Origin of the sequence: Citrobacter portucalensis (assembly GCF_023374935.1) — a bacterium.
Classification (GTDB): Bacteria; Pseudomonadota; Gammaproteobacteria; order Enterobacterales; family Enterobacteriaceae; genus Citrobacter; species Citrobacter portucalensis.
In genome coordinates this window covers 980,417-1,038,087 of sequence record NZ_CP092466.1, presented here as the reverse complement: position 1 = coordinate 1,038,087, position 57,671 = coordinate 980,417, and the positions used below count along the sequence as shown (strand labels likewise).

42 protein-coding genes (2 of these 42 running past the window's edge) are annotated in these 57,671 nt (G+C 52.6%); 11 read left to right on the top strand and 31 right to left on the bottom strand.

Annotation, left to right across the window (positions count from 1 at the left end; all coding sequences use genetic code 11):
• Positions 1-9,501, bottom strand: the 5' portion of a protein-coding gene (locus tag LY264_RS04915; protein WP_048225309.1) for a retention module-containing protein. It extends 954 nt beyond the left edge of the window; only the first 9,501 of its 10,455 coding nucleotides appear in the window; the start codon lies at positions 9,499-9,501; the stop codon falls past the left edge of the window.
• Between the two features lie 332 nt (positions 9,502-9,833).
• On the opposite strand from LY264_RS04915, the gene LY264_RS04910 reads away from it, so the two are divergent.
• The 3 genes from LY264_RS04910 to LY264_RS04900 all read left to right on the top strand — a co-directional run bounded on the left by LY264_RS04910 (position 9,834) and on the right by LY264_RS04900 (position 14,819).
• Complete coding sequence (locus tag LY264_RS04910) at positions 9,834-11,177, top strand: TolC family outer membrane protein (protein WP_048215663.1); 1,344 nt, start codon at positions 9,834-9,836, stop codon at positions 11,175-11,177.
• An 89-nt stretch (positions 11,178-11,266) separates the two neighbouring features.
• Positions 11,267-13,459, top strand: a complete 2,193-nt coding sequence (locus LY264_RS04905) for a type I secretion system permease/ATPase (protein ID WP_048225311.1) — start codon at positions 11,267-11,269, stop codon at positions 13,457-13,459.
• Complete coding sequence (locus tag LY264_RS04900) at positions 13,446-14,819, top strand: HlyD family type I secretion periplasmic adaptor subunit (protein WP_053069286.1); 1,374 nt, start codon at positions 13,446-13,448, stop codon at positions 14,817-14,819. Before LY264_RS04905 ends, LY264_RS04900 begins: the two co-directional genes overlap by 14 nt.
• Positions 14,820-14,860: 41 nt before the next feature.
• On the opposite strand, the gene LY264_RS04895 is transcribed toward LY264_RS04900, so the two are convergent.
• Positions 14,861-15,466, bottom strand: a complete 606-nt coding sequence (locus LY264_RS04895) for a helix-turn-helix domain-containing protein (RefSeq protein ID WP_048215661.1) — start codon at positions 15,464-15,466, stop codon at positions 14,861-14,863.
• A 455-nt stretch (positions 15,467-15,921) separates the two neighbouring features.
• Between LY264_RS04895 and LY264_RS04890 the strand changes: the two genes are divergently transcribed.
• From LY264_RS04890 to mutS, 3 genes are all read left to right on the top strand, one after another.
• The gene (locus LY264_RS04890; protein WP_048225313.1) at positions 15,922-16,707 is read left to right on the top strand and encodes a winged helix-turn-helix domain-containing protein; all 786 of its coding nucleotides are present in this window, start codon (positions 15,922-15,924) and stop codon (positions 16,705-16,707) included.
• Complete coding sequence (locus LY264_RS04885) at positions 16,707-17,219, top strand: hypothetical protein (RefSeq protein ID WP_003825820.1); 513 nt, start codon at positions 16,707-16,709, stop codon at positions 17,217-17,219. Before LY264_RS04890 ends, LY264_RS04885 begins: the two co-directional genes overlap by 1 nt.
• A 206-nt stretch (positions 17,220-17,425) precedes the next feature.
• Positions 17,426-19,993: a DNA mismatch repair protein MutS gene (mutS, locus tag LY264_RS04880; protein WP_048225315.1), complete on the top strand. Its 2,568-nt coding sequence runs from the start codon at positions 17,426-17,428 to the stop codon at positions 19,991-19,993.
• 92 nt (positions 19,994-20,085) lie between these two features.
• On the opposite strand, the gene LY264_RS04875 is transcribed toward mutS, so the two are convergent.
• From LY264_RS04875 to LY264_RS04865, 3 genes are read right to left on the bottom strand one after another with little or no spacing between them, the layout of a single operon-like run.
• Complete coding sequence (locus tag LY264_RS04875) at positions 20,086-20,322, bottom strand: non-oxidative hydroxyarylic acid decarboxylases subunit D (RefSeq protein WP_032944812.1); 237 nt, start codon at positions 20,320-20,322, stop codon at positions 20,086-20,088.
• 10 nt (positions 20,323-20,332) lie between these two features.
• A complete protein-coding gene (locus LY264_RS04870) occupies positions 20,333-21,760 on the bottom strand; it encodes a non-oxidative hydroxyarylic acid decarboxylases subunit C (RefSeq protein WP_048215658.1) in 1,428 nt (475 codons plus the stop codon).
• The gene (locus LY264_RS04865; RefSeq protein ID WP_048225317.1) at positions 21,760-22,353 is read right to left on the bottom strand and encodes a non-oxidative hydroxyarylic acid decarboxylases subunit B; all 594 of its coding nucleotides are present in this window, start codon (positions 22,351-22,353) and stop codon (positions 21,760-21,762) included. The genes LY264_RS04870 and LY264_RS04865 overlap by 1 nt, the downstream gene beginning before the upstream one ends.
• Positions 22,354-22,513: 160 nt before the next feature.
• Here LY264_RS04865 and LY264_RS04860 point away from each other — a divergent pair, with 160 nt between their 5' ends.
• A complete protein-coding gene (locus LY264_RS04860; protein ID WP_048225318.1) occupies positions 22,514-22,918 on the top strand; it encodes a MarR family winged helix-turn-helix transcriptional regulator in 405 nt (134 codons plus the stop codon).
• 142 nt (positions 22,919-23,060) lie between these two features.
• On the opposite strand, the gene rpoS is transcribed toward LY264_RS04860, so the two are convergent.
• From rpoS to cysD, 12 genes are all read right to left on the bottom strand, one after another.
• Entirely contained in the window at positions 23,061-24,053 is a 993-nt protein-coding gene (gene rpoS, locus LY264_RS04855; protein WP_000081498.1) for an RNA polymerase sigma factor RpoS, read from the bottom strand.
• A gap of 62 nt (positions 24,054-24,115) precedes the next feature.
• Positions 24,116-25,198, bottom strand: coding sequence for a murein hydrolase activator NlpD (gene nlpD, locus LY264_RS04850; protein ID WP_223849051.1), 1,083 nt, complete (start codon positions 25,196-25,198; stop codon positions 24,116-24,118).
• A gap of 184 nt (positions 25,199-25,382) precedes the next feature.
• Positions 25,383-26,009 carry a protein-L-isoaspartate(D-aspartate) O-methyltransferase gene (locus LY264_RS04845; RefSeq protein ID WP_003034172.1) on the bottom strand — a complete coding sequence of 209 codons (627 nt, stop codon included), beginning with the start codon at positions 26,007-26,009 and terminating at the stop codon, positions 25,383-25,385.
• On the bottom strand, positions 26,003-26,764 hold the full coding sequence (surE, locus tag LY264_RS04840; protein WP_003825728.1) for a 5'/3'-nucleotidase SurE: 762 nt from the start codon (positions 26,762-26,764) through the stop codon (positions 26,003-26,005). The genes LY264_RS04845 and surE overlap by 7 nt, the downstream gene beginning before the upstream one ends.
• Positions 26,745-27,794 carry a tRNA pseudouridine(13) synthase TruD gene (gene truD / locus LY264_RS04835; protein ID WP_048215656.1) on the bottom strand — a complete coding sequence of 350 codons (1,050 nt, stop codon included), beginning with the start codon at positions 27,792-27,794 and terminating at the stop codon, positions 26,745-26,747. Before truD ends, surE begins: the two co-directional genes overlap by 20 nt.
• A complete protein-coding gene (gene ispF / locus LY264_RS04830; RefSeq protein WP_003034167.1) occupies positions 27,791-28,270 on the bottom strand; it encodes a 2-C-methyl-D-erythritol 2,4-cyclodiphosphate synthase in 480 nt (159 codons plus the stop codon). Before ispF ends, truD begins: the two co-directional genes overlap by 4 nt.
• Before the next feature lie 55 nt (positions 28,271-28,325).
• Entirely contained in the window at positions 28,326-29,021 is a 696-nt protein-coding gene (gene ispD / locus LY264_RS04825; RefSeq protein WP_048225323.1) for a 2-C-methyl-D-erythritol 4-phosphate cytidylyltransferase, read from the bottom strand.
• Between the two features lie 18 nt (positions 29,022-29,039).
• Complete coding sequence (ftsB, locus tag LY264_RS04820; protein WP_003034163.1) at positions 29,040-29,351, bottom strand: cell division protein FtsB; 312 nt, start codon at positions 29,349-29,351, stop codon at positions 29,040-29,042.
• 214 nt (positions 29,352-29,565) lie between these two features.
• Entirely contained in the window at positions 29,566-29,889 is a 324-nt protein-coding gene (locus tag LY264_RS04815; RefSeq protein WP_020996298.1) for a DUF3561 family protein, read from the bottom strand.
• A 47-nt stretch (positions 29,890-29,936) separates the two neighbouring features.
• Entirely contained in the window at positions 29,937-30,542 is a 606-nt protein-coding gene (cysC, locus tag LY264_RS04810; protein WP_003034157.1) for an adenylyl-sulfate kinase, read from the bottom strand.
• Positions 30,542-31,969 (bottom strand): sulfate adenylyltransferase subunit CysN, encoded by a 1,428-nt coding sequence (cysN, locus tag LY264_RS04805; RefSeq protein WP_008785677.1) that lies wholly within the window; start codon positions 31,967-31,969, stop codon positions 30,542-30,544. Before cysN ends, cysC begins: the two co-directional genes overlap by 1 nt.
• A gap of 9 nt (positions 31,970-31,978) precedes the next feature.
• Entirely contained in the window at positions 31,979-32,887 is a 909-nt protein-coding gene (cysD, locus tag LY264_RS04800) for a sulfate adenylyltransferase subunit CysD (RefSeq protein WP_003034152.1), read from the bottom strand.
• A gap of 254 nt (positions 32,888-33,141) precedes the next feature.
• Between cysD and LY264_RS04795 the strand changes: the two genes are divergently transcribed.
• Positions 33,142-34,185, top strand: a complete 1,044-nt coding sequence (locus tag LY264_RS04795; protein ID WP_032944823.1) for an aminopeptidase — start codon at positions 33,142-33,144, stop codon at positions 34,183-34,185.
• Positions 34,186-34,230: 45 nt separating this feature from the next.
• Here LY264_RS04795 and cysH read toward each other — a convergent pair whose 3' ends face one another.
• From cysH to cysJ, 3 genes are all read right to left on the bottom strand, one after another.
• The gene (gene cysH / locus LY264_RS04790; protein WP_048215654.1) at positions 34,231-34,965 is read right to left on the bottom strand and encodes a phosphoadenosine phosphosulfate reductase; all 735 of its coding nucleotides are present in this window, start codon (positions 34,963-34,965) and stop codon (positions 34,231-34,233) included.
• A gap of 83 nt (positions 34,966-35,048) precedes the next feature.
• Positions 35,049-36,761 carry an assimilatory sulfite reductase (NADPH) hemoprotein subunit gene (gene cysI / locus LY264_RS04785; RefSeq protein ID WP_003034148.1) on the bottom strand — a complete coding sequence of 571 codons (1,713 nt, stop codon included), beginning with the start codon at positions 36,759-36,761 and terminating at the stop codon, positions 35,049-35,051.
• Positions 36,761-38,560 carry an NADPH-dependent assimilatory sulfite reductase flavoprotein subunit gene (gene cysJ, locus LY264_RS04780; protein ID WP_048225326.1) on the bottom strand — a complete coding sequence of 600 codons (1,800 nt, stop codon included), beginning with the start codon at positions 38,558-38,560 and terminating at the stop codon, positions 36,761-36,763. The genes cysI and cysJ overlap by 1 nt, the downstream gene beginning before the upstream one ends.
• A 430-nt stretch (positions 38,561-38,990) precedes the next feature.
• On the opposite strand from cysJ, the gene queD reads away from it, so the two are divergent.
• Positions 38,991-39,353: a 6-carboxytetrahydropterin synthase QueD gene (queD, locus tag LY264_RS04775; RefSeq protein ID WP_003825707.1), complete on the top strand. Its 363-nt coding sequence runs from the start codon at positions 38,991-38,993 to the stop codon at positions 39,351-39,353.
• Positions 39,354-39,444: 91 nt separating this feature from the next.
• Here the strand turns inward: queD and queE are convergent, their stop codons facing one another.
• The 3 genes from queE to LY264_RS04760 all read right to left on the bottom strand — a co-directional run bounded on the left by queE (position 39,445) and on the right by LY264_RS04760 (position 42,433).
• Complete coding sequence (queE, locus tag LY264_RS04770; protein ID WP_003034139.1) at positions 39,445-40,116, bottom strand: 7-carboxy-7-deazaguanine synthase QueE; 672 nt, start codon at positions 40,114-40,116, stop codon at positions 39,445-39,447.
• A gap of 71 nt (positions 40,117-40,187) precedes the next feature.
• The gene (locus LY264_RS04765) at positions 40,188-40,877 is read right to left on the bottom strand and encodes an N-acetylmannosamine-6-phosphate 2-epimerase (protein WP_048225328.1); all 690 of its coding nucleotides are present in this window, start codon (positions 40,875-40,877) and stop codon (positions 40,188-40,190) included.
• Positions 40,877-42,433, bottom strand: a complete 1,557-nt coding sequence (locus LY264_RS04760) for a maltose/glucose-specific PTS transporter subunit IIC (protein ID WP_048225860.1) — start codon at positions 42,431-42,433, stop codon at positions 40,877-40,879. Before LY264_RS04760 ends, LY264_RS04765 begins: the two co-directional genes overlap by 1 nt.
• Before the next feature lie 165 nt (positions 42,434-42,598).
• Between LY264_RS04760 and LY264_RS04755 the strand changes: the two genes are divergently transcribed.
• Complete coding sequence (locus LY264_RS04755; protein WP_048225330.1) at positions 42,599-43,423, top strand: MurR/RpiR family transcriptional regulator; 825 nt, start codon at positions 42,599-42,601, stop codon at positions 43,421-43,423.
• A 55-nt stretch (positions 43,424-43,478) separates the two neighbouring features.
• Here the strand turns inward: LY264_RS04755 and eno are convergent, their stop codons facing one another.
• From eno to rlmD, 5 genes are all read right to left on the bottom strand, one after another.
• Positions 43,479-44,777, bottom strand: a complete 1,299-nt coding sequence (gene eno / locus LY264_RS04750) for a phosphopyruvate hydratase (protein WP_003034129.1) — start codon at positions 44,775-44,777, stop codon at positions 43,479-43,481.
• 87 nt (positions 44,778-44,864) lie between these two features.
• Positions 44,865-46,502 carry a glutamine hydrolyzing CTP synthase gene (gene pyrG / locus LY264_RS04745; RefSeq protein WP_003034127.1) on the bottom strand — a complete coding sequence of 546 codons (1,638 nt, stop codon included), beginning with the start codon at positions 46,500-46,502 and terminating at the stop codon, positions 44,865-44,867.
• 350 nt (positions 46,503-46,852) lie between these two features.
• The gene (gene mazG / locus LY264_RS04740; protein ID WP_003825693.1) at positions 46,853-47,644 is read right to left on the bottom strand and encodes a nucleoside triphosphate pyrophosphohydrolase; all 792 of its coding nucleotides are present in this window, start codon (positions 47,642-47,644) and stop codon (positions 46,853-46,855) included.
• A gap of 130 nt (positions 47,645-47,774) precedes the next feature.
• On the bottom strand, positions 47,775-50,009 hold the full coding sequence (relA, locus tag LY264_RS04735) for a GTP diphosphokinase (protein ID WP_003825690.1): 2,235 nt from the start codon (positions 50,007-50,009) through the stop codon (positions 47,775-47,777).
• 100 nt (positions 50,010-50,109) lie between these two features.
• Positions 50,110-51,408, bottom strand: coding sequence for a 23S rRNA (uracil(1939)-C(5))-methyltransferase RlmD (gene rlmD, locus LY264_RS04730; protein ID WP_008785684.1), 1,299 nt, complete (start codon positions 51,406-51,408; stop codon positions 50,110-50,112).
• 57 nt (positions 51,409-51,465) lie between these two features.
• On the opposite strand from rlmD, the gene barA reads away from it, so the two are divergent.
• Complete coding sequence (gene barA / locus LY264_RS04725; RefSeq protein WP_048225336.1) at positions 51,466-54,222, top strand: two-component sensor histidine kinase BarA; 2,757 nt, start codon at positions 51,466-51,468, stop codon at positions 54,220-54,222.
• 316 nt (positions 54,223-54,538) lie between these two features.
• On the opposite strand, the gene LY264_RS04720 is transcribed toward barA, so the two are convergent.
• The 3 genes from LY264_RS04720 to LY264_RS04710 form a co-directional block, all read right to left on the bottom strand.
• On the bottom strand, positions 54,539-55,681 hold the full coding sequence (locus tag LY264_RS04720) for a glycerate kinase (protein WP_048225339.1): 1,143 nt from the start codon (positions 55,679-55,681) through the stop codon (positions 54,539-54,541).
• Positions 55,682-55,763: 82 nt separating this feature from the next.
• A complete protein-coding gene (gene gudD / locus LY264_RS04715; protein WP_003034111.1) occupies positions 55,764-57,104 on the bottom strand; it encodes a glucarate dehydratase in 1,341 nt (446 codons plus the stop codon).
• Between the two features lie 20 nt (positions 57,105-57,124).
• Positions 57,125-57,671, bottom strand: the 3' portion of a protein-coding gene (locus tag LY264_RS04710; protein ID WP_048225342.1) for an enolase C-terminal domain-like protein. Its footprint extends 794 nt past the window's final position; only the last 547 of its 1,341 coding nucleotides appear in the window; its start codon lies off the right edge, out of view; it ends in the stop codon at positions 57,125-57,127.

Sequence of the window (57,671 nt, the reverse complement as noted above, 5' to 3'; positions counted from 1 at the left end):
CCTCACCGTCGCTCCCAGGAGTTCCTGATGATTCAGGACGTTATCTTGGGTGACATTATCAATACCCATCGTTCCCACAGCGGTTCTGTCGATGGTAATGGTCTTATCGATATCGACCTTATCGCGGTTACCGGCGTCGTCATGGGCGATAACGTGAGCAAGGATCTTTTGATCGTGAATCAGGTCAATCGTACTGGCATCCACGCTAAATACCTTCTGACCACCGCTATTTTTCACATCAGCAACCAGATCTTTACCGTTAACGGTGATGGTCACCTGATCGCCAACATCCACGTCCCCGGTCACATAGCCGCTGATGGTGGTTTTCGCATGCTGAGTTTCCTCATTATTCAGCACATCATCGATGGACACCTTATCCAACACGATGCTGGCATCCACCTGCGTGTCGATAGTGACCGTTTTGTCGTTGACGGCATGCATTGGGTTCAACGCCGCATCGTGCCCATGCACGCTGACATGAATAGTCGGATCGTTCTGCAGCCCGACCGTACTCACCATCGCTTTGTAACCCAATTGCCCGTTCATATGCGGCAGCTCAATGACTCGCGTATGAACCGTGACTCCATCGACGAGAATGGCGACTTTATCACCGAGATGCACGTCGCCATCCACCGTACCACTCACCTCTACGCTTCCTGCTTTTACCTCATCGGCATTGATAACATCGTCACCACCAACGGTATTAATGGTCACACTGCCGCTTGCCGTTTTATCAATCGAATAGCCCTGCGTGAAACTGGCTGGCTGTACATTGCCGTGATCGTCATATCCTAAGACTGTCGCGACAATAGCGTGATCGGCCAACAGGTCTTTGGTGTAGATATCAACGGAGTAGCGATGATTATTATCGACAGTCGCCGCATAAGGGTTTCCGTTAACCGTCAGAGTCACCTTATCGCCGGGGTGCACATCTCCGGATACCGACCCCGTTACTGTCATCTTAGGTTGCAGCGATTCCTGCGCATTCAGCACATTGTCCTGCGCGATCTTATCGATAGTGACTCCGGCATCGGCACTCAGATCAACCACAACATGGCTGCTGGCAGAGGCACTTCCCAGGTTGCCATGATCGTCCGTCGCCATTACCGTCGCGACAACATCCGGATTATTGTGCAGGTCATTGACGCTGACATCTTTCGACCAGACCCATTGACCATGTTGCAGATGAACAACGGCTGTCAACGTATTACCGTTAACCTGCAGGTTCACCACGCTACCGTCATGGATACCTTCACCGCTGACCGTACCGCTAACGGTTACTTTACCAGCCTGGGCTTCTTTGCCATTAATCACATCATCCCCGGCAATCTTATCCATCGTGACCTGCAGCGGATTTTCCGTATCTACGGTGATGTTTTTGTGCGCTGAGTCTGTTGCTGTCCCCGCTGCATTTTTCACTGTGACGGAGACATCGAATGACGGATGCGCCTGAAGCGCAGTAGTCGGGACATCAACCTCATATGCCAGTTGTCCCGGCATAGTCGGGATAGCCTTTACGTGCCCGGTGTATGAAACATGGTTAATAGTAACAATAACGTCATCACCAATATGAACATCGCCAGTCACAAAGCCACGGATTGGCGTTGTCGATTTCAGCGCTTCGTCATGATTGAGAACGTCATCGCCCGCCACCTTATCAACGGTAAGGTGTACGGTCGGTTGGTGAGGTTGTGTTGTTCCTGTACCCGTTGAAGGAGGCGTTACCACTGGCGGGGTAGTGAAACCATAAGGAGTATTACCGCTCACTGCCGTATTGTGTAACCAGGGCAAATCGATAAATTTATGCTCTGTCGCCGTGGCTGTATTACCATGATTGTCATGGGTGGTGATGGAAACCACAATATTGCCATCATCGGCAAGATCACCTGTACCTATGTTGGCCTGATAACCGAGAGTGCCATCCGCCAGGGTCACTACATGGGTGGTATAGACAATTCCTTTACCGACCGTAATGGTTATCGTATCTCCCTTAATGGCGTCGGGATCAACATGTCCGGATACAGAGATAAAGTCAGGTCTGCGGCCAGGAAGCAGATCATTCGCGACCGTCTGACCCGGCGGCAGACCATTCGAGGCCGTATCAATGGTGATCCCTGCGTCAGCAACGGTATCAACCACCACCGCCATGCTGTCATAACCACGCGCGACGTTGCCTGCCGCATCGGTCGCTGAGACTTCCGCATGGATCTTCGGCGACATCAGCAGATCCAGTGTTGAGACCTGGGTGCTGAACACCAGCCGACCGTACTCATCATGCACCGGCGCATAGTAGGTCTGATGGTTGATAGTCAGTTCTACAACATCACCAACGCGGACGTCGCCGCCGACGCTTCCGGTGACGGTGGTCAGTGGATGATGCGCCTCGGAATAGTTAATTACCGAGTCATGATCTTTGGTGATTAGCGGATCGATATGAACGATAGCTTCCGCGTGCGGGTCAATTGCCACCGCACTGTGCGCATCCGCGGTTGCATTATTACCCGCCGCATCGGTAGTCGTGATAGTCGCAGTAATATGCGGATCGTTTTGCAGCCACTGAGTATCAACATTAATGGAGTAACCCAGTGTGCCCAGATTTGGCAGGTGCGTCACTGTGGCATCAATCATATGGCCACCGATATTCAGGTGCACCACATCATTAATTTTCGCGTCACCACCGACTGTACCACTAATGGTCGTTAAAGACTTACCCAGCTCTACGCCGTTCAGTACATCATCCCCTGTTACGGGATCAATGGTAATTTCGGCCTCAGCTTTACTGTCCAGATTAACATCATGGTGCGCCACAATATGGGCATGGTTCTGCGCCGCATCCGTCACATCCATTGAAACTTCAATATGCGGGCTGGCAACCAGATCGGCGGTCGACACCGGAAGATGGAAACCCATCTGATGATTGCCACGATCTTCCACCACCCCAGCATAGTTGTGGCCGTTGATGGTCATGGTGAATGAATCGCCCGGATGAACTTCACCGCTCACCGTACCGCTCACCATCGTATAGCCATGCATTTGCTCAGCGAGGTTCAGCGTATTATCCGGCGTCACGGCATCAATGGTTATCTGCGCATCGACACGGGTATCGATAATAACGGTGGTTTCTGCATTGGCCGTGGCTGGGTTGCCCGCACCATCGGTAGTGCTCACCGTCGCGGTTAAATGCGGATCGGAGATCAGATCTGCGGTGCTGACTTTAATGCTGTAGCCGAGAACCCCGCCCCCCACATCGTGCACTTTCCCTGTAAGAACGTGACCATTAACGGTGAGGTAAACGACGTCATTTACGTGAACATCCCCTGCCACTTTCCCGGTTATCCAGGTGAATGGCTGTTTTGATTCATCGCCATTGACCATGTTATCGCCAGTAACGGGATCGATCGTCAGCATTGCCTTAGCATGTAAATCAACCACCAGATCGTGCGATATCTCCGCTTTCTGGAAATTATGCACATTATCTTCGCCGACTACGCAGGCCAAGATATGCGGGTCTTTGACCAGATCGCGGCTCAGAACGTCCAGCTTATATCCCAGCGCATTATTATGTTCCGGGAGTCGCTGAACAGTTGTGTCGTAAGTATGGCCGTTGACGATAACCTGAACTTTAGTCCCTACATGCACATCGCCCGAAACCGTCCCCATGATCTCAGTGAGGTGTTTCGCGGCTTCTGCGCCGTTCAGCTTGTCATCACCCGCCACCGTATCAACGGTGATTTTAGCCGCGGCATGGTTATCAATATGTACATCATGGGTTGCGGTGGTAATGACCTCATTTTCCACCGCATCGTGGGAGATAACCGTGACACTCACGGTCACATTTTTATCCTGGTTGCCTTTGTTATCGCTGAACGCCGTTGAGTTGACCGGGACCTGATAGCCTAAATGACCGCCTCCAAGATCAATCACCTTGCCGTTAAACGTCTGGTGATTGATTTCTACGATCACCGCATCGCCAATCTGCGCATCACCGCCCACCTTACCGCTGATGAGCTGCATCGGCGTATCCAGCTCAAGATGGTTAAGTTTGTCGTCATCAGTGACGCTATCAATAGTAACGGTACTTTGCGCCTGGGTATCCAGCGTAACGGTTCGATGCTCCACCGCCACCGCCTTGTTGCCCGCTGCATCGTGACTGACCAGCGTCACCATCACGTCGTTGCTGCCTTCCTGCAACACACCTGTTGGAACAAACACTTCGTAGCGCAGAACGCCGTGATCGTTAACCACCGTGCCGCTATAATCCTGCGATTGTCCCTGAACATGGACGGTCACCACATCGCCCACTTTGGCATCCAGGCCTTTCGCGATACCGCTAAGCAGCGTCGGCATCCGGTTTTCAATGGCGTTCACCACATCATCCGACGCGACTACATCCGTCGTCACCACGTTTTTGGCAAAGTTATCAATATGAACTTTATGGCTATCGGTAGCGATGGCAAGGTTACCCGCCGCATCATGAGAGGTGACAGTGACGTGCACATCGACATCCGTCAACACATGGACGCCATTGTTCGCAAAGGCCGATGAGTCCACATCAATGCTGTAACCCAGATGCCCGTTACCAAGGTCAATGACCCGGCTATCGTACTGATGACCATTAACTTCGAGTTGAATGGGATCGCCGATCTTCGCATCTTCACCATCAACGATGCCGGTAATGCGCTGTGTCGCCGCGGACAGTTCCTGGTAATTGATAACATTGTCTGTAGCAATGTTATCTAACGAGATGGTGTTTTGCGCATGAGTATCAAGAGTGATAATACGGTGCGACTCACTGGTCACTTCATTGCCCAGCGCGTCATGGCTGACCAGCGTCGCGACCACCGCGTTCTTTCCTTCATGCAAGGTTCCATGCGGCAGAACCACTTCATAGCGTAACTGACCGTTATCGTTGATCACCTTGCCGTCAAAGTCTTGTCCACGAACCCTGATAGTTACCGCGTCCCCCTCCCGGGCATCACCACCGGCTACGATGCTAATAATCGTCGGCATCCGGTTTTCATTGGCGTTCACCACATTGTCCGTCGCCACTGCGTCAATCTTAATGGTGTTTTCCGCGTAGTTATCGATATGAACTTTATGGGAATCAGTCGCGATCGCCAGGTTTCCCGCTGCGTCATGAGATGTGACCATCGCGGTAATTTTCACATTCGCCAGCACATGGCCGCTGTTATCAGCAAATGCTGAAGAATCTACATCGATGCTATAACCCAGCTTACCGCGGCCAAAATCAATCACCTTACCGCTGTACTGATGGCCATTTATCTCCAGTAAGACAGGATCGTTGACCTTCGCATCCTCACCGCCAACAAAACCGGTAATCGTCTGTTTAGCCGCAAGTAGCTCTTGGTAATTCAATGTGTTATCGGCAGTGACATCATGTATACGGACAGTATTATGTGCCTGAGTGTCCAACGTGATGGCGTGATGCGCCAGAGTGGTCACTTCATTACCCACCGCATCGTGGCTGATCAGCGTCACCACCACCGCATTTTTACCTTCCTGCAGCGTACCGACCGGCACCGCCACTTCGTAGCGCAGTTCGCCATTTATGTTGACGACTTTGCCGGTAAAGTCTTGCCCCTGTACACTAACGGTCACCGGATCGTTGACGGACGCATCGCCGCCAACGGCACCGCTGATCAGCGTGGTCATGCGGTTTTCAATAGCATTCACCACATCCTCCGTCGCTACCGTGTCGATGCTGAGCTGGTTAGTGGCGAAGTTATCAATGTGCACGTCGTGGCTGCTGGTGGCAATCGCCAGGTTGCCCGCCGTATCGTGAGACGTGACGCTGACATGGACCGTCGCCTCTTTCAGCACATGACCGACGTTGTCAGAGAACGCCGCAGAATCCACCTCGATGCGATAACCGAGGGTATTTTTCCCGGTATCAATCACCTGGCCGTGATACTGGTGGCCGTTAATCTCCACCAGAACCGGGTCGCCCGCTTTCGCATCTTCCCCGCGCACGTTTCCGGTAATCGTCTGCTTCGCCGCCGACAGCTCAGTAAAGTTCAGGGTGTTGTCGGCGGTGACATCATGAATATTGACGGTGTTATGCGCTTTAGTGTCCAGCACCACGGTACGGTGCGCCAGCGCGGTCACTTCGTTACCCACCGCATCGTGGCTGACCAGCGTCACCACCACCGCATTTTTACCTTCCTTCAGCGTGCCGACCGGCACCGCCACTTCGTAGCGCAGTTCGCCGTTATCATCGACCACCGTTCCGGTAAAATTCTGCCCCCGCACGCTGACGGTAACGGTATCCCCCGCTTTGGCATCGCCGCCTGCCACGCCGCTTATCAGCGTGGTCATGCGGTTTTCAATGGCGTTGACCACATTGTCGTTCGCGACGGTATCGATATGTACCGTGTTTTCCGCGAAATTGTCGACATGCACGCTGTGGGTGTCGGTGGCAATCGCCAGATTGCCCGCCGCATCGTGGGAGGTGACGCTGACATGGACCGTCGCCTCTTTCAGCACCTGACCGACGTTGTCAGAGAACACCGCAGAATCCACTTCAATGCGGTAGCCAAGGGTATTTTTCCCGGAATCAATCACCAGGCCGTGATACTGATGGCCGTTGATCTCCACCAGCACCGGGTCGCCCGCTTTCGCATCTTCCCCGCGAACGTTCCCGGTAATTGTCTGCTTCGCTGCCGACAGCTCAGTAAAGTTCAGGGTGTTATCGGCGGTAACGTCATGAATATTGACGGTGTTATGCGCTTTGGTATCCAGCACCACGGTACGGTGCGCCTGTGCGATCACTTCATTACCCACCGCATCATGGCTAACCAGCGTCACCTGCACATCATTTTTACCTTCGTGCAGCGAGCCCACCGGCACCGCCACTTCGTAGCGCAGTTCACCATTGACCTCAACCACCTTGCCGGTAAAGACTTGCCCTTTCACGCTAACGGTCACCGGGTCATTGACAGCTGCATCGCCACCAACGGCACCGCTTATCAGCGTGGTCATCCGGTTTTCAATGGCGTTCACCACATCGTCGTTCGCTACGGTATCGATATGTACCGTGTTTTCCGCGAAGTTATCGAGATGCACATCGTGGCTGCTGGTGGCAATCGCCAGGTTACCCGCCGCATCGTGGGAAGTGACGCTGACATGGACCGTCACGTCTTTCAGCACCTGACCGACATTGTCAGAGAATGCCGCAGAATCCACCTCAATGCGGTAACCGAGGGTATTTTTCCCGGTATCAATCACCAGGCCGTGATACTGATGGCCGTTGATCTCCACCAGCACCGGGTCGCCCGCTTTCGCGTCTTCCCCGCGAACATTCCCGGTAATTGTCTGCTTCGCCGCCGACAGCTCAGTAAAGTTCAGGGTATTATCAGCGGTAACGTCATGAATATTGACGGTGTTATGCGCTTTGGTATCCAGCACCACGGTACGGTGAGCGAGCGCGGTGACTTCGTTACCTGCGGTATCGTGGCTGACCAGCGTCACCTGTACCGCATTTTTACCTTCTTTCAGCGTGCCGACCGGCACCGCCACTTCGTAGCGCAGTTCGCCGTTTTCATCGACCACCGTTCCGGCAAAATTCTGTCCCTGTACGCTGACGGTAACCGCATCCCCTGCTTTAGCATCACCGTCTGCCACACCACTTATCAGCGTAGTCATGCGGTTTTCAATGGCGTTGACCACATCGTCCGACGCCACCTTATCGATATGTACGCTGTTTTCCGCGAAGTTATCGACATGCACGTCGTGGCTACTGGTGGCAATCGCCAGGTTACCCGCTGCATCATGGGAGGTGACGCTGACCTTCACTTCCACATTCCCATCGACCAGGGTGCTGTTATTTGCAAAGTCAGAAGCGTTCACCGCAATACGGTAGCCCAGCGTGCTATTGCCGAGATCGATGATCTGACCGTTGTACTGGTGACCGTTGATCTCTACCAGTACCGGGTCGCCCGCTTTCGCGTCTTCCCCGCTGACGGTTCCGGAAATCACCTGATTGCGCGCATACAGTTCAGCACGGTTCAGAGTGTTATCGTCGGTCACATTGTCGATAGTCAGCACGTTATGTGCCTGGGTATCCAGCACCACGGTGCGGTGCGTCACAGCAGTAGCTTCATTGCCTGGCGCGTCATGGCTTACCAGCGTCACCTGCACATCGTTAGCCCCCTCTTTGAGAGTTGCGGAAGGCACAACGATTTCATAGCGTAGCTGGCCATGATCGTCGAAAACCGTGCCGTGAAACGCTTTGCCCTGAATGGTCAACGTAACCGGATCACCCGCTTTCGCATCACCGCTGGCAATGCCAGAAATAATGGTCGGCATACGAGACTCATTAGCGTTGACGACATCATCATTCGCCACCGTTTCAATGGTCACGGCATTTTGCGCATACAGGTCGTTATTGACGTGATGATCCGTGGAAACAATGGTGGTGTTTCCTGCGTCGTCAGTAGAAGTTAATGTGGCGTGAATGTTCGGGTCATGCAGTAACCCCTGGGTCAGTACCGGGATGGTATAAGTCAGAGTCCCATTTCCGGGGTCGGTAACAACACCGGTATATTCTTTACCATCAACCAATAAAGTAACGATATCGCCGGGTTTAGTATCGCCGCCGACCGACCCGTGGATCAGGGTTTGCGGTTGACGCGACTCTTCGTAGTTAATGAGGTTATCCGGCGTGACGTTATCAACGGTAATGTCGATGTGTGGTCCGGTAATATCAATCAGCGCATGATCAAAACTTTCTGCCGTTCGTCCCGTCACATCGGTGGCTATTGCCACCACTGTTACATTTCCCGGGACCAGTCCCCCCAGATCGGTATCAATATTCCAGTGCCCGTTGCTCACCGGAACAGTAACGGTGAATGTGTTTTTTTGGCTATCGGTGAAGGTGAGTGTGATGTGATTTTGATTACTGGTGCCGCTTAAATGGGTCTGATGGAATTCGCTTTTGTTAATGAAACCGTCGTTGCCGGCAAACTCGGTAATTTGTACCTCAGGCGGGAAAACACTCGCGGAACCTGCGGTAACTCCCCCTATCGGCAGATTGATATCCCAGTTCGGGCTTCCCAGACCTTTAGTGTTAAAACCTGCTGTCGGATCAACCACCTGCCCGGTCAATTCAAGCTGAACCAGAGTGTGCCCCCCGCCGCCACCTTCTAATGTTGCCGGTGCTTCATTACCCGCCGCGGTGGCTTCCAGCACCTGCGTCGGGTCAGCGCCATCGGCAATGGCCTTTTGTGCGGCGGCAATATCCTGAGCACTGCTTTCCGGATGATGGCTAACCTGTAGCCCGTGCTCACCCCAATGGCTATTACGGCCTATATCCAGCGTTTTTCCGTCTGGTAAAGAGATACTTACCGCGCCGCTGGCACCGGTCACAATTTCTTCACCGCTATATACCCTGTCGCCTTCATGAACCAGTCGTTGTGCACCATTGGTATCAACTACGTAAACCTGTCCAATAATTGCTTTGATCACACCGAGTAATTTGCTCACCGTAACCTCACTTAATTACCATCATTATTTTTATAAACTCGTTAATACATTAACGAACAAATATCACATTCAATTAATGTAAACATTAATATCTCAATGTAGAAAAAAACACATTTTATAGAATGCAATTACATGAGACTTGACTGGCAAATGAATATAATAAAAAATAACCAAAAATAAAACACGATGTGACAAAACATGTCGCTGAATAGCTGATTACAGCCATCAATTAAGACAATTCATATTTGTTAATTAATATAACGTGTTTGTAAAAATGGATGATAGCGACGACACCTGGATGTCATAACCGTGAGATATAGGGCATTCATGTCATGAAGAAGTTTTTAGTTTTTCTGCTTTCATGTTTTTCAATAAATGCAGTAAACGCAGAAGACTTACAAAATACCGTTAAAGATGCATTAGCGAATCATCCTGAAGTTAATGCTGCAATAAATAGCCGTTATTCCTCGGAGCAAGATCTGCGTGCGGCACAAGGTGGCTATTTGCCATCACTGAATTTAAATGCCGAGGCCGGGCGCAAAAATGTTGATGATGCAACTACCCGCGCTGCAGGACGCAATAACGGTCTGACTCAATCACCTAACGAGGCGACTATCAGCCTCGAGCAAAATGTGTTTAACGGCTTTGCGACCAACAGCGAAGTGGCGCGCCAAAAAGCGACCGTAGACTCACGCGCTTACAGCGTGATGAACACCAGCGAAAGCACCGCTTATGCGGTGATTCAGGCCTATTTCGACGTGCTGCAACGCGAAGAATTTGTTCGCCTTGCTGAAGACGATCTGGCGAACCACGAGCGCATTTATGACCAGATAAAACTGCGTACCGATCAGGGCGTTGGGCGCTCCGGGGATTTTATGCAGGCCGAAGCGCGTCTGGCGCAGGCGCGAAACAATCTGCTGACCGAGCAGACTAACCTTGAAGATGCGAAAACCACCTTTGTCAGCGTGACGGGCATGGATCCGCAGGGCTTAAGCCAGCCAGAGAGCATTGACTCTCAGTTGCCAACCTCGCTGGAAGATGCCAAAAGTCGGATGGAAAAAAATAATCCATTACTGAAGTCTGCCAATGCGGATATCGAAGCTGCGCACCAGCAGTATGAAGCGTCGAAATCAACCTTCTATCCACGTGTGGACGTTGAGCTTTCCCGCGGGATTAGCAACAACACCGATACCACTCGCGCACACACCGAAGAGTGGGAAGCGATGGTAAAACTGCACTACAACCTGTACCAGGGCGGCAGCGACAAAGCCAACATGAACTCCCGCGCTTATCTGCACAAGCAGGCTCAGGATGTACGTAATAACACACTGCGCCAGCTGAATCAGGAGCTGCGCCTGGCCTGGACCGCACTGCAAAACGCACGCGCTCAGATTCCTTCGGCGGAAGAATACGCTGACCGCAGCGTCAAAGTACGCACGGCTTATCAGGATCAATTTAGTCTTGGCGAGCGTACGCTGCTGGATTTACTCGATAGTGAAAATGAAGTGTTCTCCTCTAAACGCCGTCTTGTTGAATTACGTTATCTGGCCATGACCAGTGGCTACCGTATTAGCGAACGCACCGGGGAATTAATGAACATTCTAAAAATCACACCGCCGCCTTCAGGACAACCGGTAGATTCAGCAGAAGAAAATAGCTTACCGGAACTTCATTAATAATTATTAATCCCCAATAAATCTCTGACCTGCACGCTTATTATTAGCTTGCTATTATTTAATAGTGCACGGTCAGAATGGTTGCGAAAATGAGTGCACAAGCCGAATTATTAAATGACGTCCCTGAGAATTACGCTAACCCTAATTCTCAACATCACGACCCACGTAGTCACAATGACGACCCGTTATTAGATAGCTTACTGATTCTGTGTTCTCTGCACGGTAAACCGGCGAGTCGTTCAACATTAAGCAGTGGCCTGCCATTAGAAAACGATCGGCTCACGCTAAATATATTTCCACGCGCGGCGGCAAGGGCCGGTTTAAAGGCGCGAGTCGTCACGCGCACGCTCGATAAAATTCCGGCAATGTCTCTGCCTGCTGTCTTGTTATTGAATGCAGGGGGAACCGGGGTGTTGTTGGCCTGGAACGATGACGGTAGCGCCCGTTTTATGCCCAGCGAAAGCGAAGGTGGGGAAATTTGCGTTGATGCTGCCACGCTTGAGCAAAACTATGCGGGCAAAGTCATTTTTGCGCATCCGCGCCACGAATTCGATTTGCAGGCAGAGGCCTTTTTGCCGCGCACCAAATCCTGGTTTAAAGACACGCTGAAGCTGTCGCGTTTTCTGTATATGGATGCGGTATTGGCCAGTCTGTTAATCAACCTGATTGCGCTCGGCACACCGCTCTTTACCATGAATGTGTATGACCGCGTCGTGCCAAACCAGGCAACGGTCACACTATGGGTGCTGGCAGTCGGCATCTGCCTGGCTTTTGTCTTTGATCTGATTTTAAAAATGCTGCGCGGTATCTGCCTTGATATTGCAGGTAAGAAAAGCGATCTCATCATCTCTTCGACCCTGTTTGAGCGCATTGTCGGTATGGAGATGAAAGAGCGTCCGGCACGCGTGGGCAGCTTTGCACAAAACATTCACGAGTTTCAGTCACTGCGTGATTTCCTCTCATCCCTCACTTTGACGACGATTATCGATTTGCCCTTCACCCTGTTACTGCTGATTGTTATTGGCATTATCGGCGGCGCGCTGGCATGGATCCCGGTACTGACATTACCGATTGCCCTATTGTGCAGTTGGGCACTACAAAAGCCGGTCAACGCTGCTGTGGCAAAAACCATGAGCCTCGCCAGCGAACGTCAGGCGCTACTGATTGAAACCCTGAGCAGTCTGGATGCCATCAAAGTGAATAATGCCCAAAGCGAACGCCAGTTCCAGTGGGAACAAACGCTGGGCAGCCTGAGCCGTCTCGAACTGCGGGTGAAAACCTTGTCCAGCCTGGCCAGCAACCTTACCGGCTGGTTCCAGCAAATTTCAGGCGTGGTGATGATCATCGTCGGGGTGTACATGATTATCGACGGCAAACTGAGTATGGGTGGCTTGATCGCCTGCTACATGCTTAACGGCCGGGCACTCATGCCGCTGGGTCAGCTCACCGGCCTTATCGCCCGCTATCAGCAGGCGAAACTGACCATCAAAAACACTGAGAAAATGATGTCGCTGACGCAGGAGCGCCGTGCGGATGAAAACCCACTCAAGCGTGAACAGTTACAGGGCAGCATTGAATTTCGCGATGTGGATTTCAGCTACCCGGAGCAACAAAACCTGTCGCTGCACAAAATTAATCTGACCATTCAGCCCGGTGAGCGCATCGGCATTATCGGGCGTAGCGGTTCCGGTAAAAGTTCGCTGAGTAAACTAATCGTCAATTTATACCAGCCGAGCGCCGGGAACCTGCTGATCGATGGTATCGACTCTCGTCAGCTGGATGTGAACGATCTGCGCCACAGCATCGGCTACGTGCCGCAGGATATCCAGCTATTCAACGGCACGCTGCGCGATAACCTGCTGTGCGGAGCGCGCTATGTCGATGACGAAACCATGCTGCGAGCGGCAGAACTGGCTGGCGTCAACGAATTCGCACGCCTGCATCCCGACGGCTATAACCTGCAGGTCGGCGAACGCGGCTCCCAGCTTTCCGGTGGGCAACGGCAGGCGGTGGCGCTCGCGCGCGCACTGTTGCTTGATCCCCCTCTCCTGCTACTGGATGAACCCACCAGTTCAATGGACAACACCAGCGAAGAGAAGATCAAACACGCGCTGGCCCCCTGTATTGCGGGAAAAACATTATTACTGGTCACGCACCGCGCTTCCATGCTGTCGCTGGTTGACCGTCTGATTATTGTTGATAAAGGTCGCATCATCGCAGACGGTCCGAAAGGGGTAGTGATGGATGCGTTGAAAAAGGGGCAAATTAATGCGTCTCGCTGATCTCCTGACTCGTGCCCGCAGTCACATGCAGCACTATTTTCGCGGTCGTGATGAAAATCAAACCGACAGTATTAATGAGGTTAGCCAGGCCATAATTGATGATGCCCCAAGAGTGATACGACTGACGTTGTGGGTGATCCTCGCGCTGGTGGTGCTGTCCTTCATCTGGGCTGGTTTTGCAAAAATTGATGAAGTGACACGCGGTGAAGGCAAAGCGATCCCTTCATCAAAACTGCAAAAAATCCAGAACCTGGAAGGGGGAATTGTCACCGAGCTGTACGTGCATGAAGGGCAAATCGTTAACGCCGGAACTCCACTACTGCACCTCGATGACACGCGCTTCGCCTCCAACGTTGGCGAAACTGAAGCCGACAAACTCGGTCTGCGCGCCAAGGTAGAACGCCTGACGGCTGAGGTTGAAAGCCGGGACTTTGTGATTTCACCCGAGATAGCCAGCCAGGCGCCGGATGTCGCCCGGGGAGAAACCGAGCTGTACAACAGCCGTCGGGAACAATTTCACAACGAAATTTCCGGGCTTGAAGAACAGCTGGTACAGAAAAAACAGGAGCTGCGCGACTTTGAGTCAAAGGAGGATCAGTTTAAGCACAGCCTCGGGTTAATCCGTCAGGAAATCAAAATGTCCGAGCCGCTGCTCGCTTCAGGCGCCATTTCAAAAGTCGAACTGCTGCGCCTGCGTCGTACCGAAGTGGAAACCGCCGGGCAGCTCAATTCTATTAGCCTGTCGCTGCCCAAGGCCACGTCAGAAATTAAAGAGATTGAGAATAAAATCGGTGAAAGCCGTGGCCGTTTCCAGAGCGATGCGCTGGCCCAACTCAATGAAGCTCGCACCAATCTGAGTAAAACCCAGGCAAGCGTTAAAGCACTGGAGGATCGGGTGAACCGTACCATGGTCACCTCACCGGTGCGGGGTATCGTCCAGCAGGTGATGGTGAATACTATCGGCGGCGTCATTCAACCGGGCAGCGATCTGGTGGAAATCGTTCCGCTGGATGACAAACTGTTAATCGAAGCCAAAATCCAGCCGCGCGATATCGCCTTCCTCCATCCGGGTCAACATGCGATGGTGAAATTTACCGCTTACGATTACACCATCTATGGCGGTCTGCAAGGCGAAGTAGTGCAGATAAGCCCGGACACCGTTACCGACAAGCAGGGGCGAAGCTTTTATATTGTGCGTTTGCAGACGGACAAAAATTACCTGGGAACAAAAGAGCATCCGATGCTGATCATTCCCGGCATGGTGGCGAGCGTCGATATTCTCACCGGCAAGAAAACGATTCTGAGCTACCTGTTAAAACCGATTATTCGCGCACGCGCGGAAGCACTCAGAGAACGTTGATCGGATGCGCTCCCTTACATTTTGCCGGGGAGCGCATGAATTTATAACGGCGTGCAAAAAGAGAGCTTTCCACGATTCAGGGTGATTTTCCCGTCATTAACCAGCTCCTGTAACACCTTATGGATGGCACTACGTGAAATATGGTTACGGGTCAAAATAAAAGTATACACGGATGTTTTCTCGCGAACCTCTGGCTCCATCGACCAGATATATTTTACGTGTTCAATAATCTGCTCACGAATAGTACGGTGCGACTGCAACGCTTCACGCTGAAAATAACGTTGAAGATGATGCGTTAAGATATCAAACGCCTGCTTCCATAAGTTTTTGGTCGTAAACAGGTGATCGGCATTTTGTACGCTCATCGCCCACATTTCACAATCGGTATCACAACGTAAATAGTGACCAGCCACTTCCGTACGCATTTGTGGCAGGCCGAGAATAGCAGGTGCAGAAATACTCACCGTGACTAAATCGTTTTCCACACGATAAACAGAGACAGTCCCTTTCTCCAGAAATAAGATATGTCCATCGGTCTTCAAATCAATACGCTGACGTTTTTTACGTAATGACAGCCAGGCATTATCCGACTTCTTCATTTCATCGCCAACGAGCACTACAGCATTTTCAATTTCTTTCTGGAACATGGGACTCTCTACCGCAAATTATGGCTTAGTCAAAAAGATGGTTAAATTTACTCGGCACTAAAAATAAATGTCAGCTCGCAAACAAGCTGACATTTATTCCCATCTACATCTACCACCGGCATTCCCTGGTGCCATTGACGCGTTAAGGTTCATGCTGTTTTCGCGTGGTGGTGCCAGGCAGTATATGGCGCTGTCCATAAAGAATTAATGGCAATCATCTTTGTCGACATTTTTTCATCTTTCTGTTCTTTGCAGAGTAGCCAAAAAGATACAATCAATTGATTTTAATGAATTTTATTTTCATTAAAAAGTTTTCATTCTTGTTATATCATGATACCAATTTGCAACACTTCGCGGTTCTCGCTGTGGAATCAGGTCCATGCTGGTGGTCTTTATAGGCTCAGTGGTATCATGACTAAACAACCACCAGACGCATCATCAAGAGTAGAGACAATATGTCTGAGACTGGCAATGTCAGTTATCTGATTGAAAATAGAATAATATTTACGCCAGCCACACAATGTCTGGCGCGGGTAGATCACCCCAATCAGCGGATAAAACTCAAACACTCAGCGTCGTTATGTCTTTTATTACTTATTCAACATCGCGGGCAAGTGGTTTCTCAAAACGAATTACTGGAATTCGGTTGGGGTAAAAATCACCGGCAGGTGAGTTTCAACGCCTTTTATCAAAGCATTCTCTCGTTGCGTAAAAGCTTACTGCAGCTGGAGCTTGAACAACCGCTGATCACAACGCTCCCCCGCAAAGGGCTGATCATTCAGGAAGAGTTTGATATTCAGGTCATTGAAACACCGGAGGAGAACTCTGCTTCTGCTGAAGAATCCTTAGCGCCAGATGCCACCATTGAGGAATTTTTGGCTGACACACCGCGTCAACCTTTGATAACGGCTGCAGAAACAGTAATGTTGGCACTTACCCTGATAATTTGTGTGCTGATATTATATCCGTGGCAAGCCAGCGATGATTATTTCTCCGGCTATATTACTGCGGATAAAGCACCCACTGACTGTCAGTATTATTTCAATAACGATGCCAGTAATTTCTCCCGGCATACCGCGTTTATCGACAAAAACCCAGGACTGTGTCAGAGCCATAAATTTATCTATATCACGACCTATCCTGAGTCTAAGAAACTGTCCGTACTGGTGTGTCGCTCACCGATAAAAGCCAGGCAAGAAAATGCCTGTCAGTCGGTATATTACCCACGGTATGATAGCTAATGAACTTATATCCCCGAACGTCCCGCATCCAGACAGGTATTATCCTGCTGCTTTGTTTTGCTGCGCTTATTCTTACTGTCGTCTATCGGTACAGTAAGAACAATGGCGAGTTACATGATCTCACCTGCCGCTCTGCCATCGAAATTGTACGCAATACAAGCTCGTTCCGAGGGATTATTGATATTAAAACCGGGGGCAGTAAAGGTATTGTGAATATTGATGGTATTATCAAAGATGCCGAAAATAATGAGCAAACCGTGCAACGCATGGTACTTTTTACACAATCCAGCTACGGCTCAAGCCCGGTCTGGATTTCACAGAAAATCCAAATTTCCAATCGAGAAACGGCTCCCGCCAGCCTTATTCAGGAACTCCTCCCCGATTTTTTCCTGACCAATACCAGCGTATCCAACGTCGATTTTTTTGCACTGAACAGCGCGACATACCTGATTACCAAAGAGGGGATCCCCTATCTGTACTGCCAGAATTATGCTTTGCCGGAAAATGAATAATCAATAAGCGTTCTGGCGGCAAAACCTACGGATGAATCTCAGTCGTTGTCGGTGATAAGATAGACCATTCAGGTCGAGCCAACGCTCGTCGTTACTGCCCTTCAGGCGGCTTTCGAATGACAAATTTGTGGGTTTATGTGAGTTTCCAGGGGCTCACATGAGACTCCCCTGGTACCCAAAAAGATTAAAAAAAGAGCAAAAGCGATATGAAAGAGTCACTTGATACGGACTTCACGAACCACACCCCAATGATGCAGCAGTATCTCAAGCTGAAAGCCCAGCATCCGGAGATACTGTTGTTTTACCGCATGGGCGACTTTTACGAACTGTTTTATGACGATGCGAAACGTGCGTCTCAGTTGCTTGATATCTCCCTGACCAAACGCGGCGCGTCTGCGGGCGAGCCAATCCCGATGGCGGGCATTCCTCACCATGCGGTAGAAAACTACCTCGCCAAGCTGGTCAACCAGGGTGAGTCCGTCGCTATTTGTGAGCAGATTGGTGATCCGGCGACCAGCAAAGGTCCGGTCGAGCGCAAAGTGGTGCGTATCGTCACGCCAGGCACCATCAGTGATGAAGCGCTGTTACAGGAACGCCAGGACAACCTGCTGGCCGCTATCTGGCAGGACAGTAAAGGTTATGGTTACGCCACGCTGGATATCAGCTCCGGGCGTTTTCGTGTTAGCGAACCCGCCGACCGCGAGACCATGGCCGCAGAATTGCAGCGCACCAATCCAGCTGAACTGCTGTATGCCGAAGATTTCGCTGAAACTTCACTGATTGAGGGACGTCGCGGATTACGTCGTCGTCCACTATGGGAATTTGAAATCGATACCGCTCGCCAGCAGCTAAACCTGCAGTTTGGCACACGGGATCTGATTGGCTTTGGCGTGGAAAACGCCCCGCGTGGATTATGCGCGGCAGGCTGCCTGCTGCAATACGTAAAAGATACCCAGCGTACCTCGCTGCCGCATATTCGTTCCATCACCATGGAACGTCAGCAGGACAGCATCATTATGGATGCCGCCACGCGCCGCAATCTGGAAATTACCCAGAACCTGGCGGGCGGTGTTGAAAACACGCTGGCTTCAGTACTCGACTGCACCGTGACGCCGATGGGCAGCCGTATGCTCAAACGCTGGCTGCATATGCCGGTCCGTGACACCAAAGTCCTCACTGAGCGCCAACAGACCATCGGCGCGCTACAGGATTCCACCGGTGAATTGCAACCCGTGCTGCGTCAGGTCGGCGATCTGGAACGTATCCTTGCTCGTCTGGCCCTGCGTACCGCGCGCCCGCGCGATCTGGCCCGTATGCGTCATGCCTTCCAGCAATTACCAGAACTGCGCGCACAACTGGAAAGCGTAGACAGTGCCCCCGTGCAGATGCTGCGCGAGAAAATGGGTGAGTTTGCTGACCTGCGTGAACTGCTGGAACGTGCCGTAGTGGAAGCTCCACCTGTGCTGGTTCGCGATGGTGGCGTCATCGCCCCCGGCTATAATGAAGAACTGGACGAGTGGCGAGCGCTGGCTGATGGCGCAACTGACTATCTGGACAGACTGGAAATTCGTGAGCGCGAGCGCACCGGCCTTGATACGCTGAAGGTTGGGTTTAACGCCGTCCATGGCTACTACATTCAGATCAGTCGCGGGCAAAGTCATCTGGCGCCGATTAACTATGTGCGTCGCCAGACCCTGAAAAATGCCGAACGCTACATTATTCCGGAGCTGAAAGAGTACGAAGACAAAGTTCTGACATCAAAAGGCAAAGCGCTGGCGCTGGAAAAACAGCTGTACGATGAGCTGTTCGACATGCTGCTGCCGCACCTGGCTGATTTGCAACAAAGCGCCAGCGCGCTGGCAGAACTGGACGTACTGGTCAACCTCGCAGAACGTGCTTATACCCTGAATTACACCTGCCCGACCTTCACCGACAAGCCTGGTATTCGTATTACCGAGGGACGTCATCCGGTGGTTGAACAGGTGCTGACCGAGCCGTTTATCGCCAACCCACTTAACCTCTCGCCTCAGCGACGGATGCTGATCATCACCGGCCCGAACATGGGGGGTAAAAGTACCTATATGCGCCAGACTGCGTTAATTGCGCTGCTGGCCTACATCGGCAGCTACGTTCCGGCGCAGAAAGTGGAGATCGGGCCTATCGACCGCATCTTTACCCGCGTGGGCGCGGCGGATGATCTGGCCTCCGGTCGTTCCACCTTCATGGTAGAAATGACTGAAACCGCCAACATTCTGCATAACGCCACTGAGAACAGCCTGGTGCTGATGGATGAGATTGGACGCGGCACCTCCACCTACGACGGCCTGTCGCTGGCGTGGGCGTGCGCGGAAAATCTGGCCAATAAAATCAAAGCATTAACGTTGTTTGCCACCCACTACTTCGAACTGACTCAGTTACCGGAGAAAATGGAAGGCGTAGCAAATGTGCATCTTGATGCGTTAGAGCACGGCGATACCATCGCCTTCATGCACAGCGTACAAGATGGTGCGGCGAGCAAGAGCTATGGTCTGGCGGTAGCTGCCCTGGCAGGTGTACCAAAAGAGGTTATTAAACGCGCGCGGCAAAAACTGCGCGAACTGGAAAGCATCGCGCCGAATGTTGCTGCGACCCAGGTCGACGGCACACAGATGTCGCTCCTGACAGCTCCGGAAGAAACGTCGCCCGCTGTTGAAGCACTGGAAAATCTCGACCCGGATTCGCTAACGCCTCGCCAGGCGCTGGAGTGGATCTACCGGTTGAAGAGTCTGGTGTAACGCCGTAATGCCCGATAGTGATACACTTATCGGGCCTGCAAAATATCGCTGTATTTAGGCCGGGTAAGGCGAAGCCGCACCCGGCGTGTTGATTAGCGCTTATCTTCTGCCAGCAGCGGTGGAATACTTGGCACCATCGGTGCGTCATCAATATCCTTCTGCGTCATGCGAAACGCTTGCGGGTAGTGCTCGCGGCTTGTACGGCGTAGCGGCTCAGTATCACGCCAGGTGTATAGACAATGCTGGCACTGATATACCGTCCAGACACCTTTTACCGGCGAGTTTGCCATCACTTCAATATGTTCATCGGCACAACGTGGACAAATCATCTGCTACTCCTTATTTACGGTTGGCCAGCATGGCGGTCAGTTTTTCTGCCCAGGCTTTCGTTTCCGGTAAATCACATACCGGCTGGCTGTAGTGCCCACGGTTATCCGGCGCAACCGGCGTGGTCGCATCAATAATTAACTTGTCGGTAATCCCCGCCGGACTGGAACCCGGATCAAGCTCCAGCACCGACATATTCGGCAATTGCACCAGATCGCCCGCCGGATTGACCTTCGAAGACAGCGCCCACATCACCTGCGGCAGGTTGAACGGATCTACATCCTCATCAACCATAATCACCATTTTCACGTAACCCAGGCCATGCGGCGTCGTCATTGCGCGCAGCCCCACCGCGCGGGCAAAGCCGCCGTAGCGTTTTTTGGTGGAGATAATCGCCAGCAAACCGTGGGTATACATGGCATTCACCGCCTGCACTTCCGGGAATTCGGCTTTCAACTGTTGATAAAGCGGTACGCAGGTTGCCGGCCCCATCAGGTAGTCAATCTCCGTCCACGGCATCCCCAGATACAGCGATTCAAAAATAGGTTTGGTGCGATAAGAGACTTTATCGATACGCACGACCGTCATATTACGTCCACCGGAATAGTGCCCGGTAAACTCGCCAAACGGCCCTTCGATTTCACGCTTACGACCTTCAATGACCCCTTCGAGGATCACTTCTGAACCCCATGGCACGTCAAAGCCGGTGAGCGGCGCGGTAGCGATCGGATACGGGCTTTCACGCAGTGCTCCCGCCATTTCGTATTCCGACTGATCGTACTTCAGCGGCGTGGCCCCCATCAGGGTGATGATCGGATCGTTACCCAGCGTGATGGCAATCGGCAGATCTTCACCACGCTCTTCGGCTTTATGCAGGTGCAGCGCGATATCGTGCATCGGCACCGGCTGCAGGCCAAGCTTGCGTTTACCCTTCACTTCCATACGATAAATGCCGACGTTCTGTTTGCCAAAGTTGTCCGGATCCAGCGGATCGCGCGACACCACGCAGGCTTTATCAAGATAGAAACCGCCGTCGCCATCGTTCAGGCGAAACAGCGGCAGAATATCAAACAGGTTGATCTCATCACCATCAACACAGTTTTCAGCCCACGCCGGATTGGCGCGACGCTCCGGCGTAACCGGAAATTTATCCCAACGGCGAATAAACTCATCAATCTGTTTTTTCACTGGGGTATTTGGCGGCAGGCCTAAAGAGATGGCGTGATTCTGCCACGAACCAATAGTGTTCATCGCCACACGGGCGTCGGTAAAACCACGAATATTGTCAAACCACAGCGCTGGCGCACCGTCACCAATGCGTCCGGTCGCATTGGCTGCCGCAGCCAGATCCGGCTCGGCGTTAACTTCTTCACTGATTTTCAGCAATTGTCCCTGGTCGTCCAGCGCTTGTAAAAAGCTGCGCAAATCATCAAATGCCATTATTCATTCTCCTGTGAAAAATTCTGCGCCTGCCGTAAACCCTGCCAGCGACGGGCGTTGGGGTGTTCCAGACCAAACTGATCGAGCACACGCGCAACGATATGCTGAGTGATGTCATCGACCGTTTGCGGGTGGTTGTAATACGCGGGCATGGGCGGGACCATCGCCACGCCCATGCGGGAAAGCGCGAGCATGTTTTCCAGATGAATAGTGCTAAGCGGCATTTCACGCGGAACCAGCACCAGCTTGCGCCCTTCTTTCAGCACCACATCGGCAGCGCGCCCCACCAGCCCTTCCGCGTAGCCTGCACGAATACCGGCCAGGGTTTTCATACTGCAGGGGATAATGATCATGCCGTCAGTGCGAAACGATCCAGAGGAGATGGTCGCCGCCTGGTCCGCCGGGTTGTGGCAAAAATCGGCCAACGCAGACACATCGCGGACGCTGTACGGCGTTTCCAGTTCAATAGTGGTTTTGGCCCACTTTGACAGCACCAGATGGGTTTCCACCTCGGGCATTTCTCGCAGCACCTGCAATAGCGACACACCAAGGGGAGCGCCGGTTGCCCCGGTCATTCCGACAATCAGTCTCATTTAGCCTCTCAATTTTTGTTCGTACACGAACGTTTTGATTAAAATACTCTCACATAACATTTCGGGCAAGGTCATCGAGCACAGATCGCTAAAGCCGCAATTGTTAAAAAAAGATGCGTAACCCGCTATGATAGAGACTGACAGGAATTCCGGAGCGCTCATGCCGTTACGAAATAAAGCATTTCACCTTTTACGTCAGCTCTTCCAGCAGCATACATCCCGCTGGCAACATGAATTACCGGACCTGACCAAACCACAGTATGCGGTAATGCGCGCCATTGCTGAACGTCCCGGCATTGAGCAGGTTGACCTGACCGAAGCCGCAGTCTGTACCAAGGCAACCCTTGCGGAAATGCTGAGCCGAATGGAAAAACGGGAGCTGGTCAGGCGTGAACATGACCCGGCAGATAAGCGTCGACGGTTTGTTTATTTGACCGCGCAAGGAGAAGCATTACTGGCCAGCGCAACTCCGTTAGGCGATAGCGTGGATGATGAGTTTCTGGGACGATTATCTGATGAAGAACGTGAGCAGTTCAAACGTCTGGTGCGTAAGATGATGAACTAATCTGCCGGATGGCGACATAAATGTCTTATCCGGCCTACAAAGTCCAGCTCCCCGTAGGCCTGATAAACGCAGTGCCATCAGGCAACAAACATAGAAAAAGGCCAGTCCCAATGAGACTGGCCTTTCTTGATAGAACTTGTGCTTACTCGCGGAATAACGCTTCGATATTCAGTCCCTGAGTCTGCAGGATTTCACGCAGACGACGCAGACCTTCAACCTGAATCTGGCGAACACGTTCACGGGTGAGACCAATTTCACGGCCCACATCTTCCAATGTCGCAGCTTCGTACCCCAGCAGACCAAAACGACGTGCCAGCACTTCACGCTGTTTGGCGTTCAGTTCGAACAGCCATTTGACGATGCTCTGTTTCATATCATCGTCTTGCGTGGTGTCTTCCGGGCCGTTTTCTTTTTCATCGGCCAGAATATCCAGCAACGCTTTTTCGGAATCGCCACCCAGCGGGGTGTCTACCGAGGTAATACGCTCGTTGAGTCGGAGCATACGGCTGACGTCATCAACCGGTTTATCCAGTTGTTCAGCAATCTCTTCTGCGCTCGGTTCGTGGTCCAGTTTATGCGACAACTCACGCGCGGTACGCAGATAGACGTTCAGCTCTTTTACAATATGAATCGGCAGTCGGATCGTACGGGTTTGGTTCATAATCGCCCGTTCGATCGTCTGGCGGATCCACCAGGTTGCGTATGTTGAGAAGCGGAACCCGCGTTCCGGGTCAAACTTCTCGACTGCACGGATCAGTCCCAGATTGCCCTCTTCAATCAGGTCCAGCAATGCCAGACCACGATTGCCATAACGACGAGCAATTTTCACCACCAGACGCAGGTTACTTTCAATCATGCGACGGCGGGATGCGACATCCCCACGCAGTGCGCGACGCGCAAAATAAACTTCTTCTTCGGCTGTTAACAGTGGTGAATAACCAATCTCACCAAGGTAAAGCTGAGTCGCGTCCAACACACGCTGTGTGGCCCCCTGCGATAACAGCTCTTCTTCAGCCAGGTCGTTATCACTGGGTTCCTCTTCACTCAAGGCTTTTTCATCAAAAGCCTCTACTCCGTTCTCATCAAATTCCGCATCTTCATTTAAATCATGAACTTTCAGCGTATTCTGACTCATAAAGGTGGCTCCTACCCGTGATCCCTAACGGAACTAGCACGTGAAAGCCTGGTTCCGCCGAATTATCGCTGCGGTAAATAGCGCAGCGGGTTTACGGATTTCCCCTTGTAACGAATTTCAAAATGCAAGCGTGTTGAACTGGTTCCGGTGCTACCCATGGTAGCTATTTTCTGCCCCGCCTTGATTTCTTGTTGTTCCCGGACCAGCATTGTATCGTTATGGGCGTAGGCACTCAGGTAATCATCGTTATGTTTGATGATAATAAGATTACCGTAACCGCGCAGTGCGTTACCGGCATATACGACGCGTCCATCTGCGGTCGCGACAATAGCCTGTCCTTTACTGCCTGCAATATCGATCCCTTTATTGCCACCTTCAGTAGCCGCGAAGTTTTCGATTACTTTGCCGTCAGTCGGCCAGCGCCAGGTAGAGATTGGCGAGCTGGTTGACGTTGAGCTTGCAGTTGATTCGGTTGCGCTAACTGCTGGAGCCGTTACAGGCGCTGTGACAACGGTCCCAGCAGGCTTGTTGTTCGGCAACATTTTATTAGCACTTTGTTCACCTGAATCCTCAGAATACGTAATTGTTGGTTTCGAAGCAACAGCAACGGTGGAATTTTGTGCAGGGTTGGTCACAACTCCTTGCTGTGCTGCATCCGCCTGGGTGATGGCATTCCCACCAGTAATCGGTGTACCCGACGCGTTGCCCACTTGCAGAGTTTGACCGACATTCAGGCCATACGGGGCCGGAACGTTATTGCGTTGTGCGAGATCACGGAAATCGTTCCCGGTAATCCAGGCGATATAGAAAAGGGTATCGCCTTTCTTAACAGTATAGGTACTGCCGCCCGTATAGCTACCTTTCGGAATGTTCCCATACTTACGGTTGTACACAATACGACCGTTTTCCATCTGCACAGGTTGTTCCGCAACAGGCTGGATCTGTGTTGACTGTGTGGTCGGACGCTGCACCGGCTGGATCTGTGGCGTTTGCTGTACTGTCGACGTCGAGCCCATTTTTGGTGGAGGCGTAATCAGCATGCCGGAATTGGTGTTCGTTGATGCACCGCCATCAACGGAACTGACCGGTGCAGGTGGATTCGAGGTATTTGAACAACCTGCCAGCCATAATGAAACCAGTGACAATGCCGCAATGCGGCGAACGGTAAATTTGTGGCTTCCCGCGCTCATTTATCCCCCAGGAAAATTTGGTTAAAACCAGTGACGTAATCACCGTGCAAGGCATCGGACTGGGCACTGGAAACGTGACCACGATACGCTTACTAATTCCAGAATATCCAGGAAAACTCCAGGTATTCAGAGCCAGTATCTACGCAAGCTCCCCTTTTACTAAGGGAACGAAACGTACGGCCTCCACGGTATCGATAATAAATTCGCCTCCCCGACGACGCACCCGTTTCAGAAACTGGTGCTCGTCGCCCACGGGTAAGACGAGAATACCGCCTTCATCCAACTGCATCATCAATGCGGTTGGGATCTCAGGCGGTGCTGCCGTAACAATGATAGCGTCAAACGGGGCTCGCGCTTGCCAGCCCTGCCATCCATCACCATGACGGGTAGAAACATTATGTAAATCAAGCTGTTTAAGTCGACGACGCGCCTGCCACTGCAAACCTTTAATGCGCTCAACAGAGCACACATGATGCACCAGGTGCGCCAGAATCGCCGTTTGGTAGCCAGAGCCGGTACCAATTTCCAGCACCCGGGACTGCGGCGTTAACTCAAGCAGCTCGGTCATCCGCGCAACCATATAGGGCTGCGAAATCGTCTGCCCCTGACCAATCGGCAGAGCAATATTGTCCCAGGCCTTATGTTCAAACGCCTCATCAATGAATTTTTCACGCGGCACGGCGGCAAGTGCATCGAGAACAAGCTCATCTCTGATGCCCTGCGCACGTAATTGTTCAAGAAGAGTGTGTACGCGTCTGCTTACCATTGCGTGTCGGCTCCCACGCTGTCTAACCAGTCAGAAACAACTTCATGCGCACCATATGCGGTTAAATCGACATGCAGCGGCGTAATGGAAACATAGCCTTCATCGACGGCGGCAAAATCTGTATCCGGTCCGGCGTCGCACTTTTCGCCCGGCGGCCCGATCCAGTACAGCGTATTACCGCGCGGGTCCTGCTGTGGTATCACCTGATCCGCAGGATGGCGACTACCGCAGCGGGTGACGCGGATACCTTTAATCTGATCCAGCGGTAAATCCGGCACGTTGATATTCAAAATGCGCCCGGTGCGCAGCGGTTCGCGGCTCAGCGCCCGTAAGATACGGCAAGTTACTGCGGCAGCAGTATCGTAGTGTTTATGCCCATCAAGTGAGACCGCCAGCGCAGGAAAGCCCAGGTGACGACCTTCCATCGCCGCCGCAACGGTACCGGAATAGATAACATCATCGCCCAGATTAGGACCTGCGTTAATACCAGACACGACAATGTCCGGACGCGGACGCATTAATGCGTTCACGCCCAGATAGACGCAATCGGTAGGTGTACCCATTTGTACGGCGATATCACCGTTATCATAGGTGAACGTGCGAAGTGAGGATTCCAGCGTCAGCGAGTTAGACGCGCCACTGCGGTTACGATCCGGGGCAACCACCTGTACGTCAGCAAACTCACGCAGCGCTTTCGCCAGCGTTTGTATACCGGGTGCGTGGACCCCATCATCGTTACTCAGCAATATACGCATAATCACCCATTGTGTTAATAAGTTCCCTTACAACACTGGTGGCGAAGCTACCTGCCGGTAGCCAGAAACGTAACTCAACGGTTACGTCATCCCACCAGTTCCAGCTTAATTGTTGTGGATACAGCAACATAGCACGACGCGATGCGTCGACTTTCTCGCGCAACAACAGCGACTGCAGCGCGGTTTCATCAGCAATAGCGGCTTCTTCAAACGCCAGTGCGTCGCGCTGAGTTCCCCACTCACCGCTGCCCGGTAATGCTGCTGTAATCATCAATTCTTTATCATCGACGCGACGCTGTAATTCGGTCTGTTCTTCCTGCGTGGCGACAAACCAACTTCCGCGTCCCGACAATTGTAGCGCATCGCCGTCAACAACTTGATTAAAGTCTGTTTTTTTCAAGCGTTCACTGACTATCTGATTAAACAACGCACTACGGGCCGCCGACAACCAAAAACTGCGCTTATTTCGATCGCGCACCGGCGCATCGCTTTGCGCCCAACGCAGCGCCCCTTGCAGGTTGCTGCCGCCAATACCAAAACGCTGAGCGCCAAAATAGTTCGGTACGCCGCGCTCGCTAATCGCCTGCAAACGCGCTTCAACGTCATTTCGCTGGCTCACTTCACGCAGCACCAGCGTAAATTCGTTACCTTTCAGCGCCCCTAAACGCAGCTTACGCTTGTGGCGCGCGTACTCCAGCACTTTACAGCCTTCGAGTTCAAATTTGCTTAAATCAGGCATTGCATTGCCCGGCACGCGCGCGCACAGCCACTGTTCCGTGACTGCATGCTTGTCTTTCTGGCCAGCAAAGCTCACTTCACGGGCGTGAATTTTCAGGAACTTCGCCAGCGCGTCAGCCACAAAACGGGTATTACAACCGTTTTTCAGGATACGCACCAAAATGTGCTCACCTTCGCCATCCGGTTCGAAGCCTAAATCTTCGACGACGACAAAGTCTTCCGGATTCGCTTTCAGAACGCCATGGCCTTGTGGTTTGCCGTGGAGATACGTCAGATCTTCAAACGCAGTCATTTTGTTGCCTTAATGAGTAACGCCACCGCTTCACAGGCAATCCCTTCCCCACGCCCGGTAAAACCGAGTTTTTCCGTGGTGGTCGCTTTCACGTTAACATCATCCATATGGCAGCCGAGATCTTCGGCAATAAACACGCGCATTTGCGGAATGTGCGGCAGCATCTTCGGCGCCTGAGCAATAATCGTCACATCCACATTACCAAGCGTATAGCCTTTGGCCTGAATACGCCGCCAGGCTTCACGCAATAATTCACGACTATCTGCACCTTTAAAGGCCGGGTCGGTGTCCGGGAAGAGTTTACCGATATCCCCCAGCGCAGCCGCGCCCAGCAGTGCATCGGTTAACGCGTGTAACGCCACGTCGCCATCAGAATGCGCCAGCAATCCTTTTTCATACGGGATGCGCACACCACCAATGATAATTGGGCCAACTCCGCCAAAAGCGTGTACGTCGAAACCGTGTCCAATTCGCATTATGCCTTCTCCTGATATACACAACATCCTCCAGGCAGCCTGAAGAATGATGTATCTAGATAGTTCGGGTCAGATAAAATTCCGCCAGCGCCAGATCTTCCGGGCGGGTGACTTTGATGTTGTCAGCGCGTCCTTCGACCAGCAGCGGATGAAAACCGCAATATTCCAGCGCCGAGGCTTCATCCGTAATGGTTGCGCCTTCGTTTAGCGCACGGGTCAGACAGTCATGCAACAGCTCGCGAGGGAAAAACTGCGGCGTCAACGCATGCCATAAATCGGTGCGATCGACCGTATGGGCGATGTCTGTTCGGCCCGGCTCCGCGCGTTTCATCGTGTCGCGCACCGGCGCAGCAAGGATCCCGCCGATGCGGCTGGTTTCACTTATTGCCAGCAAACGAGATAAATCTTCCTGATGCAGACACGGACGCGCGGCATCATGCACCAGAACCCAACTGGCCTCACCTGCGGCTTGCAAACCAGCAAGGACAGAATCGGCACGCTCGTTGCCACCATCCACCACGGTAATTTGCGGGTGCGCTGCGAGTGGAAGTTGGGCAAAGCGACTGTCGCCTGGGCTAATAGCGATGACGACTCGCGTCACCTGGGGATGAGCCAGCAGCGCATCAACCGAGTGTTCGAGAATGGTTTTATTGCCAATAGAGAGGTACTGCTTAGGACACTCTGTTTGCATTCGGCGGCCAAACCCGGCAGCCGGCACCACGGCGCAAACGTCCATTAAAGTGGCTGCCATGTTAAATCCCTGGACGGTTTATCGATTGTTTTGCCCTGCAGTCTGAGCGCGTTTAGACGCGTCAGGCACCAGACGATAAAAGGTTTCGCCTGGCTTAGTCATACTGAGTTCGTTACGCGCGCGCTCTTCGATAGCCTCTTGCCCGCCATTGAGATCGTCAATTTCGGCAAAAAGCTGATCGTTACGCGCTTTCAGTTTCGCGTTTGTAGCTTGCTGCGCCGCAACATCATCGTTGACGCGACTATAGTCATGTATGCCGTTCTTACCGAACCACAGCGAATACTGTAGCCAGACTAATAAAGCCAGCAACAGCAACGTAAGTTTACCCATCCTGCCCCCTGAAAAACGGCATCAACATCCCATAAACTCCGCTGACAACTTTACATCAACGGACGGGAATGCCGCGACAACGCGGGCAAATGTACCACATTTGCCCGTTGTTACGTATACCCCATGTAAGGAGAACATAATCTCATTGTTGGTTACGGTTTGAATTATGGCCAGACAGTGAACAACAGCGGCGATCGCGTGAAAGGACGTATGCCTAACCCAGTAGCCACAGGAACAGTGCGCCAAACATTGCGCCAACCACCAGCAGGGTACAGGCAATACTCAGCAGCAATCTCCCCTTCAATAGCGAATGCAGGGCAATACCCGCGACAATCGCCACGGGCAACAACGCAAGGAAAAAGGGCCAGGTATAGAGGAAGAAAAACAGTGTGTTAGGGCCATACATCAGACACGGGAATCCCAGCGCCAGCAACCACGCGACAAAACCGACCACGGCTCCTGGGAGTGACCAGGTAGTTTCGTCGTCGGCGGCGAAGGTATCTGACTCTGTAATAGTAATGTTATGGCTGTTACGCATATCTAATCCTGTGACCGTGACTGACCGGGCGTGCAAGCTCGGGTGTCTCAGGATCTGATAATATCTTCCTGCCTCAGCAGGTCTAATAATTGAGGAACCAAATTTGTTACCAATTGTTCACCATCAAGATGAATCTCTGGCGATTCAGGCGCTTCGTAAACCGAGTCAATTCCGGTGAAATTGCGCAACTCTCCCGCACGCGCTTTTTTATACAGCCCTTTTGGATCGCGAGCTTCGCACGTTGCTAATGGCGTATCGACAAAAACCTCAATAAAACGCCCTTCACCCACGCGCTCGCGAACCATTTTTCGCTCGGCGCGATGTGGAGAGATAAACGCAGTCAACACCACCAGGCCGGCGTCTACCATTAGGTTAGCCACTTCACCAACCCGACGAATATTCTCCTTACGATCGGCATCGCTAAACCCAAGATCGCTGCACAGACCGTGACGCACGTTATCGCCATCCAGCAGATAGGTGCTCACCCCTAGCTTATGCAGCGCCTCTTCCAGCGCCCCTGCTACCGTGGATTTACCGGAACCTGACAGCCCGGTAAACCACAGCACAACACCACGATGACCGTGGCGTTGTTCCCGCTGTTGCGGTGTAACAGGATGGGCATGCCAGACGACGTTTTCGTCATGCAGCGCCATTATTTTCCTCCCAGCAGATCGCGCGCACCCCAGTGTGGGAAGTGGCGACGCACCAGTGCATTAAGCTCCAGCTCAAACGCGCTGAACTGAGAAGCTGTGGCAAGCTCCTGGACGATTGGCTCACGCACCAGTCCCGCGCCAACGGTAACGTTAGTCAGGCGGTCAATGATAATCAGCCCGCCCGTAACCGGATTCTGCTGATAGGTATCCAGCACCAGCGGCTCATCAAAAGTCAGATTAACCAGACCGATGCCGTTCAGCGGCAGCGCTTCAACGTCACGTTGGGTCAGGTTGTTTATATCGACCTGATACTGCACGCTATCAACGCGTGCGCGGGTCTTCTTGCCTGCGACTTTTATGTCGTAGCTCTGCCCGGGCGACAACGGTTGTTCCGCCATCCACACCACATCAACTGCAGCGCTTTGTACTGTCGGCAGCGTTTCACCGGCATCAAGCAGCAGGTCGCCCCGGCTGATATCGATCTCATCTTTCAGCACCAGGGTGATCGCTTCACCCGCATGCGCTTCCTGTAAATCGCCATCAAAGGTTACGATCCGCGCCACGCTCGACTCCACGCCGGACGGCAACACTTTGACGCGCTGTCCAACCTTCACGCTACCGGAGGCCAGCGTTCCGGCATAACCACGGAAATCCAGATTCGGTCGGTTCACATACTGCACCGGGAAGCGCATCGGCTGAGTATCAACAATGCGCTGGATCTCAACGGTTTCCAGCACTTCCAGCAGCGTCGGACCGCTGTACCACGGCATACTGGCGCTTTGCGAAGCCACATTATCGCCTTCCAGCGCAGAGAGCGGCACAAACCGGATATCCAGGTTGCCCGGCAGTTGTTCAGCAAAAGTAAGATAGTCTTCGCGAATGCGGTTAAATGTCTCTTCGCTAAAGTCCACCAGATCCATTTTATTGATCGCCACCACCAGGTGTTTGATCCCAAGCAGCGTGGAGATAAAGCTATGACGACGAGTCTGATCCAGCACGCCTTTACGCGCATCAATCAATAGGATCGCCAGGTCGCAGGTCGACGCACCGGTCGCCATGTTACGGGTGTACTGCTCATGCCCGGGAGTGTCCGCAATAATAAATTTACGCTTCTCGGTAGAGAAATAACGATACGCCACGTCGATGGTGATGCCCTGCTCACGCTCGGCCTGCAAGCCGTCAACCAATAACGCCAGATCAAGCTTTTCGCCCTGAGTGCCGTGACGTTTACTGTCATTGTGCAGCGATGAAAGCTGGTCTTCATAAATCTGACGCGTGTCGTGCAGCAGGCGGCCAATCAGGGTACTTTTCCCATCATCCACGCTACCGCAGGTTAAAAAGCGCAGCAGACTTTTGTGTTGCTGGGCAACCATCCAGGCTTCAACGCCGCCTTCATTAGCAATTTGTTGTGCAAGTGTCGTATTCATGGCGGCTCCTTAGAAATACCCCTGACGTTTCTTCAGCTCCATGGAGCCCGCCTGGTCGCGGTCAATCACGCGGCCCTGACGTTCACTGGTGGTTGAAACCAGCATCTCTTCGATGATTTCCGGCAGCGTCTGCGCATTCGACTCCACCGCGCCTGTCAGCGGCCAGCAACCGAGCGTACGGAAACGCACCATGCGTTTTTTAATCACTTCACCGGGTTGCAGATCGATTCTGTCGTCATCAATCATCATCAGCATGCCGTCGCGTTCCAGCACCGGACGCTCCGCCGCCAGATACAGCGGCACGATATCGATATTTTCCAGCCAGATGTACTGCCAGATATCCTGTTCAGTCCAGTTAGAGAGCGGGAAGACGCGAATACTTTCGCCTTTGTTAATCTGCCCGTTGTAGTTGTGCCACAGCTCCGGGCGCTGATTTTTAGGATCCCAGCGATGAAAACGATCGCGGAAAGAGTAAATACGCTCTTTGGCACGCGATTTCTCTTCGTCACGACGAGCACCGCCAAACGCGGCATCGAAACCGTATTTATTCAGTGCCTGCTTCAGCCCTTCAGTTTTCATAATGTCGGTATGCTTGGCGCTACCGTGGACAAACGGGTTGATACCCATCGCCACCCCTTCCGGGTTTTTATGCACCAGCAGTTCGCAGCCGTAGGCTTTCGCCGTGCGGTCACGAAACTCGTACATTTCGCTGAATTTCCAGCCGGTATCAACGTGCAGCAATGGGAACGGCAGCGTGCCCGGATAAAACGCTTTACGCGCCAGATGCAGCATTACGCTGGAATCTTTGCCGATGGAATACATCATCACCGGATTAGAAAACTCGGCGGCCACCTCACGAATGATATGGATGCTTTCCGCTTCCAGTTGCCGCAGGTGGGTAAGTCGTTTTTGATCCATAACCGTTCCTATGTAATGCCGTTATTTTGCTAACGATGCTCAGATAACCTGACTATAGGGAGGGCAAGAGGGCGAATGAAATTACGAATTGGAATGAGTAGTTCCTCAAAGGAATAACGATCCGGAAAAGCAAATATCAAAAAGTGCTTAAGCTACCGGAATTCGGGCATTTAGGAGCAAATGAAATTGTTTTACCTCGATCACGGTTTCATACTAGCGGCTGAAAATTTCTGCTTGGTATTTAAGGACTCATCATGTTTCTCGCATTGCGCCACCTTCTTGCAGCCATGGCGCTCGGCGCGTGCTTCATCCTTCCCGCACAGGCAACATCTTCGAAGCCCGGAGATATCGCAAATACCCAGGCTCGATATATCGCAACTTTTTTCCCAGGCCGCGTGACGGGATCTCCGGCAGAAATGTTGTCTGCTGATTATATACGTCAACAATTTCAGCAGATGGGTTATAGCAGCGATATTCGGACGTTTAATAGCCGTTATGTTTATACCGCCAAAGATAACCGTAAAAACTGGCATAACGTAACGGGAAGCACCGTTATTGCTGCACATGAAGGCAAAGCGCCGCAGCAGATTATTATTATGGCGCACCTCGACACCTACGCCGCACAAAGCGACGCCGACTCCGATGCCAATCTGGGTGGATTAACCCTGCAAGGTATCGATGACAACGCCGCAGGTGTTGGCGTAATGCTGGAACTGGCGGAAAAACTCAAAAACGTACCGACGCAGTACGGTATTCGATTTATCGCCACCAGCGGCGAGGAAGAAGGCAAACTGGGCGCGGAGAACATCCTGAAGCGAATGAGCGCCGCCGAGAAGAAAAACACGCTGCTGGTTATCAACCTCGATAACCTGATCGTCGGCGATAAGCTCTATTTCAATAGCGGTAAGAAAACCCCGGAAGCGGTGCGAAAACTGACGCGCGACCGGGCACTGGCTATCGCGCACAGCCGCGGTATCGTTGCCAGCACCAATCCAGGTCTGAACAAAGACTATCCGAAAGGCACTGGATGTTGTAACGATGCAGAGGTCTTCGACAACGCGGGGATTGCCGTTCTTTCAGTTGAAGCGACCAACTGGAACCTGGGTAAGAAAGATGGCTATCAACAGCGCGCCAAAAGCGCCTCATTCCCGGCAGGCAACAGCTGGCACGATGTGCGACTGGATAACCAGCAGCACATTGATAAAGCGTTACCAGGCCGGATAGAGCACCGTAGCCGCGACGTGGTACGCATTATGCTGCCACTGGTAAAAGAACTGGCAAAAGCGGGTAAATCCTGAAGAAGTGGTCCGGTAGGATGTAAATCTTACCGGACCACTTTCCTGTTACCCTTCGTGCAGTCCGCACTCACGCTTCAATCCGAAGAAGCGCGTCTCTTCTTCCGCCATACCCGGCTCCCATTTGCGGGTGGTGTGGGTATCGCCTACCGACAGATAGCCCTGATCCCACAACGGATGGTATTTCAAACCGTGTTTTTGCAGATACTGGTAAACCGTACGGTTATCCCAGTCGATGATTGGGAGAACTTTAAACACGCCGCGCTGGATAGCCAGCACCGGCAAATGCGCACGACTGCCCGATTGCTCTCGACGCAGACCGGCAAACCAGGTTTGCGCGTTCAGCTCCTGCAGCGCCCGGTTCATCGGCTCGACTTTGTTGATGTCATTGTATTTTTCAATGCCCTCAACGCCCTGCTCCCACAGTTTGCCGTAGCGTGCTTCCTGCCAGGCCGCACTTTCCTTTGCCCGGTAGACTTGCAAATTAAGCTTAAGCTTGTCCGTTAACTCATCAATAAACTGATAGGTTTCCGGGAACAGGTAGCCAGTATCGGTGAGGATCACCGGGATATCCGGGCGAATCTGATTTACCAGGTGCAGGCTCACTGCCGCCTGGATACCAAAACTTGATGACAGTACATATTCACCAGGCAGGTTTTCCAGCGCCCACGCTACGCGATCCTCGGCGCTCAATTTTTCCAGTTGGTCGTTGGTTTGTGCCAACGCCATAACGCGTTCAACTTTCGGCAGTTCGTTCAACGCGTTGAGATCGAGTTTGGACATAAGTTCCTCACTGTTTGCCTTGCCTGATGGCGCTGCGCTTATCAGGCCTACCGATTCAGCAGACCCGATAAGTCAATTTCACATTATTCCCAGAAATCCCGGGCGGGATCGAGCACCGGGCGAATAATGCCCGCACGCACCGTAAAGTCACCGAAGCCTTCACCCGCTTCGCGCTCTTTCGCCCAGCGCCCAATCAGTTCATCCAGCGATGCCAGAATTTCCGGCTCGGTGATGTTCTCTTTAAACATCCGGGGAATACGGGTTCCGATACGGTTGCCCCCTAAATGGAGGTTGTAACGCCCAGGAGCTTTACCCACCAGACCAACTTCCGCCAGCATCGCACGACCACAACCGTTCGGGCAGCCGGTCACACGCATGACAATGTTTTCATCACTCAGGCTGTGCTTCGCCATCAGCGTGTCGATGTTGTCGATAAACGTTGGCAGGAAGCGCTCGGCTTCCGCCATCGCCAGCGGACAGGTTGGGAACGACACGCAGGCCATCGAGTTTTCACGCTGCGGAGTGACCGCGTTCATTAAGCCACTCTTCTGCGCAATCTTCTCTATCTTCGCCTTTTCACTCTCAGGAACACCGGCAATGATCAGGTTCTGGTTCGCGGTAATGCGGAACTCACCTTTGTGGATCTTCGCGATCTCAAGCAGACCGGTTTTCAGCGGTCGGCCCGGATAATCGAGGATTCGTCCGTTTTCAATAAACAACGTCAGATGCCATTTATTGTCGATCCCTTTCACCCAGCCGATACGATCGCCACGACCGGTGAACTCGTACGGACGGATCGGCTCAAATTTGATCCCCGCCCGGCGCTCAACTTCAGCTTTAAAGGTCTCAACGCCTACGCGTTCCAGCGTGTATTTGGTTTTCGCGTTTTTACGATCGGTACGGTTACCCCAGTCACGCTGCGTGGTCACCACAGCCTCCGCCACGGCCAGCGTATGCTCAAGCGGCAGATAACCAAACTCGCTTGCCGTACGGGCATAGGTTTTCTTGTTGCCGTGCTCAATCGATAAACCACCGCCCACCAGCAGGTTAAAGCCCACCAGCTTGCCGTTTTCCGCAATCGCCACGAAGTTCATGTCGTTGGCGTGCAGATCGATGTCATTCTGCGGTGGGATCACGACGGTGGTTTTAAACTTACGCGGCAGATAGGTTTGACCGAGGATCGGCTCTTCGTCGGTGGTCGCGACTTTTTCCTGATCCAGCCAGATCTCTGCATAGGCGCGGGTACGCGGCAGCAGATGTTCGGAGATCTTTTTCGCCCACTCGTAGGCTTCCGCGTGCAGCTCAGATTCATACGGATTCGAGGTGCACAGCACGTTACGGTTCATGTCGTTGGCTGTCGCCAGCGCGTCCAGGCCGACGGAGTGCAGCATCTGGTGTACCGGCTTAACGTTCTTCTTCAGAATGCCGTGAAACTGGAAGGTCTGACGGTTGGTCAGACGAATGCTGCCGTATATGGTGTTGTCATGGGCGAACTTGTCGATCGCCTGCCACTGTTTGGTGGTGATCACCCCACCCGGCAGACGACAGCGCAGCAGCATCGCGTGACGCGGCTCCAGCTTTTGCTCGGCACGTTCGGCGCGGATATCGCGGTCGTCCTGCTGGTACATACCGTGAAAACGGATCAGCAGGAAGTTGTCGCCTTTAAACCCGCCGGTCAGGCCGTCGTTTAAATCTTCGGCAATGGTACCGCGCAGATAGTTGCTTTCCAGCTTCATACGCTCAGCGTCGGACAGTTTGCCTTCGACCACCAATGGTCCTGGATGTTTTTCGCTCATTAGTAGACATCTCGCTGATAACGGCGCTCAATGCGCAGCTCACTTAAAAATTCATCCGCCGCTTCGATATCCATACCACCGAATTCGGCAATCACTTCCAACAACGCCTGCTCAACGTCTTTCGCCATGCGATTGGCGTCGCCACAGACATAAATGTGCGCACCGTCGTTAATCCAGCGCCACAGTTCCGCGCCCTGTTGGCGCAGTTTATCTTGTACGTAGACTTTTTCTTTTTGATCGCGGGACCAGGCGAGATCGATACGGCTCAGTACGCCCTCTTTGACGTAACGCTGCCATTCCACCTGATACAGGAAATCTTCGGTAAAGTGTGGGTTACCAAAAAACAGCCAGTTTTTGCCTTCGGCTCCGTCAGCCGCACGTTGCTGCATGAATGCACGGAACGGCGCAATCCCCGTACCCGGTCCAATCATAATTACCGGCGTCTGTGGGTTCGCAGGCAGACGAAAGTTGTCGTTGTGTTCAATGAACACGCGAACTTCACCTTCTTCTTCCACGCGGTCGGCGAGGAAACTGGAAGCACCACCAGCACGGGCGCGACCTTCTATCTCATAACGCACCACGCCCACGGTGACGTGCACTTCGCTTTCCACTTCCGCCTGAGAAGAAGCAATGGAGTACAAACGCGGCGTCAGCGGACGCAGAAGATCAACTAACGCCTGAGCATCCAGTTGCGCCGGAGAGAAGCGCACCATATCGACGATGGGCGTGGTTGAGGCGTAATGCTGCAACTGTGCTTTGTCACCCACTAAGGGCAGCAAAGTTTCGCTGCGGGTTAAGGTGGCATAGTTTTCTACGATATTGCCGGTGTTAACCGTCAGCTCGAAATGCCACTGCAACGCTTCAGCGAGCGACAGGGTTTTGCCTTCAACCGTGACCGGCTCATCACCTTTCAGCCACAGCAGTTCAACCAGCTCTTTAACCAGAGCCGGGTCATTCTGATACCAGACGCCCAGCGCATCGCCCGGCTGATAACGCAGCCCGGAATCGCCTAAATCAATTTCAATATGGCGCACATCTTTTTCAGAGTCGCGGCCGGTAATTTTCTGATTCACCGCAAGGGACGCCGTCAGTGGCGCTTCTTTGGTGTATGGGCTGGTGTGTACTTCATTTACTGCACCGCTGGCGGCAACTTGCACAGACGGTGCCGCAGGCGCACGCGCTTTCAGGACATCAACCAGACGAGCACGCCACTGCGCGGCGGCGGCCTGGTATTCGACGTCGGCGTCGACGCGGTCGAGCAGACGTTCACCGCCCAGCTCAGCCAGTTTCGCATCGAAGTCTTTTCCTGCCTGGCAGAAAAACTCATAAGAGGTATCGCCAAGACCAAATACGGCAAAAGCGGTGTTATCAAGCTTCGGCGCTTTTTTCGAGAACAGGAATTTATGCAACGCCACGGCTTCTTCCGCCGGTTCACCTTCCCCTTGCGTCGACGCCACCACGATCAGCAGTTTTTCATTGGCGATTTGTTTGAATTTATAGTCGCCAGCGTTGATGAGAGTGACGTTGAGCTTCGCGGCGATCAGATCATCGCGCAGGGCTTCCGCCACACGACGCGCATTACCAGTTTGCGAGGCGGAGATAAGCGTAATGCCAGGCATTTCAGCGACAGGCGCAGTCGCCACCACATTGCTGCCAGGCTGCTGATTCAGCACGCCCCAAAAATAGCCAGAAACCCACGCAAGCTGTGCGGGAGTGAAATCGGTCGTGGCCGCCTGAAGGCGTGCCAGTTGCTCCGGGTTTAGCGGTAGCAAAGCGGAAGGTGGGGCCTGTGTCGTCATGCGTTGTCATGTTCCAGTAAGCAAAGCGGATTTCAGCAATAAAACCCAAACTGAAGATAAGGTTAACGGCGGGGATAGTAACAATTAAAGAAGGGATGGAAATAACAAATAACCAAATGGACTAACCTGTTTTAGTTATAGTTATTAACAGCAAAACAGATTATATAAACATTTGATATATAAATAATTAATCAATATTGATTGTATGAATATGTAGCTTTGGTGCTGAGCATCCTTTTATACACAAAATAATTTAAGATGCATCGAGGCGGCAACTGAGCAAGTCCCCGGGAGCTTACATGAGTAAGTGACTGGGGCGAGCAAAGGCAGCCAACAAAGAAGCAGCTTAAAGAATGACGTGTATAAATAATGATAAAATTTCCTCTTTACGGTACCCTACCGCGGTTTTTCGCATTCTTGAGAGTAAATAATGTCCACCACCTTGTTTAAAGATTTCACCTTCGAAGCCGCTCACCACCTGCCGCATGTACCGGAAGGGCATAAGTGTGGCCGTCTGCATGGTCACTCATTTATGGTGCGTCTTGAAATTACCGGTGAAGTCGATCCGCATACCGGTTGGATCATGGATTTTGCTGAGTTAAAAGCCGCGTTTAAGCCGACTTACGACAGACTCGATCACTACTATTTGAACGATATTCCTGGCTTAGAAAATCCAACCAGCGAAGTGCTGGCCAAATGGATTTGGGATCAGGTTAAACCTGTGGTCCCTCTGCTGAGTGCTGTAATGGTGAAAGAAACCTGCACAGCGGGCTGCGTTTATCGCGGCGAGTGATTGTAGGCTTGCCGGATGGCAACGCATCTTCTCCGGCCTGCATTGAGCAATAAACTATGGCCGGGTAAGCGAAACGCCCCCGGCAAAGTTATCAGGCAATATTCAGATACTTATGGGTCTGCATCGACAGACGCCAGTTACGCGCAATACAGGTATCAATGCACAAACGCGTCGCATCTTCTTTCTGGCTGATTGGCTGTAAGGCGATGATTCGCGGTTTGTCGTCACTCAACGTCGCCAGCAGTTCATCCAGTGCTTCAATATCGCGGACACGGCCAACCGGATGCTTGATTTCATTCGCGCGCTCCAGCGCCTGTGACAGCACATCATAGCCACCGCGCATATTCACCTTCGGCGATACGGTCACCCAGGTATTCGGCGTACAGCGTACTTCGTGCGTGCCGCTGGTCTCAATCTGGCAGCTAAAACCGTTCTTTTCCAGCAGGTCAGTCAGCGGCATCAGGTCATGAATGCAGGGCTCGCCACCGGTAATCACCACGTGACGGGCGGTATAGCCCTGACGCGAAATGACCGCCAGCAGATCTTCGCTGCTCGCAGCACCCCATTTATCGCTTTCTTTGGTCTTTGCCAGGATGCTGTACAGGGACACTTCCCGATCCTCAAGCTTATCCCAGGTGTGTTTGGTATCGCACCAGGCACAGCCAACCGGGCATCCCTGTAAACGAATAAAAATGGCGGGGACGCCGGTAAAGTAACCCTCACCTTGCAGGGTCTGGAACATCTCGTTAATCGGGTACTGCATAGCGCTCTCAATATGGGGATAAACGATAATTATCGCAGATCCCCGCCAAAGTATCATGCCCCATCGATGCTTTACGAGGCGATCGCTGCGACAAAGCGTGCCGTTATCTGCTGCGGACGGGTGATAGCCCCACCAACCACCACGGTATGGGCGCCTAATGCCAGGCATCGTGCAGCACGTTCCGGAGTATCGACGTTTCCTTCTGCCACAACCGGTACGCTAACTGCAGCCAACACATCACGTAAAAAACCGCAGTCGTTTTCCGCCAGCACATGCCCGGCAGTGTCAGCGGTATAACCGTAGAGCGTAGTGCCCACACAGTCAAAACCCAGGCGCTCAGCGGTCACCGCTTCGTCTACGGTGGCAATATCCGCCATCAGCAGTACGGACGGATAGCGAGCGCGGATCTGCGTGACCAGTTCTTCCAGTGTTTGCCCACCGGGGCGCGGGCGCGCTGTCGCATCCAGAGCAATAATTTCCGGCTCAACGGTCATCAGTTCATCGACTTCCTGTAAAGTGGCCGTGATAAAGACATCGCTATCCGGATAATCACGCTTGATAATCCCAATCACCGGTAGAGAGACGCTCTCTTTGATCGCGCGAATGTCCACCACGCTGTTTGCACGAATACCTACCGCACCGCCCTGCGCTGCCGCCAGCGCCATACGTGACATAATAAACGGGCTGTGCAGGGGCTCATTTTCCAGCGCCTGACAGGAAACAATTAATTTACCTTTCAGGGAATCCAGTACAGTTTTCATTACGATAAGATCTCTTCGACTTCGTTTTTAATGATGGTGACATGCGGGCCATAAATCACCTGAACCCCGTTGCCGCGAATAATTACGCCACGCGCTCCGGTCGCTTTCAGCGCCGCTTCATCAACCTTGCTGCTCTCTTTCACCGTCACGCGCAGGCGTGTGGCACAACAATCCACCTCTTCCAGATTCTCTTTGCCTCCCAGCCCAGTAATTACGGCCGCAGCACGCTCACTTTGCGGCAGGCCGGATTCAGTCGGCGCTGCGTTTTCACGACCTGGTGTCAACCAGTTAAAGCGGTTAATCAAATAGCGGAAGGTGAAGTAGTAAAGGAAGAACCACGGGATCCCCACCATGGGGACGTACATCCAGTTGGTTTTAGCTTCCCCCTGTAGCACGCCGAAAAGGAGGAAATCGATAAGCCCACCCGAAAAGGTTTGCCCGATGGTGATATGTAAAATATGCGCCATCATAAACGCCAGCCCATCGAAGAAGGCGTGAATGACGTATAACACGGGTGCGACAAACAGGAAGGAGAACTCGATAGGCTCAGTGATGCCTGTCAGGAAAGAGGTCAGGGCCGCTGACAACAGCAGACCAGCGACAAGTTTTCTGTTCTCAGGCTTGGCGGTGTGGTACATCGCCAGACATGCGCCAAGCAGGCCAAACATCATGGTGATGAAGCGCCCGGACATAAAGCGCGAGGTGCCCGCATAGAACTGCTGCGTATTCGGATCGGCAAGTTGCGCGAAGAAAATACGCTGCGTACCTTCAACTAACTGGCCGTTGACGATTTCACTACCGCCAAGCGCTGTCGTCCAGAACGGCAAATAAAAGATATGGTGTAAACCCAGTGGGCCAAGCATACGCAGGATGAAGCCGTACAACAGCGTCCCCAGATAGCCTGTCGCATCCACCAGACCACCCAGTCCAAAAATGAGTTTCTGGAAATGCGGCCAAACCACCGTCATGACCGCACCCACGACAATCGCGGCAAGGGAGCTAATAATCGGTACAAAGCGCGAACCGCTGAAGAAACCAAGGAACTGAGGTAATGAGACTTTATTGAAACGGCTATGCAGCGCGCAGGTGACAAGCCCAATCACCACCCCACCGAACACACCCGTTTCCAGTGTCTGAATACCCAGCGTCATCCCCTGGCCTACGGCACCGGGATTCTCGTGTGCCAGCGTTCCGTTGAGCGTCAATAAAGCGTTGATGGTGGCGTTCATCACCAGAAATGCCAGCAATGCCGCAAGCCCGGCGGTGCCTTTATCCGTTTTCGCCAGTCCCACTGCGACACCTACCGCAAAGAGCACCGACAGGTTGGCAAACACAATAGAACCTGCGCTGGTCATGATCGTGAAGATTGCCTGTAACCAGTCAACGTCCAAAAACGGATAAGCAGTCAATGTGTTTGGATTCGACAGCGCGCCGCCAATCCCTAACAACAGCCCCGCAGCGGGCAGTACCGCAATCGGCAGCATGAACGATTTGCCGAACCGCTGTGCCTTTTCGAACCATGCGCCCGATGAAGCGCCGCTAAACATTTGCATCATTTTTTCATCTCCCCGATTAATGATGAAAATTTTTACCATATTTAATATATAAAATGAAAATTATCATCAAAATCCAGGAAGCCGATCATACTTTTTTAAAATGACTGGCATCTCTCCCCTGCTTTCCGCCACACTATCAACAGATAAACGCATTAAGGATTTTGCATGTCAGAAAATGAAAACCTGCTGCTGAGATTGCGCCAGGGCGTTGACGGATATAGCCGAACACAGCAGAAGCTGGGAGAGTTTGTGCTCAGCGATCCGGCAAAAGTTGTCTACCTGACGATTACCGAACTGGCGCGTGAAAGCGACACCAGCGAGGCGAGCGTCACACGTCTGTGCCGCGCACTTGGGTGTAAGGGTTATAACGAATTCAAAATGGCGCTGGCACTCGATCTCCAGCAAGGACAGCCGGTAGAGCACAGCGGGGATGAAATTGACAATGTGGTCAATGAATCCGTACAAGCACTGCAGGACACAGCAAAATTACTCGACAGGACATTACTGGAATCCGCCGCTTTGGCACTGCATCAGGCCCAGTCGGTACAGATTTATGGCGTAGCGGCCAGCGCTATTCTGGGTGAGTATTTACATTACAAACTCCTGCGCCTCGGCAAACCTGCACAATTGTTCAGTGACATGCATCGTGCAGCCATGAACGCCACAACGCTTAACAAAGACTCGCTGGTGGTAGCGATTTCCAGTTCAGGCTCGACGCGCGATCTACTGCATGTCGTTAAACTGGCGCGTAAGCAAGGCGTGCGCGTACTGGCGTTAAGTAATACGCCGCGCAGCCCGTTGGCTTCGCTGAGCGATATTCAACTGGTCGCAGCCAAACCAGAAGGTCCGTTGAGTGCTGGCGCGCTAAACGCCAAGGTGGGAGTGATGCTGTTGGTAGAACTACTGACTACGTCGCTGATTGCTCTGGATGAAAAGTACAGTGATGTGAGCCAGCAAACCGCCAGCGCAACCCTTCCTCTACTGCTTTAAGAGCATAAAAAAACCCGCCGCAGCGGGTTTTTACGTTAAGAGTTAAAGAACAGGATTACGCCTGACCTTTGATCTCTTTACGACCGTTGTACGGTGCTTGTTCACCCAGAGCTTCTTCGATACGAATCAGCTGGTTGTACTTAGCAACGCGGTCAGAACGGCTCATAGAACCAGTTTTGATCTGGCCTGCAGCGGTACCAACAGCCAGGTCAGCGATGGTAGCGTCTTCAGTTTCGCCAGAACGGTGAGAGATGACAGCGGTGTAGCCAGCGTCTTTCGCCATTTTGATCGCAGCCAGAGTTTCGGTCAGAGAACCGATCTGGTTGAATTTGATCAGGATGGAGTTAACGATGCCTTTTTCGATGCCTTCTTTCAGGATCTTGGTGTTAGTTACGAACAGATCGTCACCAACCAGCTGGATTTTGTCGCCCAGTACTTTAGTCTGGTATGCGAAACCGTCCCAGTCAGACTCGTCCAGACCATCTTCGATGGATACGATCGGGTACTGTTTGGTCAGTTCTTCCAGGAAGTGAGTGAATTCTTCGGAGGTGAATGCTTTGTTGCCTTCGCCAGCCAGAACGTATTTACCGTCTTTGTAGAATTCAGAAGCTGCACAGTCCATCGCCAGGGTGATGTCTTTGCCCAGCTCGTAGCCAGCTGCTTTAACCGCTTCAGCGATTACAGCCAGAGCTTCAGCGTTGGAACCCAGGTTCGGCGCGTAGCCACCTTCGTCACCAACTGCAGTGTTCATACCTTTAGCTTTCAGAACTTTAGCCAGGTTGTGGAACACTTCAGAACCCATACGAACGGCTTCTTTCAGAGTCTTAGCGCCAACCGGCTGAATCATGAATTCCTGGATGTCGACGTTGTTGTCAGCGTGCTCACCACCGTTGATGATGTTCATCATCGGAACCGGCATGGAGTATTTACCCGGAGTACCGTTCAGTTCAGCGATGTGTGCATACAGCGGCAGGCCTTTTGCAGCAGCTGCTGCTTTGGCGTTAGCCAGGGACACAGCCAGGATGGCGTTTGCACCGAAGTTGGATTTGTTTTCAGTACCGTCCAGATCGATCATGATCTTGTCGATGCCAGCCTGATCTTTAGCATCTTTACCCAGCAGAGCCTGAGCAATTGGGCCGTTAACAGCTGCAACAGCTTTCAGTACGCCTTTACCCATGAAACGGGATTTGTCGCCATCGCGCAGTTCCAGTGCTTCGCGGGAACCAGTAGAAGCACCTGACGGAGCTGCTGCCATACCAACGAAACCACCTTCCAGGTGTACTTCGGCTTCAACAGTCGGGTTACCACGGGAGTCGATGATTTCACGACCGATGATTTTAACGATTTTGGACATTAGATTTTCCTCAGTACAAGTTAAACTAAAACTCCAGACAAACAATGCACCCTAATGGGTGCATTGCCGTTCTAACTTATTTACTTCTTACTTCGCCTGACGCTTCTGATGTTCACTGGCGGCTTTCACAAAGCCGGCAAACAGCGGGTGCCCATCACGTGGCGTGGAAGTAAATTCCGGGTGGAACTGACAGGCCACGAACCACGGATGATTCGGTACCTCAATGATCTCGACCAACTGATCATCACCGGAACGGCCTGCAATACGCAGACCCGCAGCTTCAATCTGTTTCAACAGCATATTGTTGACTTCGTAACGGTGGCGATGGCGTTCAACAATTGTCGGCGCGCCGTACAGCTGACGAACCAGGCTATCGTCGCTCAACTGACACTGCTGCGCGCCAAGGCGCATTGTGCCGCCCAGATCGCTCTTCTCGGTACGGACTTCGACGTTGCCGTCTTCATCGCGCCATTCGGTAATCAGGGCCACCACCGGGTACTTACAGTCTGGCACAAATTCCGTGGAGTTGGCGTTGTCCATACCCACTACGTTACGTGCAAACTCAATCAACGCAACCTGCATACCCAGGCAAATGCCCAGATAAGGAATATTGTTCTCACGCGCAAAGCGCGCCGTCGCGATTTTACCTTCAACACCGCGGTAGCCGAAGCCGCCCGGGATCAGGATTGCATCAAGACCTTTCAGGATCTCAACGCCACGCGTTTCGACATCTTGCGAATCGATCAGCTTGATGTTGACGGTGACACGATTCTTCAGACCACCGTGCTTCAGCGCTTCGATAACTGACTTATAGGCATCCGGCAGTTCAATGTACTTGCCGACCATACCGATAGTCACTTCGCCTGCCGGATTCGCTTCTTCGTAGATAACCTGTTCCCATTCTGACAGATTAGCTTCCGGACAGTTCAAGCTGAATCGTTTACAAATATAATCGTCAAGACCCTGAGATTTCAACAGGCCCGGGATTTTATAGATGGAATCGACATCTTTCAGAGAAATCACCGCTTTTTCCGGAACGTTACAGAACAATGCAATTTTTGCACGTTCATTAGCCGGAACTGCGCGATCGGAGCGGCAAATCAGGATATCTGGCTGAATCCCGATAGAAAGCAGCTCTTTTACAGAGTGCTGAGTCGGTTTAGTTTTGACTTCACCTGCCGCCGCCATGTACGGAACCAGCGTCAGATGCATAAACAGCGTGTGCTCACGGCCAATTTCTACGGCCATCTGGCGAATCGCTTCAAGGAACGGCAGAGATTCGATATCCCCAACGGTTCCGCCGATTTCGACCAGAACAACATCATGACCTTCACCGCCTTCCAGAACGCGCTCTTTAATGGCATTCGTGATGTGCGGGATAACCTGAACTGTTGCGCCCAGGTAGTCGCCACGGCGCTCTTTACGCAGAACGTCGGAGTAGATACGACCCGTAGTGAAGTTGTTGCGGCGGCTCATTTTGGTACGAATGAAACGCTCATAGTGACCCAGGTCCAGGTCGGTTTCAGCGCCGTCTTCGGTAACGAACACTTCCCCGTGTTGGATTGGGCTCATAGTACCTGGATCGACGTTGATGTACGGATCCAGTTTCATCATGGTTACATTGAGGCCACGGGCTTCAAGAATGGCTGCCAGGGAGGCTGCGGCAATGCCTTTTCCCAGAGAGGATACGACCCCGCCGGTCACAAAAATATAGTTCGTTGTCATGCTGGACCTGAGAAGTTAGGGTGAAACGATGGAATTACCAAGACGGGAAAGTAGTATACCCGAACATGACGAGCGCCACAAACTTTCATTATCCCCTCTCCTTCGTTCTTCAAGCCGCACCGGTGTTGGCTTCCTTCACTCACCCCAGTCACATAGCATTTCTATGTTCCTGGAGATTCTTTCAGTCGCCGCCTTGTTGCGACTCGAATAACTCGAAGAGGCAGTATACAAGGTGTTTCATCAACATAACGGGAAGAGAAAATAGCCTCTTTTGGGTAAATGTTTTTGACGTAAATCAAGCGCTTGTTATTTAAAAAATCACACAAATCGCCCTTGACCGACGAAATCCCTTAGAGATCAATTTCCTGCCGTTTTACCTGTTGCCAGACTTCTTCCATAGTTTCCAGATCAACACCAGTCATTTCCAGACCGCGCGAAGCCACAATTCGCTCAACTTCACGAAAACGCCGCTCAAACTTCTCGTTCGCTTTCTGCAATGCGGTCTCTGCTTTAGTGCCTAAATGCCGGGCCATATTAACCGTAGCAAACAGCAGATCGCCCATTTCCTCCTCCAGTTTAGCCTGGTCGACAACAGCCTGCTTAGCCTCAAACATGACTTCGTCGATCTCTTCGTAAACCTTGTCGACAACCGGTCCTAACGTTTTCCAGTCGAAGCCAACATTTGAGCAGCGTTTCTGGATTTTTTGGGCGCGCATTAATGCCGGTAAACTGCGGGGAATATCGTCGAGTGCGGAATGCTGTGCCTTCTGGGCGCGTTCTTCACTTTTGATTTTTTCCCAACGGGTCAAAACCTCAGTACTGTTACTGGCAGAAACATCAGCAAAAACATGTGGATGACGGCGTTCAAGTTTATCGCTTATCGCAGCACAAATATCATCAAAGTTGAAGCGTCCTTCTTCCTGCGCCATCTGGGCGTAAAACACAACCTGGAACAGCAGGTCGCCCAGCTCTCCGCGCAGGTCGTCAAAGTCTTCACGCGCAATCGCGTCCAGCACTTCATAGGTTTCTTCGAGGGTGTAAGGGGCAATAGTGGAGAATGTCTGCTCTTTGTCCCACGGACAGCCGTTCTCCGGGTCGCGCAGGCGCTGCATAATACCGAGCAGTCGGTCGATTTGATTCATTGGAATGTCCTGAAATTTCAATACAGTAGACCGAATAAGGCGACAACCGACATCCGGCAACATAGCAATGCCTGATGGCAACGCTAACGCGTCTTATCAGGCCTACAAGGTTATCCGGCCTACAAAATAATTAATTACCGTGCAAGCGACGTGCGTCGATCACATCCGGTACCTGGTTCAGCTTGCCGAGCACGCGCCCGAGCACCTGCAGGTTATAAATTTCGATGGTCATATCGATGGTGGCCAGCTGTTGTTTGGTATCACTTCGGCTGGCAACGCCCAGCACGTTCACCTTCTCGTTGGCGAGAATCGTAGTGATATCACGTAACAAGCCGCTGCGATCGTTGGCCTGGACGCGAACCACCAGCGAATACCCTGCCGAGTAGCTTTCGCCCCAGACTGCATCAACAATACGTTCCGGCGCATGGGAGCGCAGCTCAGCCAGCTGTTCACAATCCGCCCGGTGCACGGAAATACCGCGTCCCTGGGTAATAAACCCGACAATCTCATCGCCAGGAATCGGCTGGCAGCAGCGGGCGATGTGGTGCATCAGGTTACCTACCCCTTCCACCACCACACGACCGTCGTCTTTACGACGGCTCTGCGGTGCCTGCGTTTTCTGCTGAAGCTGTTTCAGCGCGGCGGCATCCTGTTCGGCAGCACTTGGCTTATTAAACTGCGCCTGCAGGAAGTTCACCATTTGGTTGAGGCGGATGTCTCCTCCGCCAATCGCCGCCAGCAACTCGTCCAGCTCATTGAAGCTGTAGCGCGGTAGCAGGTGTTTTTCCGCCTCTTTCAGGCTGATACCTAAATGCGCCAGCTCATCGTCGAGGATCTGGCGACCAGCAAGGATGTTTTTGTCGCGGTCCTGTTTACGGAACCAGGCGTGGATCTTCGAACGCCCACGACTGGTGGTTACGTAGCCAAGGTTAGGATTCAGCCAGTCGCGGCTTGGGTTTGGCTGTTTCTGGGTGATAATTTCAATTTGATCGCCCATCTGCAGCTGGTAAGTAAACGGTACGATGCGCCCACCAATTTTCGCGCCAATGCAACGATGCCCCACATCGCTATGAATGTGGTAAGCAAAATCGAGCGGCGTGGAGCCCGCAGGTAAGTCTACAACGTCCCCTTTTGGCGTAAAGACGTACACGCGGTCATCAAAGACCTGGCTACGGACTTCATCCAGCATTTCACCGGAATCCGCCATCTCTTCCTGCCAGGCAATCAGCTTACGCAGCCACGCAATGCGATCTTCATGACCAGAACGCGCCGCGCCTGAAGCGGTGCCCTCCTTGTACTTCCAGTGCGCCGCGACGCCCAGTTCGGCATCTTCGTGCATCTGTTTGGTACGGATCTGAATTTCGATGGTTTTCCCGCCCGGCCCCAGTACAACCGTATGGATTGACTGGTAGCCATTGGGTTTCGGATTAGCAACGTAATCATCGAACTCATCCGGCAGATGGCGATAGTGAGTATGTACTATCCCGAGTGCGGCATAGCAGTCCTGTAAACGCTCTGCCACGATACGCACTGCGCGTACATCGAACAGTTCATCGAAGGCTAATTGCTTTTTCTGCATTTTGCGCCAGATGCTGTAGATATGCTTCGGACGTCCATACACTTCGGCTTTGACGCCTTCCGTTTTCATCTCTGAGCGCAAATGACCGACGAACTCATCAATGTAATGTTCCCTGTCGATACGACGTTCATGCAGCAGCTTGGCTATGCGTTTGTATTCAGCCGGGTGCAGATAACGGAAGCAATAATCTTCCAGCTCCCATTTTAATTGCCCGATTCCCAAACGGTTGGCCAGCGGTGCATAGATATTGGTGCACTCTTTTGCCGCCAGAACGCGTTCATCTTCCGGCGCGTCTTTCACTTCACGCAGATGGGCAATCCGCTCTGCCAGCTTGATGACCACACAGCGGAAGTCATCTACCATTGCCAGCAGCATACGGCGGACGTTATCGACCTGCTCGGAAGAAACTGAATCGGTATGCGTGGCTTTAAGCTGGCGTATTGCCGCCATATCACGCACACCGTGGATAAGATGAACAATGGATTTGCCCACGCTCTCGCGCAGGATGTCTTCACTGACCACGTTGGCATCAGCCAGAGGGAACAGCATTGCTGCACGCAGAGTGTCGATATCCATGCTCAACATGGAGAGAATTTCTACCATCTCCACGCCACGCCACAGCAGCAGATCCGCATCCGGATGCCCCTGTGTCTGCTGGAGGCAGTACGCCCAGGTTTCGGCTAAGCGTTCACACGACTGCTGGCTGGAGATCCCCAGACTCGCGATCCATTTCTTTGGATCAAACTCACCAGCTTTATTTATATGTGCACTTCTTACCGCAACCATTGTCCTCTCCTTAAGGGGCCAGGCCTGTCGAAGTCGACAAGCCCTACCCATTGTCTTTCATGCTGCATTACAACCCGAAATCCAATGGGTACAAAATTCATTACAAACGCTCAAACAGGACCATTGATTCCAGGTGTCCAGTGTGCGGAAACATATCGAGCATCGCCAGTCGCCGTATGGCGTATCCAGCGTTGAGCAAAGCATCGCTGTCACGAGCCAGCGTTGCTGGGTTACAGGATACATAAACAACGCGTATAGGTTCTAATTTTATAATATGTTGCATCACACCTGCAGCCCCCGCACGCGCAGGATCAAGCAATACTTTGTCAAATCCGTTTTTCGCCCACGGCTGTCGGGTAACATCTTCCTCAAGGTTTTCATGAAAGAATGTCACATTGTGTAATCCGTTATTCAGCGCGTTTTCTCGGCCTTTTTCCACCAACGCCGGAACACCTTCCACGCCAACCACGCTTGCTGCCCGAGTTGCCAGCGGTAGGGTAAAATTTCCCATTCCACAGAACAGATCGAGTACACGATCTTCAGGTTGCACATCCAGCCATTCCAGCGCACGGGCGACCATTTGTTGGTTTACCCCTTCATTGACCTGAATAAAATCGCGCGGGCTGAAGGTTAACCGTAGTCCATTTGAATCATACCAGGGCGATTCTTCTGATATTGATTCCAGTATCTCGCTTTGCGGGGCCAGAAACAAAGACAGCCCCTGAGAATGCGAAAAGCATTCCAGTTTTTCTTTATCCGCAGCACTCAATGGCGCCGTGTGGCGCAAAATCATCAGGGTTCCGCTTCCCGCCTGTACCAGCTCAACATGGCCTAGATGGCGTAACCCTTGCAGACTTTCCAGACACGCTCTGAGATGGGGCAATAACGCCTCAAGCTGGGGCACCAAAATAGGGCATTGTTTGACATCGATAATGTCGCTGGAACCGGATTTGCGAAACCCCATCTGCAATTTTTGTTCTTTTGGCCGATAGTTCAGACTCAAACGTGCGCGACGACGATAGCCCCACGGGGCATCAGCTATAACATCCGACACCTCACATTTCATTAAACGCGACAACGCCGCGCTTTTGCTACGCTGCTGCAATGAGATGCTGGCATGCTGCTGCTGGCAACCGCCGCACACGCCAAAATGCGGGCAACGTGGCACTTCACGCTGTGGGCTGTCGTTTAAACGTCGTTTTACTTGCGCGCGGGCAAACTGTTTTTTATCTTCGGTAATCACCACCTCGGCGCTTTCCTGGGGTAGCAATTCCGGTATAAACAACGCCTTTCCGTTATGGCGAGCGACGCCCTGACCGAAAGGATCAAGGTCATTGACGGTAACGGTTATGATCTGACGCGTCGTCACGCGTCGTTTTGCAGAGTAGAATTGCGCCATCGACGAGATATTTCTCTATTTAACAGTGTGACCCTAATTGTCCCATAACGGAACTCCATGACCAACTACAGCCTGCGCGCACGCATGATGATTCTGATCCTGGCCCCGACCGTCCTGATAGGTTTGTTGCTCAGTATCTTTTTTGTTGTGCATCGCTATAACGACTTGCAGCGTCAACTGGAAGATGCTGGTGCCAGCATCATTGAACCACTCGCGGTCTCCAGCGAATATGGCATGAACCTGCAAAACAGGGAATCCATCGGCCAGCTTATCAGCGTGCTGCATCGTCGCCATTCCGATATCGTGCGGGCAATTTCTGTTTATGACGAAAATAACCGACTGTTCGTCACCTCTAATTTTCATCTCGATCCGTCTGAAATGCAGTTGGCGACAGGTTCACCGTTTCCCCGGAAGCTGAGCGTCACCCGGCACGGGGATATCATGATCCTGCGAACCCCTATTATATCGGAAAGCTATTCACCGGATGAATCCGCCGTAAGCGACGCCAAAAACACCAAAAATATGCTGGGGTATGTGGCGCTTGAGCTGGACCTTAAGTCCGTTCGATTGCAGCAGTACAAAGAGATCTTTATCTCCAGCGTAATGATGCTGTTTTGTATTGGTATTGCGTTAATTTTCGGCTGGCGTCTGATGCGCGACGTGACCGGCCCGATTCGCAATATGGTGAATACCGTTGACCGAATACGTAGAGGACAGCTCGACAGCCGCGTGGAAGGTTTCATGCTGGGCGAGCTGGATATGCTCAAAAATGGCATCAACTCGATGGCTATGTCTCTCGCTGCTTACCATGAAGAGATGCAGCACAACATCGATCAGGCCACCTCTGACCTGCGCGAAACGCTGGAGCAGATGGAAATCCAGAACGTCGAGCTGGATCTGGCGAAGAAACGCGCCCAGGAAGCGGCACGTATTAAGTCTGAGTTTCTGGCAAACATGTCCCATGAGCTGCGAACACCGCTGAATGGCGTGATTGGCTTCACCCGTCTGACGCTAAAAACCGAGCTCAACACCACACAGCGCGATCACCTGAATACCATTGAACGCTCGGCTAACAATCTGCTGGCCATCATCAATGATGTACTCGACTTCTCCAAACTTGAGGCGGGCAAGCTGATTCTGGAAAGCATTCCGTTCCCGCTGCGCAGCACGCTGGATGACGTCGTTACGCTGTTAGCGCATTCATCCCATGATAAAGGGCTTGAGCTGACGCTGAATATTAAGAATGACGTACCGGACAACGTCATCGGTGACCCGCTGCGTTTACAGCAAGTGATCACCAATCTGGTCGGCAATGCCATCAAATTTACCGAAGGCGGCAACATCGACATTCTGGTCGAGAAGCGAGCCCTCAGTAACACGAAAGTGCAAATTGAAGTGCAAATCCGCGATACCGGGATCGGTATTCCTGAGCGCGATCAATCCCGTCTGTTCCAGGCTTTCCGTCAGGCGGATGCCAGTATTTCCCGGCGTCATGGCGGAACCGGGCTAGGTCTGGTCATTACGCAAAAACTGGTCAACGAAATGGGTGGAGATATCTCCTTCCACAGCCAACCTAATCGGGGTTCCACGTTCTGGTTCCATATCAGCCTCGATCTCAACCCTAACGTGCTTATTGATCGTTCGACAACCCGATGCCTTGCCGGTAAACGACTGGCCTACGTCGAACCTAACGCCACCGCCGCACAATGCACGTTAGATATCTTGAGTGAAACACCGCTGGAGGTGATTTACAGCCCCTCGTTCTCCGGGTTGCCAGCGGAGCACTACGACATTCTGCTGCTCGGCATTCCGGTCACTTTGCGCGAACCACTCACCATGCAGCATGAGCGGCTGGCAAGCGCAGCAGCGATGACCGACTTCTTGTTGCTAGCCTTGCCTTGTCATGCACAAATTAACGCTGAGAAATTGAAACAGGGCGGCGCGGCGGCGTGTCTGTTGAAACCTCTCACCTCAACCCGCTTACTGCCTGCGCTGACAGAGTATTGTCAGCTAAACCACAGCGCGGATCCGCTGCTGTTGGATGAAAGCAAAATTGCGATGACCGTCATGGCGGTAGACGACAACCCGGCGAACCTCAAGCTGATTGGCGCATTGCTGGAAGATAAGGTACAGCACGTCGTGCTGTGTGACAGCGGGCATCAGGCGGTGGATCGCGCCAGACAAATGCCGTTTGACCTGATCCTGATGGATATTCAGATGCCAGACATGGACGGTATTCGTGCCTGCGAACTGATCCACCAGCTTCCTCATCAACAGCAGACACCGGTCATTGCGGTCACCGCACACGCCATGGCCGGGCAGAAAGAGAAGCTGCTCAGCGCCGGGATGAACGATTACCTGGCGAAGCCTATCGAGGAAGATAAGCTGCATAATCTGCTGTTACGTTACAAACCGGGCGCAAGCACATCGCTGCGGGTACTCACCGCAGAACCTCTTGAGCCGGTCGTCAATCCGAACACGACGCTCGACTGGCAACTGGCATTAAGGCAAGCCGCGGGTAAGAACGATTTGGCACGGGATATGCTGCAAATGCTGATCGATTTTCTGCCTGAGGTGCGTAACAAAATCGAAGAGCAACTGGTCGGAGAGAACCCCGAAGGGCTAGTGGATATGATTCACAAGCTGCACGGCAGTTGCGGTTATAGTGGTGTCCCCCGCATGAAAAACCTGTGTCAGCTCATTGAACAACAGCTACGCAGTGGAACCAAGGAAGAAGAGCTGGAGCCTGAGTTTTTAGAGCTTCTGGATGAAATGGACAACGTTGCACGCGAAGCGAAACGGATATTGGGGTGATATTCGCCGGATGCGGCGTAAACGCCTTATCCGGCCTACAGGTTTCACTGTTTACCGTAGAGCCGATAAGCGTCGCGCATCGGGCAGTAAACGCCTTATCCGGCCTACAGGTTTCGCTGTTTGCCGTAGGCCCGATAAGCGTCGCGCATCGGGCAGTAAACGCCTTATCCAGCCTACAGGCTTCGCTGTTTGCCGTAGGCCCGATAAGCGTCGCGCATCGGGCAGTAAACGCCTTATCCGGCCTACAGGTTTCGCTGTTTGCCTTAGGCCCGATAAGCGTCGCACATCGGGCACATCGCCGAATGCGGCTAACAATTCAGCGTAATTGCTGCCCTGCTTTAAGCGTTGCGGCTACGTTTCGCGCCGTCATTCGTACGTTGTCGCTCGCGTTCTTTAGCGCCTCATCCAGGGTACAGATGGTATAGATGACGCTGAAAACCGCATCCAGCCCATGCTCGTGTACGACCCCCACATCGGCCGTCAGGCTACCTGCGATACCGATAACCGGCTTGTTGTAACGCTTTGCGACCTTCGCCACGCCAACCGGAACCTTACCGTGAATGGTCTGACTATCCATGCGCCCTTCACCTGTGACCACTAAATCCGCATCCGCAACGCAGGCATCAAGGTGTAACGCATCGGTCACTATCTCAATACCGCAGCGTAACTGTGCGCCGCAAAACGCATACAGCGCCGCCCCCATACCACCAGCCGCACCACCACCGGCCAGATCCAGCACGTTGACGTCCAGATCGCGGGCAATAAGTCGCGCATAGTGCGTGAGCGCCCGATCCAGGCGGGTAATCATCTCCGGCGTAGCCCCTTTTTGCGGACCAAAAACCGCAGATGCGCCCTCTTTTCCAGTCAACGGGTTGGTCACATCGCAAGCCACTTCAATACGGCACCCGGCAAGACGGCTGTCTAACTGAGAAATATCAATCCGGGACAGAGATTCCAGACCGATTCCGCCTTGCGCAATTTCATTATTTTGCGCATCCAGCAATTTTGCTCCCAGCGCTTGCACCATCCCGGAACCGCCATCATTGGTGGCGCTACCGCCAATCCCAATGATGATATGCTCAACGCCCGCATCCAGCGCATGACGGATTAGCTCCCCGGTTCCCCAGGAGGTGGTTTTCAGCGGATCGCGTAGCCTCGCAGGAACTTGTTCCAGTCCGCTGGCGGCCGCCATTTCGATAAACGCCGAGCGCTCATCACCAGATAAACCATAAAATGCCTGAATTATGTTGCCCAAAGGGCCGGTAACATCAACATGCACAAGGTGACCTTGCGTTGCGGCAACCATCGCTTCGACCGTTCCTTCACCGCCATCTGCAACCGGGATCTTCATGTAATCCGCATCGGGCCAGATCTCACGAAACCCCTGCTCAATAGCCGTTGCCACTTCAAGCGCACTCAAACTTTCCTTATAGGAATCCGGTGCGATTACTATTTTCATAAAGCATCCTTACGCATGTTGACTGTGTTAAGCATACACCAGGAGAAAAACCGCTCACCTTATGGGAGCGGTCCCAGCTCGCTTAGCGTACCATGCACGGACGCTTATTATCAAACGTCCAGTTCGGGATCAGATACTGCATTCCCATCGCATCATCACGCGCCCCCAGTCCATGTTGCTGGTACAGCTCATGCGCTTTCATGACCTGATCCATATCCAGTTCCACGCCCAGACCCGGTTTTGCCGGAACCTGCACCATACCGCCTTTGATTTCAAACGGCTCTTTGGTCAAGCGCTGGTTGCCTTCCTGCCAGATCCAGTGGGTGTCGATAGCGGTAATTTTGCCCGGAGCCGCCGCCGCGACATGCGTAAACATCGCCAGCGAAATATCAAAGTGGTTGTTAGAGTGCGATCCCCAGGTCAGCCCGAACTCATGGCACATCTGCGCCACACGGACAGAACCCTGCATAGTCCAGAAGTGCGGGTCCGCCAGCGGGATATCCACAGACTGTAACGACAGCGTATGCCCCATCTGACGCCAGTCGGTGGCGATCATATTGGTGGCGGTCGGCAGACCGGTGGCGCGGCGGAACTCCGCCATCACTTCACGACCGGAGAAACCCTGCTCGGCACCGCACGGATCTTCCGCATAGGCCAGAGACCCCTTCAGATATTTGCCGATCTTAATCGCTTCATTTAGCGACCACGCGCCGTTCGGATCCAGCGTGACGCGGGCCTGCGGGAAGCGCTTCGCCAGCGCAACGATAGATTCTGCTTCCTCTTCCCCGGCCAGCACGCCGCCTTTCAGTTTAAAGTCGTTGAAACCATACTTCTCATACGCGGCTTCCGCCAGGCGCACTACCGCATCCGGGGTCATCGCTTCTTCATGACGCAGACGATACCAGTCGCATTTCTCATCCGGCTGACTCTGGTACGGCAGCGGCGTTGCCTTACGGTTACCCACGAAGAACAGATAACCCAACATTTCAACTTCGCTACGCTGCTGGCCATCCCCCAGCAAAGAGGCGACGTTTACGCCCAGATGCTGACCTAACAGATCCAACATCGCCGCTTCGATCCCTGTAACCACATGAATAGTGGTACGTAAATCGAAGGTCTGCAAACCGCGACCGCCCGCATCACGATCGGCAAAAGTATTGCGTACTGCATTCAGCACATTTTTGTATTCACCTAACGTTTTGCCTACCACCAGCGGGATCGCATCTTCCAGCGTTTTGCGGATTTTTTCGCCGCCGGGAATTTCACCCACGCCGGTATGACCGGAGTTATCTTTAATAATCACAATATTGCGCGTGAAGAATGGAGCATGTGCGCCGCTCAGGTTCATCAGCATGCTGTCATGACCCGCAACCGGAATAACCTGCATAGAGGTAACCAATGGGGTAGAAAATTGTGCGCTCATAATTAAGTCCTTATTCAAAATTAGTGGCGGCCGAAAACGGGACGTTTACGGTCAAAAGTCCATCCGGGGAGCAGATACTGCATTGGGCCTGCGTCATTACGCGCGCCACCGGGCAGCGCCTTATAGGCTTCATGTGCTTTCTGTACCTGATCCCAGTCCAGTTCCACGCCCAGACCGGGCGCATCGGGTACCGCAATTTTTCCGTTTTTAATCTCCAGCGGATTTTTGGTCAGGCGGCAATCGCCCTCCTGCCAGATCCAGTGGGTATCAATAGCCGTTGGATTACCCGGTGCAGCCGCACCAACGTGGGTGAACATCGCCAGGGAAATATCAAAATGATTGTTAGAATGGCAGCCCCAGGTCAGGCCCCAGTCGTCGCATAACTGTGCCACGCGTACCGCGCCAGAAAGGGTCCAGAAGTGCGGATCGGCCAGCGGAATATCTACTGAATTCAGCATCACCGCATGGCCCATTTCACGCCAGTTGGTGGCGATCATGTTCGTTGCGACCGGCAGCCCGGTAGCACGGCGGAACTCGGCCATCACTTCACGGCCAGAAAAACCCTGT

Bases quoted from the DNA above. Each gene is read 5' to 3' on its own strand.
- LY264_RS04910 (WP_048215663.1), top strand. From the start codon at position 9,834: ATGAAGAAGTTTTTAGTTTTTCTGCTTTCATGTTTTTCAATAAATGCA.
- LY264_RS04905 (WP_048225311.1), top strand. From the start codon at position 11,267: ATGAGTGCACAAGCCGAATTATTAAATGACGTCCCTGAGAATTACGCT.
- LY264_RS04900 (WP_053069286.1), top strand. From the start codon at position 13,446: ATGCGTCTCGCTGATCTCCTGACTCGTGCCCGCAGTCACATGCAGCAC.
- LY264_RS04895 (WP_048215661.1), bottom strand. From the start codon at position 15,466: ATGTTCCAGAAAGAAATTGAAAATGCTGTAGTGCTCGTTGGCGATGAA.
- LY264_RS04890 (WP_048225313.1), top strand. From the start codon at position 15,922: ATGTCTGAGACTGGCAATGTCAGTTATCTGATTGAAAATAGAATAATA.
- LY264_RS04885 (WP_003825820.1), top strand. From the start codon at position 16,707: ATGAACTTATATCCCCGAACGTCCCGCATCCAGACAGGTATTATCCTG.
- mutS (WP_048225315.1), top strand. From the start codon at position 17,426: ATGAAAGAGTCACTTGATACGGACTTCACGAACCACACCCCAATGATG.
- LY264_RS04875 (WP_032944812.1), bottom strand. From the start codon at position 20,322: ATGATTTGTCCACGTTGTGCCGATGAACATATTGAAGTGATGGCAAAC.
- LY264_RS04870 (WP_048215658.1), bottom strand. From the start codon at position 21,760: ATGGCATTTGATGATTTGCGCAGCTTTTTACAAGCGCTGGACGACCAG.
- LY264_RS04865 (WP_048225317.1), bottom strand. From the start codon at position 22,353: ATGAGACTGATTGTCGGAATGACCGGGGCAACCGGCGCTCCCCTTGGT.
- LY264_RS04860 (WP_048225318.1), top strand. From the start codon at position 22,514: ATGCCGTTACGAAATAAAGCATTTCACCTTTTACGTCAGCTCTTCCAG.
- rpoS (WP_000081498.1), bottom strand. From the start codon at position 24,053: ATGAGTCAGAATACGCTGAAAGTTCATGATTTAAATGAAGATGCGGAA.
- LY264_RS04845 (WP_003034172.1), bottom strand. From the start codon at position 26,009: ATGGTAAGCAGACGCGTACACACTCTTCTTGAACAATTACGTGCGCAG.
- surE (WP_003825728.1), bottom strand. From the start codon at position 26,764: ATGCGTATATTGCTGAGTAACGATGATGGGGTCCACGCACCCGGTATA.
- truD (WP_048215656.1), bottom strand. From the start codon at position 27,794: ATGACTGCGTTTGAAGATCTGACGTATCTCCACGGCAAACCACAAGGC.
- ispF (WP_003034167.1), bottom strand. From the start codon at position 28,270: ATGCGAATTGGACACGGTTTCGACGTACACGCTTTTGGCGGAGTTGGC.
- ispD (WP_048225323.1), bottom strand. From the start codon at position 29,021: ATGGCAGCCACTTTAATGGACGTTTGCGCCGTGGTGCCGGCTGCCGGG.
- ftsB (WP_003034163.1), bottom strand. From the start codon at position 29,351: ATGGGTAAACTTACGTTGCTGTTGCTGGCTTTATTAGTCTGGCTACAG.
- LY264_RS04815 (WP_020996298.1), bottom strand. From the start codon at position 29,889: ATGCGTAACAGCCATAACATTACTATTACAGAGTCAGATACCTTCGCC.
- cysC (WP_003034157.1), bottom strand. From the start codon at position 30,542: ATGGCGCTGCATGACGAAAACGTCGTCTGGCATGCCCATCCTGTTACA.
- cysN (WP_008785677.1), bottom strand. From the start codon at position 31,969: ATGAATACGACACTTGCACAACAAATTGCTAATGAAGGCGGCGTTGAA.
- cysD (WP_003034152.1), bottom strand. From the start codon at position 32,887: ATGGATCAAAAACGACTTACCCACCTGCGGCAACTGGAAGCGGAAAGC.
- LY264_RS04795 (WP_032944823.1), top strand. From the start codon at position 33,142: ATGTTTCTCGCATTGCGCCACCTTCTTGCAGCCATGGCGCTCGGCGCG.
- cysH (WP_048215654.1), bottom strand. From the start codon at position 34,965: ATGTCCAAACTCGATCTCAACGCGTTGAACGAACTGCCGAAAGTTGAA.
- cysI (WP_003034148.1), bottom strand. From the start codon at position 36,761: ATGAGCGAAAAACATCCAGGACCATTGGTGGTCGAAGGCAAACTGTCC.
- cysJ (WP_048225326.1), bottom strand. From the start codon at position 38,560: ATGACGACACAGGCCCCACCTTCCGCTTTGCTACCGCTAAACCCGGAG.
- queD (WP_003825707.1), top strand. From the start codon at position 38,991: ATGTCCACCACCTTGTTTAAAGATTTCACCTTCGAAGCCGCTCACCAC.
- queE (WP_003034139.1), bottom strand. From the start codon at position 40,116: ATGCAGTACCCGATTAACGAGATGTTCCAGACCCTGCAAGGTGAGGGT.
- LY264_RS04765 (WP_048225328.1), bottom strand. From the start codon at position 40,877: ATGAAAACTGTACTGGATTCCCTGAAAGGTAAATTAATTGTTTCCTGT.
- LY264_RS04760 (WP_048225860.1), bottom strand. From the start codon at position 42,433: ATGATGCAAATGTTTAGCGGCGCTTCATCGGGCGCATGGTTCGAAAAG.
- LY264_RS04755 (WP_048225330.1), top strand. From the start codon at position 42,599: ATGTCAGAAAATGAAAACCTGCTGCTGAGATTGCGCCAGGGCGTTGAC.
- eno (WP_003034129.1), bottom strand. From the start codon at position 44,777: ATGTCCAAAATCGTTAAAATCATCGGTCGTGAAATCATCGACTCCCGT.
- pyrG (WP_003034127.1), bottom strand. From the start codon at position 46,502: ATGACAACGAACTATATTTTTGTGACCGGCGGGGTCGTATCCTCTCTG.
- mazG (WP_003825693.1), bottom strand. From the start codon at position 47,644: ATGAATCAAATCGACCGACTGCTCGGTATTATGCAGCGCCTGCGCGAC.
- relA (WP_003825690.1), bottom strand. From the start codon at position 50,009: ATGGTTGCGGTAAGAAGTGCACATATAAATAAAGCTGGTGAGTTTGAT.
- rlmD (WP_008785684.1), bottom strand. From the start codon at position 51,408: ATGGCGCAATTCTACTCTGCAAAACGACGCGTGACGACGCGTCAGATC.
- barA (WP_048225336.1), top strand. From the start codon at position 51,466: ATGACCAACTACAGCCTGCGCGCACGCATGATGATTCTGATCCTGGCC.
- LY264_RS04720 (WP_048225339.1), bottom strand. From the start codon at position 55,681: ATGAAAATAGTAATCGCACCGGATTCCTATAAGGAAAGTTTGAGTGCG.
- gudD (WP_003034111.1), bottom strand. From the start codon at position 57,104: ATGAGCGCACAATTTTCTACCCCATTGGTTACCTCTATGCAGGTTATT.